The organism is uncultured Olsenella sp. (assembly GCF_959602185.1).
Taxonomy (GTDB): Bacteria; Actinomycetota; Coriobacteriia; order Coriobacteriales; family Atopobiaceae; genus Olsenella_I; species Olsenella_I phocaeensis.
Map to the genome: position 1 here is coordinate 284070 of NZ_CAUGRZ010000001.1, position 56131 is coordinate 340200.

A 56131-nucleotide genomic window follows, 5' to 3' on the forward strand; every position below is an offset into this window, starting at 1 on the left:
TCGAGCTCTGCGCGGACGCGGCTCGCGAGGAGGGGTTCGCCCACTGCGACTGCTACCAGTCAAACCACGAGGGCGACCTCGTCGACGCCATCCAGGACGCCTACGGGAGCGCGGACGGCATTGTCATCAACCCCGCGGCCTACACCCACACCTCGATCGCCCTGCTCGACGCGCTCAAGGCGGTCGGCATCCCCGCGGTCGAGGTCCACATCTCGAGGCTCGAGGAGCGCGAGGACTTCCGCCAGCGCTCCTACGTGCGCGCCGCCTGCATCGAGACGGTCTCGGGCATGGGGATAGGGGGATATCGCGAGGCCATCCGCATCCTTGCCGACCACCTGGGCATCACCCGCGGCTAGCCGCGGGACGGCCGGGGCAAGGAGGTCTGGCCAAGGGGCGCGCCCCTCTCGGTCGCGTCCGGCTCGCGTCTCCCGCGCCCTCCCTACCAGCGCCGGCAGCTCCAGACCGCGGCGTCGCTCACCAGCACGTCGACGGCTATGTCGTGCTCGTCTGCGGGCAGGGGGTTCCCGCTCACCTGCACGCTGCGGGCGAGCCCCACCTTCGTGCCCGGGTACACGGCGAGGAAGTTGTCGTAGTAGCCCGCGCCGTAGCCAATCCGGTACCCGTCCGCGTCAAACACGAGGCCGGGAACGAGGCAGACGGAGCCCAGCATCTGCCGAGCGGTGAGCGCCTCCCCCCGCGCCGGCGGCTCGAGGGCGCCGCGCGCGCCGGAGCGAAGCCCGTCGAGGCTCGTCACCTCGAAGAACTGGAGCGACACCGACCCGGGCACGCATCGCGGCAGGGCGACGCGCTTCCCGTCCGCCCAGGCACGCTCCATGATCGGGCGGGTTTCTATCTCGTCCCTGAAGGGGACGTACGAGAGCAGGAGTTCGGCCTCGGCATAGGCGGGAAGGGCCAGGAGGTGGGCTCGTATCTCCGCATCCAGGCGCTCGCGGTGGCTTGGCGCAATCCGGTCGCGAATCGCCAGGTAGCCCTCCCTCAGAGCGCTCTTGCTGGCATCCTCGCCGTAACTGCTCGCCATGGTGCTCCCCTCTCGCCTGCCAACACTACAATATTGGCACATCGCGCAGCCTGATGCGCATGCGAAGCGCCATGGAAACCGAAGGGGGCATGTGTCCACCAGCAGAACGCTCGAGGTGGACGGGCTGGAGGTCGAGCTCGTCCGGGGAGGCGTGCGTCGCGTCAGCCTCAGGGTGAGGCCCGACGGCAGCGTGCGCCTGAGCGCCCCGTCGCGGGTGCCGGCGGACGAGCTCGCCCGCTTTGTCCGTGCCCATCGGGCCTGGGTGGACGGTTGTCTGGAGCGCAACGGACTCAGGGACAGGGCCGAGCGGGAGCGCTGGCAAGACGGCGGCGCGCTCGACCTCCTGGGCGAGCGGGTCACCCTCAGGGTGGAGCCGGCGGCCGGACGGCACACCCAGGTCGAGAGGGTCGCGGGCGAGCTCGTCGTCCGTCCGCACGCGCCTCGGCCGGACGACCTGGGCAAGCCTGGCCTCGCCGATTGGCGGCCCGCCGGCGAGGAGCTGCGCCAGCTCCTCCTTCCCTGGCTCAAGGGGGAGCTCAGGGAGGCCGCACTCCCCCTCCTGGAGCGCCGGCAGGCGGAGATGGGGGTCCGCTGCAGCCTGCTCCGCGTGCGCTGGATGAGCAGCCGCTGGGGCTCCTGCAACGTCCGCACCGCCGCCATCACCCTCAACGCCGAGCTCGCACTGCGGCCCCTTGCCTGCCTGGACGCCGTCGTGGCCCACGAGCTCTGCCACCTCCTCGAGCCCAGCCACGGCGCGCGCTTCTACGCCCTCATGGACCGCTGGTGCCCCGGATGGCCCGAGGCGCGCGTCGTCCTCAGGGAGAGCCCGCCTATGCGCTAGCCGCCGCACGTCGGCAGCCGGTCGGGACGCGACGGCCGCCCTCGCGTCCCGCTGGCGCTGGCCTGGGGCCTTGCCGTACCATAGGGGAGTTTGCAGACACGACGCGAGGGAGCACCCATGCCCAACGAGGGAAGCTACGAGGCCGCGCTCAGGCGCAGCGACCAGATACAGGAGGACCTCGAGGTCCATCCCCAGAGCTACAACATGCTCACGGGCGACCGGCCCACCGGCAGGCTCCACCTGGGCCACTACTTCGGCACCATCCGCGAGCGCGTGCGCCTGCAGGACATGGGCGTGCGCACCAACATCATCGTCGCCGACTACCAGGTGATCACTGACCGCGACAGCACCGAGCACATCCAGGACAACGTCTTCAACATGGTCATGGACTACCTCGCCTGCGGAATCGACCCCCAGAGGACCATGATCTTCACGCACTCCGCCGTCCCCGCCGCCAACCAGCTCATGCTGCCCTTCCTCTCGCTGGTGACCGAGGCCGAGATGGAGCGCAACCCCACCGTCAAGGCCGAGCAGGAGGCTTCGGGCCACGCGCTCACCGGACTCCTCCTCACCTACCCCGTGCACCAGGCCTGCGACATCCTCTTCTGCAAGGGCAACGTCGTCCCCGTGGGCCGCGACCAGCTCCCCCACATCGAGGTCACCAACAAGATCGCCCGCCGCTTCAACGAGCGCTATGGCAAGGTGTTCCCCAGCGTGGCGGGACTCCTCACCTCCACCCCCCTGCTCCCGGGCCTGGATGGTCGCAAGATGAGCAAGAGCTATGGCAACGCGATCTCGCTCTGCATGAGCGCGGACGAGACCGCGCGGCTCATCAAGAAGTCCAAGACCGACTCGGAGCGCAACATCACCTTCGACCCCGAGGCGCGCCCCGGCGTGGCAGCGCTGCTCACCACCGCGGGCATCTGCACGGGCCGCGACCCCAAGGAGATAGCCGACGAGATTGGCATGGGCGGCTCCGGCCAGCTCAAGAAGTACGTGACCCAGGCCGTCAACGACTACTTCGCCCCCATCCGCGAGCGAAGGCACGCCTTCGAGCAGGACCTGGACTACGTGAGGGATGTGCTGCGCGACGGCAACGCCCGCGCCAACGCCATCGCCGACCAGACCCTCGACGAGGTGCGCGAGGCCATGGGCATGGTCTATTAGGACCTCGCATCCCCACGCGCCGACAACCCTCCCGCCCCGCACCAGTCCTCGGACATCGACGCGGGGCGGGACTTTTTTCTGTGCGACTCCCCCACCCGCGACGCGCAGGTGTTCCCGTCCCACCCCGCTGCTAGCCTAAGGGTCTGTTGCAGTACAGATGTTCGTATCTGTGGAGAGGGGCGCAGGAGCCGTGTACGTGACGCCACCCCACGAGGAGGACCGCGCCTACGTGGCGGTCTCGTTCTTCGTGGACACCAACGGGAACCAGGAGTTCACGGCCCTCCACTGGCCCTACCAACCCCACGCCTGCAGCCTGCAGGTGACTTCCACGAGGGAGGTCTCGCCCGCGCCACGACCGGGGGTGCGCCCCTTTCGGGCTTGGGAGCTCGTGCTGGGGCGCAGAGGCGCGAGGCGCACCCTCTTCTTCGAGGACGGCCGCTACTTCGTGCGGAGGGGCCGCCTCAAGCCCCTGGGGGTCGAGGTGCAGCTTCGGCCCGCCTAGCCCCACGTAGGGCGGCAAGGGCCATAGAAGCCGAGGGGGTACCCCGCCCCAGCACGCTCGAGCGAGATACCCCTCGTGTCGTCCAGTTGCCTGGGCGTCAGGCCATGGGCAACAGGCGGCCTACAGGACGGGGCGGCCGTGGCGCGCCAGGAGCTCCTGGGCGGCCGTGCAGGCAGCGCAGTCGCAGTAGCGGGCGCCCTCGGCCTTGCGCTCCTGCTGGTGGACGAGGAGCTGGGAGGCCGCCTCCTCGCCGAGGAGCTCGCGCGCGGGACCCTCGGCAAACGAGATGACCTCGTCTATCGTGGTGTGGTGCTCGTCCAGCGCGTCGAGAAGCTGCTTGGTCTGCGCCTCGAGCGCGACGTCGTCGAGTCCGCCCGCAACGGCGTCCTTCCAGGTCCGCGCGGCCTTGATCGTGCCCTCGGAGCTCGACGAGGCGGCGAGCAGCTCGTCCACCTTCTGGGCCGTGTAGTCGAAGAGTTCCTTGTCCATGTCGTGTCCCCTCCCGTTCGGTCTGCTTGCTTGTGCTTAGATGCCCGAGTCCCCGGGTCACCCGCGCGGAAACGAAGCGGGGTCGACGGGGCGCAGCCTCCGGGGAAGCTTCGACACCACGAGGAGGTAGGACTCCGTGACCAGCCTCCCCACCAGCACGTCGTCCAAGTCGTCCCCCGCGCGCAGGCTCACCCAGTGCCGCTTGTTCATGTGGTAGCCGGGTGTGATGGAGGGATACGCATGCGTGAGCTCGAGCACGTCGTCCGGCTCGGCCTTGAGGTTCACGAGCTGTCCGCCGTGGTCGGTCAGGAGGGCGAACCACTTGCCGCAGACGCGCACGTCCTCCCATCCGTCAGAGAAGCAGCCCGCCACGCTCCCAGGCAGCTCGAGCGCGCTGTCAAGGGCCACCCTGTAGAGCTCCGCATCGGTCATGCCCCTCCCCCTTCCGGCCCCACCCGAGGAAGGGCGGCGGCTTCCAGAAGCATAGGCCCGAGGAGGTTCCCGCACAAGAAGGGAGGGCGCCCAAGGGACGCCCTCCCAGCCGAAGCACGATGTGGGTCTGACCTACGCGGCCGCGGGGATGGCCAGCATCGCGATGGCGAGGATGACCATGGAGGCCACGGCGATGGTCGCGACGACCTTGATCGCGAACTTGACCCAGGTGCCGTACTCGATGCGCGAGAGGGCCAGACCACCCATGATCGCGCCGTTGGTCGGGGTGATCAGGTTCACGGCGCCGGAGGCGGCGGAGAAGATCATGATCATGACCGCGGGGTTGAAGCCCAGCTTGACGGCCAGGGGCCCCATGATGGGCATGGAGACGGTGGCCATGCCGGAAGTCGAGGGGATGAGGAAGGACAGGACGAAGTAGAGCAGGTAGGAGCCGATGGTGAAGACGATTCCGGAGGTTCCGGAGAGGCCCTCGGCGGCGGCGTTCAGGAAGTAGTCCGAGAGACCGGTGGAGCTCATGAGGACGGAGACGCCACGGGAGACGGCGATGATCAGGACGACAGACATCATGTCGCCGGCGCCGGACATGAACTCGTTGACGATCTCGTGCTCGGAGAGGCCGCCCACGATGCCGATGATGATGGCGAGGAGCAGGAACCAGGTGGTGGACTCGGCGAAGTACCACTGGCCAAGCGGAGTGCCGGTCAGGAAGGCGGACCAACCGGCGTTGTCGGTGACGGAGGAGCTGAGCTCGCCGGTGACGGACTCGGGGCTGAGCGTCAGGTCACCGAGCTTGTCGCTGCTGTACTGCTCGACGATGTCGGCAGCGGTGACCTCGGTGGTCTCGTCGTGAGAGGCGGAGCCGGCCACGAAGGCGTCGACGCCGAGGTCCTCCCAGGGCACGAAGCCGATGATCATCACGAGGAACGCGGCGGCGAAGAAGACCAGGACGCCCTTCTGCTTGCCGGTGAGCTCGGCCTTGACGGCCTCGCCCTCGCCCGTGCCATAGGACTCCTCGGCGGAGGCGAGCTCGGAGGAGCTCATGAGGGTGCGGGAGGGATCGGCCTTGACGGACTTGGCGTACTGCAGGACGAAGAAGACGGCGATGGCCCAGGTGACGAGCATGAGGACGAGGCCAAGGCCGATGACCACGGCCTGGTCGACGGCGATGCCCATGTCGACCAGCGCGGAGGAGGCGATGCCGGTGGCGAAGGGGTTGACGGTCGAGCCGAGGCAGCCGACGCCGGCGCCGAGCAGGATCATCATGGCGCCCGTCAGGGAGTCATAGCCGGCGGCCATCATGGTCGCGGAGAGCAGGGCGTAGAAGCCGACGGTCTCCTCGCAGAAGCCGTAGGTGGAGCCCAGGACGGCGAAGAGCAGCATCAGGATGGGGATGAGCTTGAGCTCGTTGCCGTTCATCTTGCGCACCAGCGCGTTGATGCCGGTGGTGAGGGCCTCGGTCTTGTTTACGATGCCGAGGAAGCCGCCCAGGACGATGACGAAGAGGCAGACGTCAATGGCGTCGCCGAAGCCCTTGACGGGAGCCATGACGAAGTCCGCCAGGGTGGCGCCGGTCACGGCGTCGGTCGACCCGGAGAGGATGACCGTGATGACGGCCACGACCGCCAGGAGGATGAAGATGATGGAGAAGGACGAGAGCATCTCCCTCTTCTTCTTAGGCTGCGCTGTCGAATCTGACATGACCGCAACTCCTTTCGGCGTCCAAGACGCCTGTCGTATGGAACAGAAAACCTTGCGAAACCAAAACTGAACAGAAATCCCGCAAGTTCTCCTAAGATTGTACAAATCTTGAATGCGGGGGCAAATCGGCAAAGGGTGAGCGTTATTCAATAGTCCCCGAATGGTATGACGCTGCCAGTCATCTTTAACAAGAACCCTTTGCCAGATTTCACACCCTTTCAAGCTCATGGACTACTGGACTTAGGGCAACAAAGTCGCAGTTTGGACGGGGTAAGGACCTTGCTCTGACCAAAAGTGAAAGACAAGCGACGCTTCTGTATCCACATATGCTCCACAATCAACAAACTGCATATATTCGTGAATCTAAACGTCGCATCGCAAAGAAAAACTGATAGGACGACTGCAAAAAAGTAAGGGAGGGACCCTCTCCCCCCCACCAGAAAAAACCTCCCCGCCAAATGGCGGGGAAGTCGGGGCGGAGCCGTCTAGCAGAGGGTGGCGTACATGACCGCCTTGATGGTGTGCATGCGGTTCTCGGCCTCATCGAAGACGCGAGACTGCGGCCCCTCGAAGACCTCGTCGGTGACCTCCATCTCGGTGATGCCAAACTCCTCGGCGACCTCCTTGCCGTGGGTGGTGTTGGTGTCGTGGAAGGAGGGCAGGCAGTGCTCGAAGATGGCGGTGGGCTTGGCCTCGGCCATGAGCTCCTTGGTCACGCGATAGGGCGAGAGGAGCTTGATGCGCTCACCGAAGAGGTCGTAGGACTCACCCATCGACACCCAGATGTCGGTGTAGAGCACGTCGCAGTCCTTGGCGCCCTCGTGGGGATCCTCGGTGAGGACGACCTCGCAGTGGTTCTGCGCGGCGATCTCGCGGCAGGTGGCGACGAGCTCGTCCTCCGGCATGCGCTCCTTGGGCCCGCAGGCGCAGAAGTTGATGCCGAGCTTCGCGCAGACGACCATGAGGGAGTTGGCGACGTTGTTGCAGCAGTCGCCGAAGAAGGTCAGCTTGCGGCCGCGGAGGTCCTGGCCGAACTCCTCCTGGGCGGTGAGGATGTCAGCGAGCATCTGCGTGGGGTGGAAGTCGTCGGTGAGGCCGTTCCACACGGGCACGCCGCTCTTCTCGGCGATCTCCTCGACCTGGGCCTGGCTGAAGCCGCGGTACTCGATGCCGTCGAACATGCGGCCGAGGACGCGGGCGGTGTCCTCGGTGGACTCCTTGTGGCCCATCTGCGATGAGTTGGGGTCGAGGTAGGTCACGCCCATGCCGAGGTCGGAGGCGCCGACCTCGAAGGCGCAGCGGGTGCGCGTGGAGGTCTTCTGGAAGAGGAGGACGATGTTCTTGCCCTCGAGGTAGCGATGGGGCACGCCGGCGCGCTTCATGTCCTTGAAGTTGGCGGAGAGCTTGAGGAGGTAGCGAATCTCGTCGGAGGAGTAGTCGAGGAGCTTGAGGAAGCTGCGGCCGCGGAGGTTGACGCCCATGCGTTGTCCTTTCTGTCTGCCGGCGGCCTCATGTCGCCGGCACCTAAAAACCGGGGTGACGAACCGATGTACAGCCCGAATCCGGAGACGACGGGGTCATCTCCGGATTCGGGGGATTGCCTAGGGGGCTAGATGTCCTCGCGGGCGAAGGGCATGCTCATGCAGCGGGGGCCGCCGCGGCCGCGGGAGAGCTCGGCCGAGGGAACCACGAGGAGGTCGAGGCCCTCCTTGTAGAGCACGTCGTTGGTGACGGTGTTGCGCTGGTAGACGCAAATCTTGCCAGGTGCGACGGCAAGGGTGTTGGAGCCGTCGTTCCACTGCTCGCGGGCCGCCGCGACGGGGTCGCCGCCACCGCACTTGATGAGCTTGACGGCATCGAGGCCCATGGCCTTGGCCAGGACGTGCTCGAGGGTGTCGTTCATCTCCTCGATCTTGACCTCGCCCTCAGAGGCACCCTTGGTGAGCTTGAAGACCTGCAGGGTGCCCATGATGCCCGGGTGGATGGTGAACTTGTCGACGTCGATCTGCGTGAAGACGGTGTCGAGGTGCATGAAGGCACGGGACACGGGGATGTTGAAGGCATAGATCGTGTCGATCTCGCACTCGTCGCCCTTCTCCCAGAACATGTGCTGGGCGAGCGCGTCGATGGCGGCTGCCTGGGTGCGCTGCGAGATGCCGATGGCCAGGGTGTGGGCGTTGATGTTGAGGACGTCGCCACCCTCGGTGTGGTAGGCGGAGTCGCGGCGGTACCACAGGGGCGCGTCGTTGTAGTCGGGGTGGTCGCGGAAGATGTACTTGCCGAAGAGGGTCTCGCGGTTGCGGGTCACCGAGAACATGTGGTTCAGGTTGACGCCCTTGCCCACGATCGCGAAGGGGTCGCGGGTGAAGTAGGTGTTGGGCATGGGGTCGATCAGGAGGTCGGACTCACTGTCCTGGTCATAGCCCACGAGGTCGGCAAGGAGGTTGCTCGACTTGGTGGGAAGCTCGAGCTCGTTCTTGCGGATGCCCGCGATGCACTTCTCGACGAAGGCCTGGGTGTCGGTGATGGAGTCCATGAACTCCTTGACGGTGGCGCGGGTGTGGGTGCCGCGCAGGCCGGACTCGTCGAGCCACTGCTCGGTAAACTCCTCGCGGGAGCCGGCGGCGTCCAGGGCCTCGGCGACCAGCTTCTCGAGGTACAGGACCTCGGCGCCCTGCTCGCGCAGAATCTCGGCGAAGCGGTCGTGCTCCTGCTGGGCCACCTCGAGGAAGGGCACGTCATCGAAGAGCAGACGACCCAGCTCGTCGGGGGGAAGGTTGAGAAGCTCCTCGCCAGGGCGGTGAAGCAGGACCTTCTTCAGGGGGCCAATCTCGCTGTGGACATAAAGCCCGTTAGCCATGGTTCCTCCTACTCTTTCTGTGCCAGCACAGTGTCTGGCACTAGACCGATAGTCCTCTCGCACGGGAGGCATCCCGGCGAGACCAGAATAACGCCAAGACAGACTATATCCAATCAATTTATGCGTCTCACCCACAATCGCGACTTTCGCGGGAACGGTCCCTTTGGATCCCTAAGCGGTAGCACCATTATTTCTTGCTTTGATTATCACCTATATTTACCTGCTATTTTATGATTTGGCAAAACTAATTTTCTGATTTCCTAAATTATTTTTTGAACTTAAGACGCCTATTCACCCCCTTGACTCAATCTAATAAACCTTCCATAAATATACTATAGATTTTCATTTTCATTCATCACTGCGAATCACGCCACTCCGGGCGGGAGGCGGGCGGTCGCCAGTTGCTAGAATCTTCTGGGACCCGGGAGTGACCGGGACACGAGCCTTGGAGGGAAACCGGTGGCAGAAGAGGTGCGAGGGGAGCTCACGCTCAGGGTCGAGAGGATGGCCTACGGGCCCGACTCCGTCGCCCATCGCGACGACGGGAAGGCGGTCTTCGTGAGCGGTGGCGTTCCCGGGGACCTGGTGCGCGCACGCGTGGACCAGGACGGCAAGAGCCTCTCCCACGCAGTCGTCACCGAGGTGCTCGAGCCCTCGGAGATGCGGGTGCGCCCCGCCTGCCCCCTCGTCCCGGTCTGCGGCGGCTGTCCCTGGGCGGGGCTCTCCGAGGGCGCCCAGCTGGAGCAGAAGCGCTCCAGCGCGGTGGACGCGCTGGTGAGGATCGGCCACATGGACCCCGCTCGGGCTGAGTCGCTGGTCGCGCCCTGCGAGTCCCCCGGCGAGCGCTGGGGGTACCGCAACAAGGTCGAGCTCGCCTTCGAGCGTCACGGACGGCGCAGCCTGATCGGCATGCATGACAGGTCCGGGACGGGTGTGGTCAAGGTCGACTCCTGCCCCCTCCTCGACGCCCGCCACTCCAAGCTCACCAAGTCCGTCGCCGGCGCGCTGAGCTACCTCTCCAACTCCCACGGGCTCGACATCGACCGCGTGGGCATCAGGGCCTCCCGTCGCACGCGCGAGGTCGAGATTGCCCTGTGGACCGAGCCCGGCCCCTTCCCCCGGGCGCAAGTCGCGAAGGTGTTGCAGGAGGCGACAAGGGCGAGCTCAGTCGTGCGCGTGCTCACCAAGGGTCCCAAGAAGGCCCGGCGCGTGATGGGCGTGGAGCGGCTCTCGGGCGCGGGCTGCTGGGGCGAGCAGGTCGCGGGTGGGACAATGCTCCTCTCCGCCCCCTCCTTCTTCCAGGTCAACACCAAGGGCGCCGAGCGACTGGTCGAACTCGTGATGGAGGGGCTCGACCCAGACGAGGGCGACGTCGCCATGGACCTCTACTGCGGGGCGGGCACTTTCACCCTGCCCCTGGCGCGACGCGTCTCATGGGTGGACGCCGTCGAGTCATACGGACCCGCCGTCCGCGACCTCAGGCGCAACCTCGAGCGAGCGGGGCTCGACAACGTCGACGCCGTGGGTGGGGACGCAGGGCGCGAGTTCCCGGACTCCGATGCGGACGTGATCGTGGTGGACCCGCCGAGGGCAGGGCTTGCCGAGGACGTGGTGGAACGGCTCAGCGAGCAGCCGGCGCGCGCCATCGCCTACGTCTCGTGCGACCCGGCGACGCTCGCGCGCGACCTCGCGCGCTTCGGGGAGAGGGGGGTCTTCTCCCCCGTCCGCATCACTCCCGTGGACCTCTTCCCCCAGACCTTCCACGTCGAGTGCGTGACATTGCTGTCGAGGGCCCGGGGCTGAGGCCCGAGGGCCTCTAAGAGGCCGGATGGTGCCTTGGGGCTCGTGCTGTGGGCCGGACGCCGCAGGGGAAGTCGGAATCTGGGGGTGGCAGATGGAGATAAGGGAGTACACGGACTATCGCGAGGACGAGATACAGCCGCTCTATGATGCGGTGGGCTGGACGGCATACACGAGAGACCCCGCAGCTCTGCGAAACGGCTTCGTGCATTCTCTGCTGGTTTTGGCCGCTTACGAAGGCGACGAGCTGCTTGGCGTCATCAGGGCCGTCGGCGACGGCTTCACCATTGTGTTCATCCAGGATGTCCTGGTCTACCCCGAGAGGCAGCGGCAGGGAGTCGGCACGGCACTAGTCGAGGCCGTGCTCGACCGCTATGGCGACGTGCGCCAGATAGAGCTTGCGACCGACGACAACGAGAAGACCAAGGCCTTTTATCGGTCAATGGGGTTCCGTACGCTTTCGGAGCTGGGCTGTTGCGGATTCATGAGACGCTGATGACCTTCGGCCGCCACGCCCAACCCGAAGTGGGCCCATGCGTATGGCGTCCCTTTTGGACGGACGAGCCCCAGTGGCTCGCACGCTACCCACATTGGCACTAGCGCTCCGGGCGAAGTAATAGTACAAAGGGGTCTAGAGAACTTGGGTAAGGGGCCTGGGTTCGGATTCAGAGTGAGAGGAAACCACCATGAAGGCAACTGTGAACGAGGATTGCATCGGCTGCGGTCTCTGCGAGTCCACCTGCGCCGAGGTCTTCGCCATCGGTGACGAGGGCGTCGCCGAGGTCATCGTCGACGAGGTCCCCGAGGAGAACGAGGACAGCGCCCAGGAGGCCGCCGACAACTGCCCCGTCAGCGCCATCACCGTCGAGTAGCACAGCTACCAACGAGCGTGACGCCCGGGAGCCGCTGACGCGGCTCCCTTTTTCTTGGAGGAACAGCATGCGCATCGCACTGGGATCTTCTTCGCCCCGCCGCCGCCAGCTGCTGGAGGAGGCGGGGTTCGAGCTCCTCGTGCTCCCACCTGAGGTCGACGAGACGCGCCAGGAGGGAGAGTCTCCCGTCGCCCTCGTCGAGCGCCTCGCGAGGATGAAGGCACAGGCCTGCCTTGCCCTCCCCCAGCTCCAAGCACCCGGGCGCTCCGGCTGCCAGGCCGTGATCGCCGCGGACACCGTCGTCTGGATGCCCGGACGGGACGTCCTGGGCAAGCCTAGGGACACGCATGACGCGGCCCGCATGCTGAGGGAGCTGTCAGGGCGGGAGTCGCGGGTCTCGACCGGCGTCTGCCTGGCAGCGCTGCCCGAGCACGGCTCTCCCCGCCCGGCCTCCTTCGTCGAGACGACGACCGTGTCCTTCTGGGAGCTCACGCGCACCCAGATCGATGCCTATGCCCAGAGCGGTGAGCCGCTCGACAAGGCCGGTGCCTATGGCATTCAGGGGCGCGGCCGTTTCCTGGTACGCTCTATAGCCGGTGACTACCAGAACGTCGTGGGGCTTCCCGTCTCCCGGCTCGTCCGCGAGCTCTCGGACCTGCTGGGCGACGAGGTGGACCTCGCGGCCCAAGTGCTAGGAGGAGCGCAGTGAGCAGGATCGACGGAGCCGCCTTCCCCATTGCGGGCGTGTTCGCGGCGAGCGTGTCGAACCACGAGGCGGGCACGGGATGCACGGCCATCGTCTGCCCCGAGGGGGCGACGGGGGCCGTGGACGTGCGAGGGGGAGCCCCCGCCACGAGGGAGACGGACCTCCTGAGGCCCGAGGAGACCGTGAGCAAGCTCCACTGCGTCGTGCTGTCGGGCGGCAGCGCCTACGGGCTCGCGGCGGCCTGCGGAGCGGCCGAGGAGCTCGAGCGCAGGGGCATCGGCCTCGACGTCGGGGTAGGCGTCGTCCCCATCGTGAGCTCCGCCTGCGTCTTCGACCTCGCCTGTGGTTCCCCCGACGTCCGTCCGGGAACGGCGGAGGGCGCGCTCGCCGTGGCCCGTGCGCTTGACGAGAGGGACCGTGAGCTCGAGGCGGGCAACCACGGCGCTGGCTGCGGCTGCACCGTGGGCAAGCTCCGCGGGCCCGCCCACGCGATGAAGGGCGGCCTAGGACGGGCGACCGCAGGCTCCGGCGAACTCGTCTGCTGCGCCATCGCCGCGGTGAACGCCTTCGGGAACGTGGTCGACCCAAAGGACGGAAGCCCCGTCGCGGGCACCCTGTCAAACGAGGGCCGTCCCCTCGACCTCGCGGGGTCACTCGCGGCCCACTCTGACCATGTGCCCTTCCTGAGGACCAACACGACCATCTCCTGCGTGGTGACCAACGCCTCCCTCACGAAGGCCCAGGCCACCAAGGTGGCGCAGATCTCCGCCGACGCCTACGCGCACGCCATCAAGCCCACCCACACCACCAACGACGGCGACACCATCTTCGTGATGGCGACCGGAGAGGTCGAGGCGACGGTCGACGAGGTGGGCATGCTCGCCACGAGGGCGCTCGAGGAGGCCATCGTGGACGGCGTCCGCTCCGCCGAGGGCGCCTACGGCTTCCCTGCCGTCAGCGACCTCGAGTGAGGTGTTGACAGGCCAATCGTCGTGCGACTAGGCCCATCCGCTTCGCAGGTGGGCCTTTTTACGGCTTGGCAGGCTAGAAAACTGCGCACGGTATCTTTCCAGAGTGAGGATCATCTGGGCAAACGTCACGCGTCTTCACAATTCGACGCTATCATGCGCAGTTTTCCGCTTGGGTGCCCCGATGAGGCGGGCGTCCGCCAGGGACGGCTAGTTGAACTTGACCAGCCTCCGGGCGATGCGGTAGATGCCGACCGTGGCCCTTCGGCCACCCTCTCCGGGAAGGTTCATGGCGATGCCCACGAGCCCGTTGCGCGCCCTCCAGTACATGCGCGCGTCGAACTGCCGGAGCTCCTTCCAGAGCGAGTCGAGGTCGTCCATGGCGGAGGGATCGTCAGAGAGCTTCGAGAAGATGGAGCAGGCGGCCATCATGAGGGTGAAGTGGCCCACCATGTAGCTCCGCAGGCGACGGCTCGGTATGTCGTCGTAGAGATGGTAGGCGCGCATCATCACGCGGGTGACCCGAAGCTGCTGGTCGATGCGCGATACCATCACGTCCTCGTTCACCGACTGGTCCTCCCGCCCGATGAAGTAGCGGTAGAGGTCCACGTCCAGGTAGTAGAGGGTGCGGCAGCGCGGCAGGGGGACGTAGGCGTAGATGTTGTCCACGTAGAAGGTGTGCGCCGGCATGGGCACCCCGCCGTCGCGCAGCACGTCGGTGCGGTAGCAGAGGGCGTGCATCAACATGTTCTGGGCCATGTTGAAGTGGCCGATCCTGTCCCACCCGATGATCTTGCGCTTGGGAAGGGCGAACCCGTAGTCGACGACGTTCTGCTTGCCGTCCTCCGCATGCTCGTACACGTAGTTGGTCACCACGAGGTCGACGCGCGTCTCGTAGGCGATGAACTCGCGCAGGGTCTTGAGCAGGGCCTGGAGGGCTTCCTCGTCGACCCAGTCGTCGGAGTCGACGATCTTGAAGTAGGTGCCGTCCGCAGCCTCCAGGGCGGCGAGCACCGCCATTCCGTGCCCGCCGTTCTCCTGGTGCACGACCTTCACCAAGCCGGGAAAGCGGCCCTCCCACTCACGGGCCTTGGCCAGCGTGTCGTCCTTCGTGGACCCGTCGTCCACGATGACGATCTGGACGTCCTCGGCGTGACCCGAACCCTCGAGGATGGACCCGATGCAATGGTCCATGTACTCGGCGGAGTTGTAGCACGGCACGCCAAAGCTGATCGTCTTCTTCTGACTCGTCTGCGACATCAATCGGACCTCGACCGGGACCCTCGGCTAGTGGTTGGAGATGATCTCGTCGGAGAGCTCGAGCGCGGAGGCGGTGACGCCGTCCATGTCGTAGTAGCGGTACTCGGCGAGGCGGCCCACCACGTGGAAGTTGACGAGCCCGCTCGTGCGGTCGCGGTAGCGACGGTAGAGCTCGAGGTTCTCGGGCTCGTTGATGATATAGTACGGGGTCTCGCCCACGCCGGGGATGTAGCTGCGGGAGTACTCGCGCATGATGGTCGTCTTGCCCGGAAGGACCTGGCCGGTGAGGTGCTTGAACTCCGTGATGCGGGTGAAGTTCTCGCTCACGGTGTAGTTGACGGTGCCCACGGGCTGGAACTGGTCCATGTCCAGGGTCTCGAAGACCATGTCGAGCGTGCGGTACGGCAGTGCGCCGAGGTCGAAGCCGTAGAGCTCGTCCAGGGGACCGGTGTAGATGACCTCGCCGCCAAAGGGCCTGCCGCAGACGTTGACCACGCCGTCCGCCGTGCTGAGGAGGTCCCGGGCGTCGACGCCCACGTAGACCTTGATCAGGTCGTGGTCGAGCATGCGCTCGAACATGGCGGTGTAGCCGTCGGCGGGCATGCCCTGGTTGGGCGCCAGGGGGAAGTAGCGGTCGTCGTCGCCCACGAAGACGGGAACGCGGCCCATGACGGAGGGGTCGATCTGGTCGGGCGTCTTGCCCCACTGCTTCATCGTGTAGTGCAGGAAGACGTTCTCGTAGACGTAGTCCGCCACCTCGGAGAGGTCGGGGTCGTTCTTCTCGCGCAGCTCCATGATGGGGACCTTCTTGTCCATGCCGAAGGTCGCGACGAGCTTCTGGAAGAGCCGCTCTCCCCTCTCCTCGCCGAAGGCGAGCTTGAGGGACGTGTGGTTGAAGGGGACGGGCATGAGGGTGCCATGCACGTCGGCGAGGACCTTGTGCTGGTACTCCGTCCAGTCGGTGAAGCGCGAGAGGAACTGATGGGCGCGCTCGTCGGAGGTGTGGAAGATGTGCGGACCGTACTTGTGCACCAGCACGCCAGCCTCGTCCTCGTAGTCGTAGGCGTTGCCCGCCACATGGCCGCGGCGCTCGAGGATGCAGACCTTGAAGCCGCAGGCCTCGGCCAGACGGCGCGCGCAGACGGCACCGGCGTATCCGGCCCCCACGACGATGGCGTCGAAGGAGGAGGGGTTGAAGTCGTCCGGAAGGCCTGCGTTGAGGTTCATGGTCGTTTCCCTTCGATGGGCGGCCCGCACGTGACGCGGGCGCTGCGCACAAATAAATCGAGTTGCAGGCCCCTGCCCGCGGCTCGATTCCTTGGTCGATTCTATCACGCCGCCCTATAATGGGGAGGATTGCACCCAAAAGCCAGGCCCAGGCCCCATAGATTGGGGCCGAGCGGCCTTCTTGGGCAGGGAACAACAACCAGAAGGAGAGTCGATGAGCGAGTTTCTGCAGCGCATGAAGGACGCGGCCAAAACCGACGTCAAGACCGTCGTCCTGCCCGAGGGCGAGGACCCCCGCACCATCGAGGCGGCCAGGAAGATCGTCGCCGAGGGCCTGGCGAAGCTCGTCATCCTGGGTGACCCCTCCCAGATCGACGTCGAGGGCGCGGAGGTCATCGACCCCAGGACCAGCGAGCGGCACGAGGCATACGCCCAGAAGTTCGCCGAGCTGCGCGCGAAGAAGGGCGTGACCATCGAGCAGGCCCGCGAGCAGATGGACGACGCCACCTACTTCGGCACCATGATGGTGAAGATGGGCGACGCGGACGGCCTGGTCTCGGGCGCCTGCCACTCCACCGCCAACACCCTGCGTCCCGCGCTGCAGATCCTGAAGACCGCCCCTGGCACCAAGCTCGTCTCGGCCTTCTTCATCATGTGCACCGACAAGGCGGAGTACGGCCAGGACGGCACGCTGCTCTTCGCCGACTGCGGCCTGAACATCGACCCCACCGCCGAAGAGCTGTCCGAGATCGCCATCGCCTCGGCCAACACCTGGAGGCAGTTCATGAGCGACGAGCCCAAGGTCGCCATGCTCTCCTTCTCCACCAAGGGCTCCGCCAAGGGAGAGGTCCCCGAGAAGGTCCAGGAGGCCACCCGCCTCGCCAACGAGAAGGCCCCCGAGCTCGCCCTCGACGGCGACCTCCAGCTCGATGCCGCCCTCGTGAAGAGCGTCGCCGCCCTCAAGGCCCCCGGGTCAAAGGTCGCCGGCAACGCCAACATCCTGGTCTTCCCCGACCTCGAGGCGGGCAACATCGGCTACAAGCTGGTCCAGCGCTTCGCCGGCGCCGAGGCCTACGGCCCGGTGCTCCAGGGCATCGCCAAGCCCGTCAACGACCTGTCGCGCGGCTGCTCCGCCGACGACATCGTGGGCGTCGTCGCCATCACCGCCGTCCAGGCCCAGATGGCCGAGTAGCCCCTCCGGCACAGACTCCAGGACGAACGTGGCCCCTCTCGCCCACATGGGTGAGAGGGGCCACCTCCTTTTCTGGCGAACCCCGTGCCTGGAAGCCTAGCGTCTCGCCAGCGCCGCGTCCGGGGCGGACTCCGCCTCGCGTATCCACTCCGCGGGCATCTTCCAAGCCCGGAGGTCGGTGTGCAGCAGCTCCTCGGCGAGCTCGGAGTTGGGCTCTCCGAAGAACTCCTCGTAGCAGCGCCTGACGGCGGGGCTCTCGTAAGAGTTGCGCCACTCCGAGCGCCTGTCGAAGCCGTAGAGCGCCTGCCCGCGCACGCCGGCAAGCTCCTGCCCCTCGTGGATGGGCTGCCCGCCGCCGCCCACGCAACCGCCGGGACAGGCCATGACCTCGACGAAGTCGTATTGGGCCTCTCCCGAGACCAGCGCCTTGCAGAGGGCGTCGGCATTGGCCAGCCCGTGAGCGACGGCCACCCTGAGCGTGGTCCCCGCCAGGTCGAAGCTGGCCTCCTTCCATCCCTCGAGGCCCCTCACGTCGCCGAACATGTCGTCCTCGGGCGGTCTCCCGCTCACCAGGTAGTGCGCGGTCCTGAGCGCGGCCTCCATGACGCCGCCCGTGGCCCCGAAGATGATGCCCGCGCCTGTCCCCACGCCCAACGGCTCGTCGAAGGGCTCCTCCCCGAGGCTCGCCACGTCCACGTGGTCCGCCCTCAGGAGCCGTTCGAGCTCGCGCACCGTGAGCGCGCAGTCGACATCGGGGTCCCCGCAGGCGTCGTTCATGTTAGGATAGGCGCACTCCGCCTTCTTCGCCACGCAGGGCATGATCGAGAGCGAGAAGACCTTGTGGGGGTCGAGCCCCAGCAGCTGGGCGTAGTAGCTCTTCACCACGGCGCCGAACATCTGCTGGGGGCTCTTGCTGGTGGACACGTCGTCCACCAGCTCGGGGTGGTGCGCCTTCACGAAGCGGACCCAAGCGGGGCAGCAGGAGGTCATGAGCGGGTAGGGACGGCCCTCGCCCAGGTGGCGGAGGAGCTCGGTGCCCTCCTCCATGATGGTGAGGTCGGCCGCCACGTCGGTGTTGACCACGTAGTCGAAGCCCATGTGACGGAGGGCGGAGACGAGGCGCCCCATGCCCGCCGTCTCCCCCAGGCCCCAATGGTCGCCCCAGGAGGTGCGCACGGAGGGGGCTATCTGGACGACGGTCGTCACCTCGGGGTCCTGGAGCGCGTCGTAGACGCGGGACACGTCGTCGCGTTCGCGCAGCGCACCCACCGGGCAGTGGGTGATGCACTGGCCGCAGAGCGTGCAGTCCACGTTGAGGATGCTGGCCCCGTCGGCCACGTCCACCGTGGTGTGGGTCGCGCGGTTGGTGATCCCCCAGACGTGCGAGGCCTGGACCTTGTCGCAGACCTGGATGCAGCGCATGCAGCGGATGCACTTGTCGTTGTTGCGTATGAGGGGGAAGCCCTGCGGCCAGGAGCCATGGGGAAGGATGGTGGGATATGGCATGCCCACGAGGCCAAGGTCGTTTGACACCTCCTGCAGCGAGCAGTTGCCCGAGCGCACGCAGGTCGTGCAGGTCGCGTCATGCTGCGAGAGGAGCAGGAGCACGTTCTCGCGGCGGGCGCACCTCACCTTGGGGCTGTTGGTGAGGACTTCCATCCCCTCTTCGACGCAGTTGTTGCAGGAGGCGACGAGGCGCTCTCGGCCCTTGACCTCCACGACGCAGACACGACAGGAGCCGATCTCGTTCAGCTCCCTCAGGTAGCAGAGGGTCGGGACCTTGGACCCCGCGGCGCGGCAGGCGCCCAGGATGCTGGTGCCTGCGGGGACCGTGACGGGCGTCCCGTCCACGACGAGGCTCACCGCCTTGGTCGCGACGTCCCTCTCGCCTTGCTCGTGCTCGTGTCCTACCACTGGATCTCCCTCCCCCCACGGAAGGCTCCGAAGCCGAAGTGGTCGCAACGCAGGCAGCGCGAGGACTCCTGCAGCGCCTCCTCGGGCGTGAGCCCGCGCTCTATCTCCTCGAAGTCCCGCTTCCTCTCCCCCGCCTCCCGCAGGATGGTCTCGCAGCGGGCGCAGTGCCCCATGTCCTCGAGCTGGGGCGCAGGGACGTCGACGTCGAGCTCGATCCTGTGGTCGAAGCCCAGGTAGTTGTCGATGTTGCCCGCAGCCACCTTGCCAGCGTTTATGGCCTTGATGACGGTGGCGGGACCCGTCTGGCAGTCCCCGCCCGAGAAGACGCCCTCGAGCTCGGGGATGCTCGCGTCGGTCTGGGTCGAGATGCGGCCCCAGGAGGTGGGGATGCCCAGCCCCTCGAAGGGGGCCGACTCGATGGCCTGGCCGATGGCGACGACCACGCGGTCGCAGGCGATGGTGCGCTCGGGCGCCGAGGCAGGTCGGGGAGCCGGCCTGCCCCCGCGGTGCCCGCCGATGAGCTGGGGCTGGACCACGAGTCCCGCGACCCTGCCCTCGGAATCGGCCTCTATGCGGACGGGGGCGTTGAGCTCCAGGATCTCGCAGCCCTCGGCCCGGGCGCCCTCGATCTCCTCGTCCTGCGCCGTCATGTCGCAGGCACGGCGGCGGTACACGATGTAGACGCGCTCGGCGCCGCAGCGCACGCTGGAGCGCGCGACGTCCATGGCGACGTTGCCGCCGCCCACGACGCAGACGTGCTGCCCCGAGAAGTCGGGCATCTCTCCGTCGCCGATGGAGCGCAGCATGTCCACCGCGCTCTCGACCCCCGGCAGCCCTTCCCCCGCTATGTCCAGCTTCTTGTCGCCATGGGCGCCGATGGCCAGGTAGACAGCATCGTATTCCTCGCGCAGGCGCGCGAGGCCGGCCGCGTCGACCTTCTCGTCCATGCGGACCGTGACGCCCTGGCCCACGATCCAGCCGATCTCCTGGTCCAGCCGCTCGCGCGGGAGGCGGTAGGCGGGGATGCCGTAGCGCAGCATGCCGCCCAGATGGTGTCGGGCCTCGAAGACCGTGACCTCGTGCCCCATCAGCGTCAGGTAGTAAGCGCAGCTGAGGCCGGCGGGACCGCCCCCCACCACACAGACCCTCTTGCCCGTCGAAGCGGCACGCGCGGGCTCCTCGGGAGTCCCCTCGTGCTCGCAGGCAAAGCGCTTGAGCGCGCGGATGTTGATGGGGTCGTCCACCATCCCGCGGCGGCAGTTCCTCTCGCAGGGATGCTCGCAGACCAGGCCGCAGACCAGGGGGAAGGGGTTGTCCTTCCTGATGAGGCGGACGGCGTCCGCGCACCTGCCCGCCCGGACGAGCGCGAGGTAGCCGGGCACGTCCACGCCGGCGGGGCACCCTGCCACGCAGGGCACGCTGGGAGCCAGGGCGCTCGCGCAGGAGTTGTGGCTCACGTGGCTCACGAAGTCGTCCCTGAAGCCCCTCACGGCCCTCAGGGCCATGGCGCCGGCCTCGTAGCCTATGGCGCAGTCGCTCGAGAGGTAGGCCGTCTGGGCGAGCCGCTCGATCTCGTCGATCGTCGCCATCGTCGCCGTGCCCGTGAGCACGTCGCTCAGGAGGTGCCTGAGCGCCCTGAGCCCCACGCGGCAGGGCGTGCACTTGCCGCAGCTCTGTGTCGCGCACATGTTGACGAACGACATCGTGAACTCGACCGGGCAAGGGGCGAGGGAGCTCACCTCGAGCCGCCTGCCCACCGAGGCATGCAGCTCGTCCATCACCTTCTGCTCGGGAGTCAGTTCCAACAGATGAAATCGAGCCATCTGCCCCCCTATGGTCTGGGGCGCGCCCGCGCCCGGCCTGAGCGTGGCCGCGTTCCTCTCCCCTGGCCACGCACCTGAATGTATATAGCTAAGGATGGGCCAAGGGCTGTCGTTTGGGGACCGAGGGGGCCGTTGCGAGGGAACCAGTGGAAGGAAAGCGGGGATGGGTGGCCGGGCGAGAGGGGCGCGCGGCCGAGGTCGGAGGCGCCGTCGCACCGGAACGTGGCACAGGCTCCGACGGGGGCCGGCCCCCGGGAGCCAACGCCGCACGCTGGCCCCGGGAGCCGACGGCGCTAGGCGGGGTTGGGTCCCGCGGCCCTCACGGCAGGGTCCATATCGGGGTACTTCTCGCGTGCGTTCTCCACGAACATGCCCGCGAGCTGGCGGGCGACGCCATCATAGGCGGCCTTGTCCGCCCAGGTTCCACGCGGGTTCAGGACACGGCTGTCAACGCCCTCGATGTGCTGGGGCACGTCCACGTTGAACACGGGGTCGTGGACGAACTCCGCCTCCTCGACCGAGCCGTTGAGCGCTGCCGAGACCATGAGACGGGTGGAAGCGAGGTCGATGCGCATGCCCACGCCGTAGGGGCCTCCCGTCCAGCCCGTGTTGATCAGGTAGACCCTGGTGCCGGCCTTGTCGATCTTCTTGCCGAACATGTCGGCATAGAGCAGGGGCGAGAGCGGCATGAAGGGCTCGCCGAAGAGGGTCGAGAAGGTGGGCTGGGGCTCGTCCACCCCGCGCTCGGTGCCCGCGACCTTGCTGGTGAAGCCGCTCAGGAAGTGGTACATGGCGCCGTTCTTGTCCAGGCGCGAGATGGGCGGGAGCACGCCGAAGGAGTCGCAGGTCAGGAAGATGATCACGTTGGGATAGCGCCCCTGGCCCATGACCTGGGCGTTGTCGATGAAGTCGATGGGGTACGCCACGCGCGTGTTCTCGGTCAGGGTGCCGTCGAAGTAGTCGGGCTTGCGGGTGGCGTTGTCCACGATCACGTTCTCGCAGATGCTGCCGAAGCGGATGGCGTTGTAGATCTGGGGCTCGGTCGCGGACGAGATGCGGATGGCCTTGGCGTAGCAGCCGCCCTCGAAGTTGAAGACGCTCCCCTCCGCCCAGCCGTGCTCGTCGTCACCGATGAGCATGCGGTCCGGGTCGGCCGAGAGCGTGGTCTTGCCCGTGCCGGAGAGGCCGAAGAAGACGGCCGTCTCGCCCGTGACGGGGTCCATGTTGGCCGAGGAGTGCATGGGCAGGACGCCCTCCTCGAGGGGCATGAGGTAGTTCATGACCGAGAAGATGGACTTCTTGATCTCGCCCGAGTACATGGTCCCCGCGATGAGGACCTCGCGCTCCTGGAAGTTGATGAGGACGACCGCCTCGGAGTGGGTCCCGTAGGTCGCGGGGTCCAGCCGCAGCGTGGGGGCGACGAGGACGCTGAAGTCCTGGGGCTCGAAGTCCGCCAGCTGGCGCTTAGACGGCCTGACCAGGAGCTGGCGGGCAAAGAGGGCCTGGCTCGCGCGCTCGCAGACCACGAGGAACTTGCGGCACCAGCGGCGATCGGCGCCGGCGATGGCGTGGACCACATAGAGGTCGCGCGTGCTCAGATGGTCGACCACGGCCTTCTTGACCCTCTCGTAGCCCTCGACGTCGAAGGGACGGTTGACGGCGCCCCAGGCGATGTCGTCGTGCACGTCGGGCGTGTCCACGATGAAGCGGTCCTCGGGGGAGCGACCGGTGTAGCGGCCCGTCTCCACGTACAGGGCGCCGCGCGAGGTCAGGCGACCCTCGTTGGCGAGCAGGGCCTTCTCCACCAGGACGGCCGGGGCCGCGTCCACCTGGATGGCACCCCTGCAGTTGACAAGACCGCAGGCAGCAAGCTGGTCTTGAATCATGACCCACCTCCTTCTCCATGGCCGCGGGCACGGGCTGGGACACGGCGCCGCGGGAGTTCAACCCATCCAGCATATGGGAAGGCCGGAGGTGCCGGGAGTTTATTAACAAAGCTTAACGAGGGACGCGCCATGGGACGGGCCGGCGCCAGGTCCGCCCGCTCGCTAGCGCGTGGGTCGCAGGGAGAGGGGGCGCGCGCCCAGGGCGCGCAGGTCCCCCTCGTCGTGGGAGGCCATGACGAGGGTCCGGCCGCCGAGGAGCCGGTCCACGAGGGAGCGGCAGCGCCTGCGCGCGTCTGGGTCGAGCCCCGCGAAGGGCTCGTCCAGAAGGACGGTGTTCGAGGGCGAGAGGAGCGCGCGCACGAGCTCGACGCGCCTGCGCTGCCCACCGGAGAGCTCGCCCACGGGTCGAAGGGGATCCACGCCGGGAAGGGCCTCCGCCAGGGTGCGCTCGACCTCGTCGCGCGCGCGGCCGCGCGCGCAGAGGAGGACGTTCTGGAGCGCCCCCATCTCGTCGACGAGGAGGCTTCCCTGGGTCTGGACGGAGAAAGGCGCGCCTCCGCGCAGCTCACCCGCCGTGGGAGCGAGGACGCCGTCGAGCAGGCGCAGGAAGGTGGTCTTCCCCGAGCCGGAGGCGTCGTTCAGGCAGGCGCGCGAGCCGGGCGCGAGCTCGAGGTCGAGTCCCTCGATGACGGAAGGGCCACCATACGAGAAGCGAAGCCCCCTGGCCACGATGGGCGTCAGGGGCGGAAGGGCACGCCCCTCTCCTCCGTCCCCTCGCCCCAGGCCCATGAGGGAGAGGCTGCGACAGAGCGGGCCGGAGGCCTCCAGCAGCGCCACGACGAGCGCCTCGCTGAGCCTCGACGCCAGGATGACCAGCGCCGTCCAGGCGAAGACGTCCGAGGTCTCGAGCAGGAGCTTGGCCTGGAAGACGCGCTCCCCCACGCTGCCCAAGGACGAGCCGACGAGCTCGGCGGCCACGGCGGCCTTCCACGCCATCCCCACGGCACTCCGGGAGGCGGCGACCACGAAGGGGAGCACCTGCGGCCAAAAGCTGGCGAGGAGACGCCTCCAGAGGGGGACCCTCATGACGGAGAGGAGCGACGACATCCCTCGGTCTAGCTCGGACAGCCCCTCCAGGACGGCAAAGAGCAGGGGCGGGAAGCAGGCGAGGAACACCGCCGCCTCGGCGACGCGCGCCGCCCCGAACCACAGGAGGAGCAGGACGATGACGCACACGATGGGGGCGCTCTTGAGCACCGTCACGCCGGGAAGGACGACGCGTCGGACGGCGGGGAAGGCGTCGAGCGCCCATCCCAGCGGGAGGGCCAAGAGGAGCGAGGCGGCAAAGCCCAGGGCGACGTGCGCGAGCGTCGCCGACCCCACCCGGACGAGCGTCCCTGCGGCAGCGAGGCGCGCGAGGCTCCCGAGCACGGCCAGGGGGCCAGGCAGCAGGAGCTCGCTCGAGACGAGGAGGCTCGCGACCTGCCAGGCGCCAAGCCAGAGCAGGCAGGCCGCGAGCCACGAGGCAAGCCTATGGGAGCGGCTTCCCCTCAAGGGCTAGCCCTGGAAGTAGAAGTCCTTGGGAGGGAGGCTCCCGCCCACGGAGCTGGCGTCGACGGAGGCGATCGCCCCGAGGTAGCCCGAAAGCGCGCCTTCCATCTCGCCGCCGGTCAGGCAGACCAGGTGGCAGGCGGGGATGGCCTTCTCGACGACCTTCTCGTTGTCCATGATCCCGGCGGCCACCACCTTCGGGGAGACGCCAGCGGGGTCAGAGTTGGCGGCATCCACCGACGCCGCATGCTCCTTCAGGAACTCCTCCACGGCAGCCGGGTGGTCCCTCAGGAAGTCGTTGCGCACGACGGTGACGCCGGTGACCATAGTGGCGCCCTCGCCCGTCGCCGCCCAGGCGTCGTTGAGGTCGATTGCAGCGCGCAGCGAGGGGTTCTTCGAGGTTGCCGCGGTCACGTAGGGCTGGGGCAGCACACCGACCGCGGACGGGTCTGCCACGAGGGCGGCCACGACCTCGGTGGGGGCACTCTTGAACTCGAGGGTCACCTTGTCCGCAAGATCAGACTTCTGGAGCAGGTACTGCATGACGAACTCGGGCGTCGTGCCCTTGCCGGTCATGTAGACCGTCCTACCGGCGAGGTCGGCGAGGCTCGACACGCCCTCGTCGCCCGTCACGACGGAGAGCACGCCCAGCGTGTTGACGTCGATGACCGAGACGGCCCCCTTGGTCTTGTTGTAGAGGACGGAGGCGACGTTGGCGGGAACCAAGGCAACGTCGAGGTCACCGCTCACGACGGAGGGGACGATCTCGTCGGCGGAGGAGGCGATGGTGAAGCTGTAGGCGTTCGCGGTGCCGCCACCAGCCGCCCGGTCCATGAAGGACGCGAGGCCGATGGAGGTGGGACCCTTGAGGGAGCCGACGCGCACCTCGGCCACTCCCTGGGACCCCGTCGCATTCTGCCCCTGCCACGGCGCGCCAGCGCAGCCGACAAGGGCGAGGGCGAGGAGGACCACCACGAACGACGCGAGCGGGAACAGTTTCCTCTTGTGCATGCCTGAGCCTTCCTTTGCCTGGGGGATGTACTATCTATGTGCTCACACATTGCACATATTACTGCATCCAACTCAAGCGTTCGGGGCGGGAGGACGGCATGGAGGACACGGCACGCATCTCCTCTGGTCAAATCGAGGCCGAGGTCAGCAGGCTTGGGGCTCAGCTCATGAGCCTCAAGGCGGGCGGTACGGAGTACCTGTGGCAGGGAGACCCCCGTTGGTGGCCCCGCCGGGCGCCCGTCCTCTTCCCCATCGTGGGCAACCTCAGGGGAGACCACGCCACCAGCGCTCGGGGAGAGATACGCCTCGGCAGGCACGGCCTCGCCCGCAACGAGGAGTTCTCGTTGGTGGAGCGGGAGGAGAACCGCGTCCTCCTGGAGCTCGAGTCGAACGAGGGGACGCGCCGGTCCTTCCCCTACGACTTCAGGCTGCGCCTCTCGTACGCCATCGACGAGAGCTCGCTCGTGCAGGGCTTCGAGGTCACCAACACCGGCTCGCACGACCTTCCCTATGTGCTGGGGGGCCATCCCGCCTTCAACGTCCCGGCTGTGGGAGCCTCCGATGGCTTCGATGCCTACCGCCTCGAGTTCGCCGAGCCTTGGACCTACGCCGCTCCGCGGATCGACGTCTCGACCGGCCTCCTCGACTTCCAGGACCGCCTCCCCCTCCTGGACAGCTGCTCCGTCCTGCCGCTGACCCACAGGACCTTCGACGTCGACACCCTGGTCTTCGAGGACGTCCCGCAGAGGCGGGTTCGTCTCGTGGGGCCGGAGGGACACGGCATCAGGGTCGACTTCGCGGGATTCGACTACCTCGGCGTCTGGTCTGCCGCCGGGGACGCGCCCTTCGTCGCGCTCGAGCCCTGGACGGGCTGCGCCACGGCGGAGGACGAGGACGACGTGTTCGAGCACAAGCGGGGCATGAGGCTCCTCTCGCCCGGACAGACAGACCGCCTCTCCTTCGTCGTCACTCCCTTCTAGGGGCGTCATGTCGGAACGACGCATCAGGACGGCAAGGAATCGCGAGCTCGACGACGTCATGCACGTGCTCGAGTCGTCGCGCTCCTTCATGCGCGCACGGGGCAACCCGCAATGGGAACGCTCCTTCCCCACGAGGGCGGAGCTGGCGTCGGAGCTCAGGCGCGGCACCCTCATGGTCTGCGAGGAGGAGGGCGAGGGAGTCGTCGGATGCTTCGTCCTCGCGCCGGGGCCAGACCCCTGCTACCTGCGAATCGACGGTGGAGACTGGCTGGACGACGGCCCCTACTTCGTCGTGCACCGCTTTGCCACGCTTCGTCAGGGCAACGGAGTCGGCTCCTTCATGATGGCTTGGCTCTGCGAGACGGCAGACAGCCTGCGCATGGACACCCACGAGCTCAACCTGCCCATGCAGGGGCTGCTCGAGAGGCATGGCTTCAGGCGCTGCGGGGTCATCTGCCTTTCCAACGGAGAGGAACGACTCGCCTACCAGTACCTCTCCCCCACGCACGAGCCAGAGCCGCGGGGCATCCTAGAATGGCTTCCTTGGCGCAAGGGCGGGCTCGGCAGGTAGGAGGAGCCACGACAGGGCCCTGCCAGGCGAAGGGAACTCGCCCGCAGTAGCGCAGCAGCTCAAGACTCTCGACAGCGCAGCAGCTCAAGACTTTCGACAGCGCAGCAGCTCAAGACTCTCGACTATACAGGCCGACCAGGTCTCGCGAGTGCGCAAGCTGAAGGGTTAAGGTTGCATACTCGAGAGACGCTGGCTTCCCCTCAACTGGGAAAACGCTGAGGAGAGGGACGTCGAGTGCGCAACCTTAAGGTTTCAGCTTGCGCACTCGACATAGCGAGGGTAGGAATGGGCCCTGCCAGGCGAAGGAAACGCGCCCGCATTGCAGAGACGGCCCGACGGGAAATCCCGCCGGGCCGTCTCTGCAAAGCGTTTTGGCTTGAGACTACTTGCCCAGGAGCTCCTCGACGTCCATGGCGATCATGAGCTCCTCGTTGGTGGGAACCACGAGGAGCTTGACCCTAGAGTCGGGCGCAGAGATGACGCGAGGCTCGCCGGAGCGGACCTTGTTGGCCTCCTCGTCGATCTTGACGCCGAGCCACTCGAGCTCCTTGGCGACGCCAAGGCGCATGATATCGGAGTTCTCGCCGATGCCCGCGGTGAAGACCATGGTGTCGAAGCCGTGCATGGACTGGGCCATCTCGGCGACGAGCTGGGAGGTGCGGTAGTAGAACATCTCGAGCGCAAGCCTGCAGTTCTCGTCGCCCCTCTCGGCGCCCTCCTCGATGTCGCGCGAGTCGCTCGAGACGGCGCTGAGGGCCGCCAGGCCGGACTGCTTGTTCATCATGGTGTCGACCTCGTCGACGGTGTAGCCGCCGACGCGCTGCAGATAGAACACGGTGGCGGGGTCGACGCTGCCGCAGCGGGTGCCCATGATGAGGCCGTCAAGCGGGGTGAGGCCCATGGTGGTGTCCATCACGCGGCCGTCCTGGATGGCGGCGAGGGAGGCGCCGGAGCCCAGGTGGCAGGAGACGAGCTTGTGGACGTCGCCGTCCAGGAACTCGTTGGTGGTCTTCCAGATGAAGCGGTGCGAGGTGCCGTGCGCGCCGTACTTGCGGATGTGCAGCTTGTCGACCACGTCGCGCGGCAGGGCGTAGCGCCAGGCCTTCTCGGGCATGTTGTAGTGGAAGGAGGTGTCCGCCACGATCACGTTACCGATGCTGGGGAAGAGCTCGCGGCAAATCTGGATGACGTCTGCCTCGGCGTAGTTGTGCAGGGGCGCGAGAGGAGCGACCTCACGAGCCCAGCCCAGGGTCTCGTCGGTGACGACCTTGGACTCGGGGAAGTACCAGCCTCCCTGGACCACGCGGTGGCCGATGCCCTCGATCTTCGAGGTGTCGAAGCCGGCCTCGTCCAGGATCTTGAATACGTGCTGGATGGCGGTCTTGTGGTCCGGCAGGGCCACCTCGAGCTTCTGCTTCTCGCCGTCGTTCTCCTGGTGGCCGATGAACGAGCCGTCGATGCCGATGCGCTCGCAGTTGCCCTTTGCAAAGACCTGGCGGGTCTTGGTGTCGAGCAGCTGGTACTTGAGCGAAGAGCTGCCGGCGTTGATGACTAGGACGTTCATGGATCTCCTCTCGAGGCGGTGTGCCCAATCGGCACAAACTCTCTCTATCATAGCCCTCCGCCAGCCATGGGAGGACGTCACGGGCTAGGCCTGGCGCGTGCGCGCCTCCCGGAGCACGTCCTCGGCGATCCTCACCGCGTCGCTGACGCACTTCGTGCAGGGCGCGAGCACCGTTCCCGTCCCCACCCCCTTGAGCTCGCGACAGGTGGTCGATCCGTTTGCCTCGCCAAATCGCTCCACGATCTGGCGCGAGAGACGGTACGTGGATGCCTTGCTGTTGGGATGGTCCAGGTCGCCCGTGCTGTTGAGGAGGCCGGCAACCATGCATGCGCCCGCGACGGCGCCACAGGTGGCCTGCATGCCGCCCATGCCAAGCCCCAGTCCCTCGGCAGCCCTGAAGAGGGAGGCCTCGTCCATGCCCAGCTCGTCGGCGAAGCTGCACGCCACCGCCTGGGCGCAGTTGTAGCCGCGGGCGTGTCGCTCGGCGGCCGCCTCCTCATGCGAGGGCACGCTAGGACCTCGCGATCAGGCCCTCGCCCAGGGACTCCCCGCCCAGGACGTGGAGGTGCAGGTGGTGGACCGTCTGCCCGGCGTCATCGCCCGTGTTGGTGATGACGCGAAACCCCGTCTTGTCGATGCCCTCCGCGCGCGCGACCTCGCCCACGGCATGCGCGAGGGCGGCCAAGGTCGCCTCGTCGACGCCGTCGAGGATGTCCTCATGATGGCTCTTCGGGACGACCAGGACGTGCGTCGGCGCCTGGGGGCTCATGTCCCTGAACGCGCAGACCAGCTCGTCCTCGTACACGTAGTCGGACTCGATCTGGTGGTTGGCGATCTTGCAGAAGATGCAGTCGTCCCTGATGGCCATGGCCGTTCCTCTCCCCTTGTCTGTCACTGTCACCGGGTCCCGGAAGCGGGCGTCCGTCCCGACACCGTTCCTACTCGTCCAGATAGGCCGTCGAAGGGGCCGAGGTGGTGTCGGCGACGACGGCGGGCTCGGTCGAGTCCACGAGCAGTTGGACCTTCTGCTCGGCCTCCGCGAGGCGCTTGCGCAGGCTCTTCAGGAGCTCCACGCCGCGACCGTAGCGGCTGAGGGACTCCTCGAGCTCCAGGTCACCCGCCTCGAGGGAGCGCACGATCTGCTCGAGCTCGATCGACGCCTCCTTGAAGCTCAGCTGCTCGATGTCGGCGTACGATGCCTTCTCTTCCATGGGTCTACTCCCTTCGCGAGGCGAGCTGCCTCGCCGTGTCAAGGCTTACGTCCGTCACCTGCGCGCCGACGCTCCCGTGCGCGAGCAGGAGGCGCAGCTCGTCTCCGGCGCCCACTCCCGCGGCGTCGGTCACGACATGTCCCTGCGCGTCGCGGGCTATGGCGTAGCCGCGCGTGAGGACCTTGAGGGGCGAGAGCGCCTCGAGCGTCGCCGCGAGGCGCAGGGTCTGGTGGTCGAAGGGAGAGAGGAGGCCCTCCCCTCCCACGCGCAGGCGGTCTGCCAGCCTGTGTGTGCGCTCGGCGTCGATGGCGAGGCCGCGGGGGACGGCGTCGTGCAGGCGTTGCTCGGTCTGCACGAGCTGGAGCTCCCGGTCGCGCAGCGTCGCCGCAGGGTCGCTCAGGCAGCGTCTGCTGCCCAGGGCCTCGACCCCCGAGCGGAGCTGGGCGAGGCGAGCGGCGAGAGAGCGCGAGGCGAGCGCCCCCAGCCCGTCGAGCGCCTGTCCGCTCAGGGCGAGCGTCGAGGACATGCTGCGGACGAGGCGCTTCGCACGCTCGGAGATCTGCAGCTCGACCTCGTCGATGCCCGGCGCGACCGACTCGGCAGCCGCCGTGGGCGTCGAGGTGCGTCGGTCGCCCACCATGTCGCAGATGGACGTGTCCGGCTCGTGGCCGATGCCCGTTATGACGGGGACGGGGCAGGCGGCGACGGCGCGGGCGAGCGCCTCGTCGTTGAAGGTCATGAGGTCCTCGAAGGAGCCGCCACCGCGCACCAGGAGGATCGCGTCGGGACGGGCCGCGGCGGCGACCCCCAGGGCACGGATGATGGACTCGGGGGCCCCAGGCCCCTGCACCATGCAGCCGGCGACCTGGACCTGCACGAGCGGGTTCCTGCGGGCGAGGGTGCGCTTCACGTCGTCGATGACCGAGCCCGAGAGGGAGGTGACCACGGCCACCCGCTGGCAGAAGCGCGGTATGGGGCGCTTGCGCTCCGGGGCCATGAGTCCCTCCGCCTCGAGCTTGCGGGCGAGCTGGGCCACCTGCTGGCGCAGGAGCCCCTCGCCCGCCACGCTGATGCGCGACGCCACGAACGAGAGCCTGCCGCTCCCCCGGTACACGTTGAACCTGCCCTGCATCTCGAGCTGGAGCCCGTCCCTGAGCCGCACGCCGGACTTGGCGTAGCTCCCGCGCCAGACGATAACGTCCATCGCGGAGGAGTCGTCCTTCACCTGGAAGTAGCAGTGGCCCGAGCGGGCGTTGGGGCCTCGGAACCCCGTCACCTCGCCGTTGACGAGCAGGGTGGGCATGGCGTCCGCCGCCGCGGCGGCAAGCCCCACCGCCTGGCTCACGGAGATGGGCTGGGAGCCACTCTCCAGGGCCCCTTCCCTAGCGCCTGTCACCGCTGCGTCCCAGGAGATAGAGGAGCTGCAGGATGGAGACGAGCGCCGCCGAGACGTAGGTGAGCGCCGCGGCGGTGAGGACCTGGCGGGCGCCGCGCCCGTCGAGCCCCTGGCCGTTCGCCGAGAGGTAGGCGACCGCGCGGCGCGAGGCGTCGATCTCGACGGGGAGGGTGACGAGCTGGAAGACGACCGAGAAGGCGAAGAGGGCGATGGCCAGGCGCACGAGGCCGGAGAGGCTCAGGAAGACGCCCAGCATGAAGACGACCGCCCACGCCTGCTGGGTGACGTTGACGACGGGCACCAGCGCCGAGCGCAGCCTGCCGAAGGCATAGCCCCTGGCGGTCTGCACGGCATGCCCGGCCTCGTGACAAGCCACGGCGACCGAGGCGACCGAGCCCTGCGCGTAGTTCTCGCCCGAGAGGTGCAGCTGGTTGTCGCGCGGGTCGAAGTAGTCCGTGAGGTGGCCCTCCACCCTGGTGATGCCCACGCCATGCGCCCCGCCCGAGTCGAGCATGCGGCGGGCGACCTCAGCCCCGGTGGCGCCCAGGGTGGACGGGACCTTGGACCACTTCCTGTAGGTGGACTGGATGTAGCTCTGGGTGAGGAGCCCCAGGACGAGCGAGACCAGGACCACGCCCAGGTAGCCCAGGTCCGCACCGTAACCGTAATACATGCCCATTGGCATACGACCTGCCTCCCATCCGATCGGTGACATGGAGCACTTGTACCCCATCCGCCCGCGCTGTCTTGCGCCCATCCTACGACAGTCCTGGGACACAATCGGCAAGGTCGCTCAGAGAAGCTCGATGTGTCCGTCCTTGACGGTGAGGCCCATCTCGCCCGAGAGGAGGCGGGAGAGCTGGCTTCCCAGGAGCTCCGCCCTCCACGAGCGCGAGAGCTTGGAGGAGGCGGGGTCAGAGACGTAGTCCTGGAGGTCCTCCCTCGTGGCGATGAGCTGGGCGGCGACGCCGCTGCGCTCCGAGACCAGCCTGAGGAGGGAGTACATGAGGTCCAGAACGCTCTCCGTCTCGGACGAGGGGCGCTCGCGGTGCGGGCGGAGGGGCATCTCGTCGGGATCGCAGGCGAGACCGCGCCCCACGGCAGCGACGAGCTCCTCGGCGTCGCGCGTGGGGAGCTGCTCGGTGCCCCGGATGCGCCTGAGCCGGTCCACGCCCCTGGGCGCCCTCTTGCAGAGCTCGACGAGCACCTCGTCGGAGACCACCCACTTGCGGGGGATGTTCCTGCGCGCCGCCTCCCGCTCGCGCCAGGCGCAGGCCTCGCGCGCGACGGAGAGCTGGCGGCGGGTGAGGGAGTTGGAGCGCTTGAGGTGCAGGTAGGCATCCCTGGGGTCGCGCTCGACGCGCGAGGGGTCGGTGAGGGAGCGCATCTCGGGCTCGAGCCAGGCCAGCCTGTCGCGGCGGGCGAGCTCCGACACCATCTGCTCATAGATGCGCGGGAGGTAGATCACGTCGTCCTCCGCGTAGCGCAGCTGCTCGGCGTCGAGGGGGCGGCGGGACCAGTCGGTGAGCGACTCCGCCTTGGGCAGGCGCACGCCACAGCAGGCCTCGACGAGGGCACCGTAGCCGATCTGCTGGCGATGCCCCAGGAAGGCAGCGGCGAGCTGGGTGTCGAAGACCGGCGCGGGCACGCAGCCCATGCCGTCCAGGATGACCTCGAGGTCCTGCGTGCACGCATGGAAGACCTTGGTGACGGAGCGGTCCTCGAGGAGCCTCCTGAGGGGCGTGAGGTCCTCGATGAGGATGGGGTCGACGGCACACGACTCGTCGGCGGTCGCGACCTGGATCAGGCAGAGCCGGGGAAAGTAGGTCCTCTCGCGCAGGAACTCGGTGTCCACCGCCAGCACCTTGGAGTCCGAGGCGCGCTCGCAGAAACGCGCGAGCCCCTCCGCGTCAGATATGTACACGCACGCTCGATTCATGTCTTGTCGCCAAAAACGGATACATTTGTATCCGTCGGCCGGCCCCTCGCCGGCCCCACCATCATACTCAAGGCCGTCGGAGGTCAGCATGCGCAGCCTCATAGTCCACAACAACGCTTCCGGCTTCGGGTCGGACGCGGTCTTCGAGTTCGAGCGCGCCCTGCTCGAACAGGGCGACGAGTGCGTGATGCGCGTGCTGCCCGGCTCGGGAGGAGGGCGCGAGTGCCTCGCGGACGCGGAGGACTTCGACCTCGTCGTGCTCTCGGGCGGGGACGGCACGGTGTCCGGCCTCCTCTGGGAGCTCAGGGGCCGCGACGTCCTCAGCTGCGTGTTCCCCTCGGGCACGGCCAACCTCCTGCACGCCAACCTGGGATCGGCCGCCGAGCCCGCGGCGATCGCCCGGGCCTGCAGGCGCGGCCTCTGGGCGCGCACCGACCTCGGCGAGCTGAGCTGGGAGGACCCCTCCGGCGCACACGTGTGCGGATTCGGCGTCATGTCCGGGACAGGCTACGACGCCCGCCTCATGCAGGCCGCCGTTCCCAACAAGCAGAGCATGGGGGAGGCGGCCTACTTCGCGGCGGCGCTGAAGAACATCCGACCGCAGGTATCACACTTCTCCATAGAGGTGGATGGCGAGCGTCACGAGCGTGACGGCATCGCCTGCATGGTCGCCAACTGCGCCATGATCCAGGGCGAGGTGGAGATCGTCCCCGACAGCAGCATGGACGACGGGCGTCTCGACGTGATCGTGCTCGAGACCGAGGACGCCGTCCACCTGCTCAGGCCCATGTTCGCGAGCCTCGTCGACCCTGCGGGAAGCCACCTGGGCAGGCCATACCTCGAGCACTTCTCGGGCGAGAGGGTCCACGTCCGCTCGAGCGAGCCCATGCCCATGCAGATCGACGGCGAGCTGGTCACGGAGGGGGTCACCGAATACGAGGCGCGGGCCCTCCCCTCCTGCTGCAAGTTGGTGGTGGACGGCCTCAGCCGCTACAGGCCACAGGGCGAGCGGGCGCCGGTGCGCCCCTAGCGAGAGAGCCGGACCACGGCGTAGCTCCTCTCGCCGCCGTCCGAGAGGTCAACGCAGGCGCCGTCCTGCCACCGGTGGACCCGGGGCGCCACGAGGTCCCCCAGAAGTGCCATCTGGCGGTACTGCACGCAGATCCGCCGTGGCTCGAAGGCCTCGCCCAGCTCCTCCAGCGCGTCGCAGGCAAGCTGGATGTACTGGGCGTTGTTGACGTGGCGGTTCGTGTCGAGGTGCTGCTCGGCGATGGTCACGGGACGCGTCTCTCGATACGGTCCCTCGACCTCGAGCTTCCTCTTGGTGGGTGGCAAGTCGAGCCGGGGCGTGTCCTCGGCATATGCCAGCTGGGACTCCGGTATGCGCACGGGTGACTTTGCCTCGGTGTCATACACGAACCAGAGCGAGTCCGCCTGGACATAGGTCCTCCCCTCGGGCGAGGAGATGGTGAAGCAGCGACCCGCCTGGGTGCGCCTCATGCTGTACGCCCAGGTGGAGACCACGATGGGGTCGAAGAAGCGCGGGAGCTCGTCAATCTCGATCTGCCAGGCGGAGATGAACCACGCGAAGTGGTGCGCGGCCATGAAGTCAAGGCCGATGTCCAGGCTCTGCGACTGGAAGGTCGAGCAGTCCTGCAGGTAGTTGACAAGGCCCAGGAGCGACAGCCTCCCGTCCTCGTCGCACTCGCTGTAACGCACCCTGCCATCGAAGCTGTACATGCGGCACCTCGCCATCTGGGTCGCCATCCCCGGGCGACGACTCCCCCATCCTAGTCCGAAACGTCCGAGTCGAGCCCCACGGTGAAGCTCCAGTCGGGATATGCCTCGGAGCATTCTGCACGGATCGCCTCGTAGGTCCCCATCCTGTCAGGGTCGTCGAAGTCGACGATCACGTAGTCTGGCGTCGCAGGGTTCAGGATGGACACGACGGACTCCTTGAGGGAGCTTGCGCCCGCCGCGAGCACGACATTGCCGGCGATGGCCAGCTCGCTCGCGCGAACGATGGTCCGGTCCCTCTCGCCCTCGTCCCTTTCCAAGAGCGTCCTCAGCTCCTGGCCCCCCTCCGAGTCGACCTGCTCCCCTGACATGTCGCGATACCTCCGCGCTATAGAATCGAATGGGCTCCGCATACCAACCACTGATACCCATCGCGAGGGCCCGGAGGTGCGTGAATGGAAAAAACCAAGGTCGTCTGTGCCATCGTCCAACGCGGCGGGAAGGTCCTGGCGGCACGGCGCGGACATGGCATGGAGAGATGGGAGTTCCCCGGCGGCAAGGTGGAGGAGGGCGAGTCGCGCGAGGAGGCCCTCAGGCGCGAGGTGCGGGAGGAACTGGGGTGCGAGCTCTCCACCATCTGGTACCTCGACAGCGTCGACTACGAGTATCCCGGCTTCCACCTGGACATGGACTGCTTCGTGTGCAGCCTCGCCGAGGGGGAGGATCCCGTCCTTCGCGAGCACCGCGAGCTCCGCTGGCTGGGCCGGGACGAGCTCACCGACGTCGACTGGCTTCCCGCGGACCACGGGCTGATCATGACGCTGGGCGTGATGTGGGACTCCGTCTTCGAGTCCAGCCATCTCTAGGCCACAGGCACCCCGAGGAAATGCGACGTGACGCCTTGCCTCGGGTATCATGGGAAGCCAGCCCACAGAGGAGGTGTGCATGGAGGAGCAGGCTCAGGTCACCGAAAGCGGGCCACAGGTCATAGAGACCGCCTCGGGCACCACCTCGCCTGACAACGCGAACTCGGGGGCCAAGCCCCTCGTCATAGCCGGCCTGGGCCTCCTGCTGGCCATCCTCGTCTTCTCCTACCTGGGTGGCTGCGCCGCCCAAGTCGTGGGTGACGCCCTCGACAGGGAATTCAGGGCCTTCGCCCAGATGAAGGGCTCGGGAGGGAATGCCTGGGAGACCGACGAAGACGACGAGGAGCTCGTCCGGGAGCTTGAGGAGCTCCTCCGCGACGACCAGGACCTCGGGTCATCCCCCATCCAGCGAGGCTAGGCCAACGAGGGCGGCGACGTGCCGCCACAACCAAGATCCAGGGCGCAAGGCGAGAGGAGCGCGCATGAGCAAGGCCGACGACATTTTCATTGGCATGTGCAGGCAGATCATCGAGCACGGCAGCACCACCGAGGGCCAAAAGGTCCGGCCCCGCTGGGAGGACGGCAGTCCCGCCTACACCATCAAGAGCTTCGGCGTGTGCAACCGCTACGACCTGCGGGAGGAGTTTCCCGCCCTCACCCTGAGGAGGACCGCCCTCAAGAGCGCCATGGACGAGGTCCTCTGGATCTACCAGCGCAAGTCCAACAACATCAACGACCTCCACTCCCACATCTGGGACGAGTGGGCCGACGAGGACGGCAGCATAGGCAAGGCCTACGGCTATCAGGTCGCGCAGAGGAGCCATTACCCCGAAGGCGACTTCGACCAGATGGACCGCGTCCTCTATGACCTCAAGAACAACCCCTACTCCCGCCGCATCATGACCAACCTGTACACCTTCGGCGACCTCAGCGAGATGAACCTCTATCCCTGCGCCTTCAACGCCATCTACAACGTGACCCATGCGGAGGGCGACGAGAGGCCGACCCTCAACATGCTGCTCGTCCAGCGCAGCCAGGACGTGCTCGCCGCGAACAACTGGAACGTCTGCCAGTACGCGCTCCTGCTCATGATGGTCGCCCAGGCCAACGACATGGTGGCCGGCGAGTTCGTGCACATGATCGCCGACGCCCACATCTACGACCGCCACGTGGACATCGTGTGGGAGCTCATCTCGCGCCCGACCCACCCTGCGCCCAAGGTGAGCCTGAACCCCGAGGTGCACGACTTCTACGACTTCACCACCGACGACCTCGTCGTGGAGGGCTACGAGCACGGGCCGCAGGTCAAGAACATCCCCATCGCGGTCTAGGGCGAGGGCATGAACGCGATAGTCTCCGTCACCCCCAGCTGGGGCATAGGGCGCGACGGCGCGCTCCTGGTGCGCAACCGCGCCGACATGCGCCGCTTCGTGGAGCTCACCATGGGCGGCACCGTCATCATGGGGCGCAAGACCCTCCAGAGCTTCCCCGGTGGCCCTCTCAGGGGACGCCGCAACGTCGTGCTCACGCGCGGGGCAGGGGGCCTGCCCGAGGGCGTGGAGGTCGCGAGCGGCATCGAGGAGGCGCTGGGCCTCGTCGCGGACACGACTCCCGACGAGGTTTGGCTCATAGGAGGACAGAGCGTCTACCAGGAGCTCCTACCCTGGTGCGAGCGCGCCTACGTGACGATGAACTACGTCGAGGCGGAGGCCGACGCCTGGTTTCCGCCTCTCGACGAGGAGCCGGGCTGGGTGCTCGAGTCCCGCGAGGAGGGTGGCGTCACGGCGGGGGGCGTGCCCTTCGAGTACCTGACCTACCGTCAGCTTGAGCCACGGGGCCTGGAGGGACACGACTAGCCCACGGCCATCGACGGCGGGAGCCGTGCGAAGAAAGGGCTCGGTCGCATTATCCGTGTGAAATCATGTCTGAGCCGAAGGCGTCGACCCTGCTCGGCTCACGGACGAGCAGGGTCGCGACACCACAAAAGGCGAGGCACATGCGCGTACCTCTACAGACTCTTAGCCACCAAGATCGCGACTAGAGCAATCGCCGCTCCCACGAGGGCGCCGACCACCACCTTCGCGAGGCTCGCCAGGAGCGGGTGGCTGTGGCCGAGGGCCGCCTCGTCAGAGCGCCCCTTCGACGCCTCCCCGTTCATGAACGCCGCTATGTCCTGGTAGGTCACGAGCTCGTAGCTCTTCTTGATCTTCTCGATGGCGATCGCCGCCGCCATCGCGATGCCCCACCCGAGCACGAGGATCACGAGCGAGGGTGCCGTCTGCCACCCCCACCTGAAAAGGCCCAAGGTCGGCACCACGATGGCGAAGAGCGCGAATACTCCCATCACCTGGGCAAGCATCTTCATCCTCTTCGCCGCCTTCTCGATTTCCGCATCGATCATCTCCATGTCTCCCTTCACGAGCTGGTCTATGGAGACGCCGAACAGGTCGCTCATCAGCAGGAGGCTCTGCACGTCGGGATAGGTCTTGCCCGTCTCCCAGTTGGAGACGGTCTGGCGCGAGACGAAGATGGCGCGCGCCAGGTCGTCCTGGGACATGCCCTTGCCACTGCGGTGCTGCTTGATGAGGCTCCCGAGTTCCATGCGTCCCCTTTCGAGGCGACGCCCTCGTCGCCCTGCTCCTGAAGGTAGGGACATCCTAGGCCATACGCAGCCTAATGCATTTGACGGCGGTCATCTGAAGGTCCCGCGGCGCTGCAAAAAGTCTTTGGCAGAGCTCTTACCAGGCTTTTTCAATAAAACGAGGGCAGGAGGCACAGAGCGATGGAAGACGTCGAGAATCTGCGTCTTCGCCAATCGCCGCAACATGCAGATTGCTTCGGTCTGCGACCCGTATCGTTGCCCAGGTGCCGGACGCCTAGACGAGCGCTTCCAGGGACGAGAGGTCGATGTTGCCGAACAGGACGTCCGCCATCCTCTGGGCATCATCCTTCGTGGGCTGCCAGCCATCCTCGCCCTTCACCAGGTCGAGCGTAACGTCACCCTCGACCTGGGCGTCACTTGCGCCCAGGTTCTCGTAGAAGCGGGAGAGGAGCTTCTGCGCCACGGCGACCTCCCCGCCGTCCTGGTAGGTCGAGACGAGCTCGGCCATCCCCTCGCCGGAGGAAAAGCCCGACCAGGTCGCCTCGAGCGCCGGGGCGAGGTCGCGCCCCTTGACGTGCACGGCGGCGGTCGCCGTGTCACCATCCACGCTCACGTCCCCCAGCTGGTAGTCGAAGCCCTCGAGGACGTGCGCCGCGAGGTCATAGACGTCGATCCCGTAGCCCTCGAGCCGGCTCACGCCGTCCTGCCCCAGCTGCGACACGTAAGGCTCCAGCGACTCCCTGCTCGGGTTCTTGAGCGCGTCCAGGCTTTGCGTGAGGCCAGCCCGTATGAGCTGCTCCTCCGCCTGCTTGCATCCAGCGAGCGAGAGCCCCGCACCCACGGCAAGCACCAGGACGAAGGCCAGGCAGGCAAGCCTGGCAAGTCCCCTTCGAGTGGTCTTTGCGCGCATCTCTCCCCTTCCTTCGGGCCTTGTCCTTGCTGGGGCGTCATGCGCAGGGGACCCGGAAGGCTCTCCGGGTCCCCTGCATCCCTAACTCACGTGGCGGGCCATGACCCGTTGCCTACTCGTAGTCGCCCACGTTGACCATACCGGCGAGCTTCTCCTCGTTGACCTTGCGGTTACGCGAGAGCTCCGCGGCGGCGACGACGGGCAGCCAGTAGTGCACGACCTGCTTGGGCGTGTCGGTACGCCGCGAGTAGATGACCAGGTACTCCTCGGCGAGCTCGGGGTCCTCGAGGCTGAAGAGCAGGTAGGTCATGGCGGCGTCAAGCTCGGGCAGGCCGGCGGTGACGTGCGCCCAGTCGCAGACGTAGAGCTCGTTGCCGTCCTCGCTCACGATCACGTTGGAGGGGACGAAGTCGCCGTGGCACACCCTCATGCCGGGCTTCATCCCGTCGACGCGCATCTCGAGGTCGTAGCGCACGGAGGGGTCGATGCCCTTGCAGCTGGCTATCATGCGTGCCAGCTTGTCCTTCTGGCGGTTGAGCAGGGGTGCCTCGAAGGAGTGGACCTCCGCCTGGAGGTCCACCAGCTGCTCCAGGTAGCGCCCCCTCCCCTCGGGATCGCCCTGGGCGACCTCGAGCAGCGTCACGCCGTGGACGTAGCGGGTGGCAAGGGCCCAGGAGCCCTTGTGCTCGCCCTCCTCCACGCGGGAGACCTCGAGCACCTCGGGGACGCGGATGCCCACGCCCTGGACGCGCGCGAGGTTGAGGGCCTCGTTGAACACGTCGGCCGCGGGCTTCTCGCTGTTGAACACCTTAACGAGCCTGTCACCATCGTGGTAGACGACCTTGTTACCGCGACGAGCCAATTCGACCTTGCCGTCAGACAGCTTCATTGCGATCCTCCTTGTGGGTCACGAATCGTGGCATGCTTCGCCTTCGCCGGGGCTAGTCCTCGTAGGAGCTGGGCTCGCGACCGTAGAACGCGTCGAGGTAGAGCTCCTTGATCTCGCTCATCAGGGGATAGCGGGGGTTTGCGCCGGTGCACTGGTCGTTGAAGGCCTGCTCCACCATGGCGTCGAGGTTGTCGAGGAAGTTCTTCTCGTCCACGCCGTACTCGGCGATAGTGCGATGGACGCCCACGTAGTCGAAGAGCTCCTGGATCTTGGCGACGAACTTCTCGAAGACCTCCTGGTCGTCCTTGCCGGTGACGCCGCAATAGCGAGCAGCCTCGGCGTAGCGGTGCAGGGTCTTGGGATGGTCGTACTGCGGGAAGGTACCCATGCGGGTGGGACGCTCGGCGGCGTTGTAGCGCATGACGCGGGTGAGAATCACCGCGTTGGCCCAGCCGTGCGGGATGTGGTGGAAGGCTCCCAGCTTGTGCGCCATGGAGTGGTTGACGCCCAGGAAGGCGTTGGCGAAGGCGAGGCCGCCCAGGCAGGAGGCGTTCGCCATGTGGTCGCGGGCCTCGACGTCGGTCGGGTTGTCGTAGGCGCGGGGCAGGTAGTCGAAGACGAGCTTCATGCCCTGGAGCGCCAGCGGATCGGTGTAGTCGGACGCCATGACCGACACGTAGGCCTCGAGGCAGTGGGTCAGGACGTCGACGCCGGAGGCGGAGGTGAGGCCGCGCGGCTGCGTCATCATGTTGTCCGTGTCCACGATGGCCATGTTGGGCATGAGCTCGTAGTCGGTGATGGGCCACTTAACGCCGGTGCTCTTGTCGGTGATGATGGCGAAGGGCGTGACCTCGGAGCCGGTGCCCGACGAGGTGGGGATGGCCACGAAGTAGGCCTTCTTGCCCATCTTGGGGAAGGTGTAGACGCGCTTGCGGATGTCCATGAAGTCGGCGGACATGTCCTCGAACTTCTCGTCCGGGTTCTCGTACAGGGACCACATGATCTTGCCGCAGTCCATGGCGGAGCCGCCGCCCATGGCAACGATCACGTCGGGCTCGAAGGCCTTCATCTGCTGCAGGCCCTCGAGGGCGGACTGCAGCGAGGGGTCGGGCTCGACGTTCCAGAAGCTGGAGTGCACGATGCCCATCTGGTCGAGCTTGTCCTCGATGGGCTTGGTGAAGCCGTTCTTGTAGAGGAACTGGTCGGTGACGATGAAGCAGCGCTTCTTGCCCATGACCGTGCCCAGCTCGTCCAGGGCGACGGGCATGCAGCCCTTCTTGAAGTAGACCTTCTCGGGGGTACGGAGCCACAGCATGTTCTCACGCCTCTCTGCCACGTCCTTGACATTGAGAAGGTTGGCGACGCCGACGTTTCCGCAGACGGAGTTGCCTCCCCAGGTTCCACAGCCGAGGGTGAGCGACGGGGTCATCATGAAGTTGTAGATGTCACCGATGCCGCCCTGGGCAGCGGGGGTGTTGACCAGGATGCGGCAGGTCTTCATGGCATTCTGGTGCTTCTCGAGCTTCTCGGTCTCGCGCACGTCACAGAAGAGGGAGCTCGTGTGGCCGTAGCCGCCGTCGGCGACCAGGCGCGATGCCTTCGCGATGGCGTCGTCGAAGTCCTTGGCGCGGTACATGCCCAGGATGGTGGTGAGCTTCTCGTGCGCCCAGCGGTTGGAGGGCTCGACGGACTCGGTCTCGCCAATCAGGACCTTGGTGGACTTGGGAACGTCCACGCCCGCCTCGCAGGCGATGTGGTAGGCGGACTGGCCCACCATGGCGGCGTTGACCGCGCCGCCGTCCTTGATGACGAGGTTGACGACCTTGTCCGCCTCCTCGCCCTTCAGGAAGTAGCAGCCGCGCTTCTCGAACTCGGCCTTGACCGCGTCGTAGACGCCGTCGAGGACAATCACGTTCTGCTCGGTGGCGCAGATCATGCCGTAGTCGAAGGTCTTGGAGTGGATGATCGAGTTGACCGAGAGCTCGACGTCCGCGGAGTCGTCGATGATCGCGGGGTTGTTGCCGGGGCCGACGCCCAGGGCGGGCTTGCCCGAGCTGTAGGCGGCGTTGACCATGCCGGGGCCGCCCGTGGCGAGGATGGTGTCGCAGGAGTGCATCAGCTCGTTGGTGAGGGCGAGCGAGGGCTCGTCGATCCACGAGATGATGCCCTTGGGCAGGCCCGCCGCCTCGGCGGCGTCGCGTACCACGCGCGCGGCCTCGATGGTGCACTGCTTGGCGCGGGGGTGCGGGCTGATGATGATGGCGTTGCGGGTCTTGAGGCAGACCAGCGTCTTGAAGATGGCCGTCGAGGTGGGGTTGGTGGTGGGGATGACGGCGGCGATGATGCCGATGGGCTCCGCGATCTTCTTGAAGCCGTAGGCCTTGTCCTCGAAGATTACGCCGCAGGTCTTGGTGTTGCGGTACTTGTTGTAGATGTACTCCGCCGCGTAGTGGTTCTTGATGACCTTGTCCTCGACGAGGCCCATGTGGGTCTCTTCCACCGCGAGCTTGGCCAGCGGGATGCGGGCCTTGTCGGCCGCCATGGCGGCCTCGTAGAAGATCCTGTCGACCTGCTCCTGGGTGAACGTTGCGAACTCGGCCTGGGCCACGCGCATCTGCGCGATACGCTCTGCCAGGGCATCGACGCTGTCGATGACTTTCTCGGCCTTTGCCATGCTTCCCCTTTCGCGTGAGGTAGGGCACCGCAGTCGGTGATGCCGTCTACGTAGGGCTCTACGTACGGTCCTAATCATAGCGAAAAAGCCTTGCGGGGATATGCGCAAAGACAGGCCTAAGCGCTTCAGATTTGCACCTTTACCTGCGGTTGTCTATCAAATGATGTACAAGTGGGCCCTAATTGGCGCCCAGTGGCGCAATTGGGCCGCAAGGCAATGAGGCCACTGACGCCATGCGGCGACGGAGCGCGCGTCCCTCTCGCCCGGAGCGTTCTCTATGCAAGCAACTGCGCCCCTGCAGGCGTTCTCTATGCCGTCGCGGCCCTGCAGGCGTTCTCTATGCAAGCCGCCACGCCCCTGCGGGCGTTCTCTATGCAAGTCTCTTACTTCTCGCTTACAAAACCCCAGTTGGGACCGAAGCGATTTCAGAGATGTGCATAGAGAACGTCGGGGGCAAGAAGAACGTACGGGAGGAAGAACGCATGGGGAGGCGTCGTGGGCGAAAGGGCAAGATGCCAGAAGCGCCCCATACCCCGCCGCCGCCCACTGCCAGGCCCACAGCCCCATCTCGGCAGCGAGGCGAGCAAGAGGGCGGCGGGAACGCCCGGGGTCAGCAGCCTTGACGGCACAGCCGTGCCTCCAGCCGTGCCACGAGCCCCCGTGCGTCTCCCCCGCCGCAGGCGACGCGACACCAGGAGGCCTCCCCCGCCAGCCGGAAGTCCACGAGGGGCCCGAATCCGTCGAAGAGCAATGCCGCCGCAGCCTCGTGGTCTGGGTCATCGGGAAGCCCGGGATAGCGCAGCCCCGAGACGGCGGGATGGCAGCGCAGGTAGCAGGCGACGACCATCGCCTCGTCGTTCGCGGCACGTCGGCGCAGGTCGAAAGCAGGAAGCGCCGCCACGAGCGCCTCGAGCTCCCCCGCGCTCGCGCCGTCGAGCGCGTCCACAGCCTCGTCCAGTCCCGCGACGCGCCGCGAGTCGCGCGAGAGGCTCACCGCGGCCAGACCCGCGCCCTCTCCCAGGACGGGGTCGAGGAGCTCCACCGCCAGGTGCGCACCACGCCTGAGCGGCGCCGCGCCAAAGGAGCTCGCGAGCGTGTTGTCGGCCACGACCGCCCTGCCCTGCCCCCGCGCCTCGGGAGCGAGGACGCGCAGGTCCGGCACCCCCACGGGCATGCCTCCGAGGGTCGGCACCACGAGGGCGTCCCCGGGCAGGCACAGACGCGAGAGGAGCCCCTCCCGGGAGCCGGCGCACACGACGCGCGTGCGCCGTGCCCCGACCCTCTGGGAGAAGCCCCTCTCGACCTCGCTCTGAGGACGGCCCCCCACGCCTAGCCGCGACGTTCGGCGATCTCTGCCGTCACGCTGGCAACGAACTCCTCGAGGCTCGTCTGGTGGGTCTCGTTGGAGCGGTCGCGGACGCTGATGTTGCCCGCCTCCGCCTCCTTCTCGCCCAGGATGAGCATGTAGGGGACGCGGTCGATGGAACGGGCCTCGCGGATCTTGTAGCCGATCTTCTCGTCGCGCTCGTCCACCTTGACGCGAATGCCGGCGGCGCGCAGCCTCTCGCCGACCTCCTTGGCGTAGTCGCGGGCCTTCTCGGACACGGGAAGGACCTTGACCTGGCAGGGGCTCAGCCAGGTGGGGAACTTTCCGGCGTACTGCTCGATGAGCATGCCGGTGAAGCGCTCGAAGGATCCGAAGCCGGCGCGGTGGATCATGATGGGGCGCTGCTTGCTGCCGTCGGGGGCAGTGTACTCGAGCTCGAAGTTCTGGGGGAGCTGGAAGTCGAGCTGGATGGTGCCGCACTGCCAGGTGCGGCCCAGGCAGTCCTGCAGGTGGAAGTCGATCTTGGGGCCATAGAAGGCGCCGTCGCCCTCGTTGAGCGTGTACTCGACGCCCATGGAGTCGAGCGCCTCCTTGAGGCCCGCCTCCGCCTGCTCCCAGTCCTCGTCGGAGCCCATGGAGTCCTCCGGGCGGGTGGAGAGCTCGACGCGGTAGGGGAAGCCGAACTGCGCGTAGTAGGTGGTGATCAGGTGTGCGGTGTCGGTCACCTGCTCGGTGATCTGGTCGGGACGGATGAAGAGGTGGGCGTCGTCCTGGGTGAACTCGCGCACGCGGAAGAGGCCGTGCAGGGCGCCCTTGAGCTCGTGGCGGTGGTCGAGCCCGGCCTCGGCGAGCTTGAGGGGCAGGTCGCGGTAGGAGCGCGGACGGCTCTTGTAAATCAGGCAGGCACCCGGGCAGTTCATGGGCTTCACCGCGTAGTCCTCATCGTCGATGAGGGTGGTGTACATGTTCTCTTTGTAGTGGTCCCAGTGGCCCGAGGTCTCCCAAAGCTTGCGCGAGAGGATGATGGGCGTCTGCACCTGCTCGTATCCGTAGGCGTCCTGCATCTCCTGCCAGTACTGCATGAGCGCGTTCTTGACGCGCATGCCGTTGGGGAGCCAGAAGGGGAAGCCTGGACCGGCGTCGCTCATCATGAAGAGGTCCATCTCGCGGCCTATCTTGCGGTGGTCGCGCTTCTCGGCCTCCTCGAGCATGTGCTCCCAGGCCGCCAGCTCGTCCTTGCTGCGGAAGGCGGTTCCGCTCACGCGGGTGAGCATCTTGTTGGAGCTGTCGCCCTTCCAGTAGGCGCCCGAGACGCCAGTGAGCTTGAAGGCCTTGAGGGCCTTGGTGTAGGTGAGGTGGGGACCCACGCACATGTCGACGTACTCGCCCTGCCTGTAGAAGGTGATGCGCGCGTCCTCGGGGAGGTCACCGATGTGCTCGACCTTGTACTTCTCGCCTCGCTCCCTCATTTGCTCGATGGCCTCGGCGCGGGGGAGCTCGTAGGTCTCGAACCTGAGGTTCTCCTTGGCGACCTTGCGCATCTCGGCCTCGATGGCGGGAAGGTCCTCGTCGGTGATCTTCTGGCCCCCGGGCAGGTCGATGTCGTAGTAGAAGCCGTTCTCGGTGGCGGGACCGTAGGCGAAGTCGGCCTCGGGGTACAGGCGCTTGATGGCCTGCGCCATGATGTGCGCGGCAGAGTGGCGGATGACGTGGAGCTCCTCGTCCTCGGGGACCTCGTCCACGCGGCCGTCGTTGAAGAGTGCCTTCATAGTCGTAAAAACCTTTCCTTGCAGCTGGTCGCTTGCCATGCTCGTCGGTACAAGAAAAACGCCCGACCTCCCTCTGGGGCCGAGCGGTTGAGGCGCCTGCCGCAGGCAGCTCGCTGCCGTGAAGGGACAGACGCCTAGATAGTCGGAGTTCGGGTGGAGCTGGCAGACGCTGGCCTGTCGCAAGAGAGCATGCTGGGAAACCTCCGTTTGGCTACAGGGCAAAGGTTTACCACATCCTGGGCCTCCGGTCAGCCCAGACAGCGCACTTGGAACCCATCGCCCCAAGGAGGCCACATGGACGACGCGGGCGAGAGGAGCCATCCGCGACCGCGCACGCACGCCCCTCTCGCCCGCCCCGCGCGGTGGCTATGCCCCCAGCTGGGCCAGAACGTCCTCGCAGATCTGCTCGGGGGCGAGCCGCGCCTCGCGCAGGAGCTCGTCCGCGTCGTAGCGGTCGTAGAAGGCCTTCGCGAAGCCGCGGACCAGGACCCTCGTGGAGGGGTCGGCCGCGAGCCGACCCGCCACGCGCTGGCCGAAGCCGCCGTCCACCGAGCCGTCCTCGAGGGTCACGACGAGCTCGTGCGTGCGGGCGATCTTGTCCAGGGCGCCCTCGTCGAGACCGGAGGCGAAGAGGGGGTTGACCAGCGTGGCCTCCACCCCGTGCTCGGCGAGGAGGTCCGCCGCCCGCTCTCCCAGGCCGAAGAAGTCCCCCAACGCGAGAATCGCGACCCTCTTGCCCTCGCGCGCGTGCTCCCAGCGGGTCTGGGAGTAGTCGTCGCGCTGGACGGAGCCCTCGGGCGCGTGCCGCACGGGACCGGCGGGAAGGGCGATGTAGACCGGGCCCTCCTCCTGGTCGAGCGACCACCCGAGCATGGAGAGGTACTCCTCCACGTTGGTGGGGGCGAGGTAGGTGATGCCGGGGATGTTGGCCACCATGGGGATGGAGTAGAAGGCGGCGTGGGTCACGTCGCTCATGCCCCAGACCGAGGCGTTGGCACCCACGATGGTCGCAGGGTTGTGGTTGATGGAGAGGTCCTGCGAGAGCTGGTCGTAGACGCGCTGCAGGAAGGTCGCCTGCGTGCCGAAGACGACGTGCGCCCCTGCCTTCGCCGCTCCGGAGGCCAGGGCGACGGCAGTCTCCTCGGCGATGCCGACGTCCAGGTAGTGCTCGCCGAGGTCCGCGCGCTGGGAGGGCCCGAGGCCCAGGGTGCCGGGCACTGCGGCGGCGAGCACGAGGAGGTCGCGGTCCGACTTGGCGCGCTCGAGCAGGTAGCGCGCCGTGATGGAGCCGTAGCCCTCGCCGGAGCCCTGGCGGAGGGGATGCCCCGTGGCGAGGTCGAAGGGGGCGTTGTAGTGCCAGGGCTCGGGGTCCTGCTCGGCGGGGGCGTAGCCCTTGCCCTTCAGGGTGTTGACGTGGATCACCACGGGATGGTCGATGTCGCGGACCTCCTCGAAGGCGGCGACGAGGGCCGCGCAGTCGTTGCCGTCCGCCACGTAGCGGTAGTCGAGGCCCATGGCCCGGAAGAGGTTGTCCTCCGCCTTGCCCCCCGTCTCGCGCAGGCGGGCGAGGCCCGCGTACATGCCGCCGTGGTTCTCGGCGATGGACATCTGGTTGTCGTTGAAGACGATGACGAAGTTGCTGCCCAGCTCGCCGGCGACGTCCAGGCCCTCGAGGGCCTCTCCCCCGCTGAGGGACCCGTCGCCTATGACCGCGACGACGTTCTCGTGCCTCCCGGCGAGGTCGCGGGCCTTGGCCAGGCCCAGTGCCAGGCTGATGGAGGTCGAGGTGTGGCCGTCCTCGAAGAGGTCGTGGTCCGACTCGGCGGGGTTGCTGTAGCCGCTGACCTCGTCGTAGCGCGCGGGGTCGAGGTAGGCGTCGACGCGCCCTGTGAGCATCTTGTGCGGGTAGGTCTGGTGCGAGACGTCGAAGACGAAGTGGTCGCGAGGCGAGTCGAACACGTAGTGCAGGGCGATCGTCGCCTCGACGAAGCCGAAGTTGGGGCCGAAGTGCCCACCGTGCGCCGCGGCGCGCCTCAGTAGCGCGTCCCTGATCTCCTGTGCGAGGACCGGCAGCTGGTCGCTCGCGAGGGCCTTCACGTCCTGGGGCGAATGGATGTTCTCTAGGTACATGCGCTTCCTTTCTGCGCCGCATCGGAACGGCGGCTTTTCTCGGGACCTTATTCCCCGGGGTGGGGCGCGCGAGAACGACGTCACGTACCTTCCCGCCCATCGAAACGCATGCGTAACGAAGCGGGCCGCACGACGCCGTCGGTCCGTCGCGCACAAGTCAGGCGCCCCCGTCGCGGTGACGGAGGCGCCTGGCGTCGGAACTACGTTGGCCTTAGGGCTACTGGATGCGGGTACGGCAGTAGGGGCAGACCTTCCAGTCCGCATTGAGCGGGCGGTGGCAGGTGGGGCAGACGTTGCGCACCTGCGTGTTGCAGATGGGGCAGACCACGAAGTCGCGGTCGATGGGAGCTCCGCACTTGGGGCAGATGCCGTAGTGCGAGAGCTGGTGCTCGCGCAGGGCGATGTCCAGGTCCTGCTCCTCGCGGTCGACCAGGTAGCTGCTGGGGCGCAGGATCACGTAGGCGAGAAGGCCCACGATGGGGATCACCGAGATGATCGCCCAGAGCCACCAGGGCTCGGCACCGCGCCGCTGGGCGTCGCGGATGACGTAGACGATGGAGAGGATATAGAGCATGACGACGCAGGCGACCATGAGGTAGAGCACCATGCGCACCTCAGGGGTGATGAGCTGGTCAAGTAGGTCTGACATTAAGGCTGTGCTCCTTTGCTGTCATAGGACGGCGCCACGCGGACGGACATGCTCGCGCCATGACCCATTTGGGTAGCTCGGGCAATTGTAGCAGATGGCTAGCGCAGGGCGGCCGCGACCTCTCCCGCAAGCGTGATGGAACCACAGGCGACGAAGGCCTCTCCCACCAGGGCGGCCAGCGCCTCTCCGCAGCTCGCATACTCCCCCACCGGCTCTGCGGCATGGGCGCGGAAGCGCTCGGCAAGCTCGTGCGCCGCCAGGGCGCGCGGCGAGCGCGTCTGCGTGACGACCACGCGGGGGAACTCCGGGGCAAGCAGACCGACGATCCCGTCCACGTCCTTGTCCGCCAGGACGGCGCAGAGCAGGGTGGGCCTCGTCGCCACCTCGGGAGCCACCTCCCTCACGGCCGAGAGGAACACCCCCACGGACTGCGGGTTGTGGCAGGCGTCGATGAGTCCCACGGGGTCGGCGCGCACCACGTCAAAGCGGCCGGGCGTGGGGCAGCAGACCACGGACTCGAAGAGCGCCTCGGGATCGAGCCCGCGTCCCAGAAAGTCCTCGCAGAGCACCACGGCACAGGCCACGTTGGCGGCCTGGTAGACGGGCTTCAGGGCCGAGAGCTCGCGGTAGCGCGAGCGCGGGGTCGTGACGTCGAACACCAGGGATCCGCCTATGCGCCCCGGTCGCCGCAGGACCTCGTAGCTGGCATGGGGAAGGTCCCCGTGGGTGCGCGGCAGTCCGGGATGGAGCTCCCCCACCGCGTCCTCGAGCCTCCGCGGCCTGAGGAGCGTCGGCACCACGCCCTCGTCGGCGCAGCGCCGGAGAAAGACGTCCTCGACGCTCGTGGGGGTGGCGGTGCCCACGCCCAGCACGCAGCTCCTGCCGGAGCGGATGATGGCGGCCTTCTCGCCCGCGATCTTCTCGAGGGTGTCGCCCAGGATGCGGGTGTGGTCGAGGCCCACGCCCGTCACGGCGACGGACTCGATGGAGCCCACAGCCGTGGTGGCGTCCCAGCGGCCGCCCATACCGCACTCGAGCACCACGACCTCCGCCCCCAGAAGCGCGAAGGCGACGCAGGCGCCCACGGTGAGCAGGTCGAACTCGGTGATGTCATAGGGCCTCTGGCCCAGGTCGGCGCGGTGGGCGTTGACGCGCTGGCCCGCCTCGGCGGCCGCTGCGACCCCGCGGGCGAAGTCCGCCTCGGCGACGGGAGAGCCATCCAGCTCCAAGCGCTCGGTGTAGCTCACGAGCTCGGGCGAGGTGTAGAGGCCCACCCTGAGGCCCTCCCCGCGCAGGATCGCCGCCGCGTAGCGGGAGGTGGACGTCTTGCCGTTCGTGCCCGCGACCTGCAGGCTGCGGAAGCTCAGGTCGGGGTTGCCGAGCTCCGCGAGCATGTCCTCCACGCTCTCGAGCATGGGGCTGATGCCCAGCCTGAGCGTCGAGCGGAGGACGCCGAGCGCGTCATCGTAGCTCAGCTCGGGAACGGGAAACGGGAGTCGGTACATGTCTTGCCTTCCTTCGTGTTCGCGACATGGACGCATGCGGCGACGTTTGGCAGACGGAGACCGGGAGGCCCGGGGTGAGAGGGCCCGCATGCCCCACCACGGGCGGAGGCTCGCCCCCTAGAGCCCGAGGAGCCTCAGTGCCTCCTCGCGCGTGCGCGCGTCGTTCTTGAGCGCGCCGCGCACCGCGGAGGTGACCGTCTGCGAGCCGGCGCTCCTGATGCCGCGCATGGTCATGCAGCTGTGCTCCGCCTGCAGGACGACGAGGACGCCCAGGGGGTCGAGCGCGTCGACCATGGCGTCGGCGATCTGTGCGGTGAGGCGCTCCTGGACCTGGAGCCTGCGGGCATAGCCGCTCACGCAGCGGCCTATCTTCGAGAGTCCCGTGATGCGACCGTCGCGGGGGATGTAGGCGACATGCGCCTTGCCCACGAAGGGGAGGACGTGGTGCTCGCACAGGGAGGCGAAGGGGATGTCCCTCACTATGACGAGCTCCTGGTTGTGGCCCTCCTGGAACTGTCTGAGCAGGTGGGAGGACGGGTCCTCGGCGTATCCCCCCAGGAGCTCCTCGCAGGCGCGCGCCACGCGGTCGGGGGTGCCCCTGAGCCCCTCGCGGTCGGGGTCCTCCCCTATGGCGAGAAGGAACTCCCTCATCGCCGCCTCCACGCGCGGCCTGTCTATCCCATGCGCCACCTGGGCCTCGTCCCGTTCCATGCACCTGCCTTCCCTCCGGCCGCGCGCGGGCGCGGCGCCATGCACCGTCAACGTCTGAATCAGTGCCGCAGCTCGGCCGCACTCACCACGTGCTCCATGAGCACGGCCGTCGTTATGGAGCCGATCCCGCCCGGGACCGGCGTGATGGCAGAGACGAGGGGCGCCACCGCGTCGAAGTCGACGTCGCCCACAAGCCTGCCCGCCTCGCCGTCCCAGTTTATGCCCACGTCCACCACCACCTGGCCGGGAGTGACGAAGTCCGCGCCGACCATGCGGGGCCTGCCCGTGGCGACGACGAGGACCTCGGCCCCGCGGCATGCGGCGGCGAGGTCACGGGTCCTGCTGTGGCAGAGCGTCACGGTAGCGTCACGCGCCTGCAGCAGCAGCGCCAGCGGACGTCCCACGACCAGCGAGCGCCCCACGACGGTCACGCGCCTGCCCGAGAGCCCGATGCCGTAGTGGTCGAGGAGGCGCAGGGCCGCCTCCGCCGTGCAGGGCGCGAAGCCACGTCCCCTGCCCGAGAAGACCTTGGCAAGCGAGAGAGGCGTGACGCCGTCCACGTCTTTCCCAGGAGCGAGCAGGGTGCAGGCAGCCTCCCCGTCGAGCCCCGCGGGAAGCGGACGGAACATGAGGCAGCCGGAGACCTCGTCGTCCTCGTTGACGGAGCGAATGGCCGCCTCCAGCTCCCCCTGGCCGCAGCCCTCGGGCGGCAGGACCCTCCTCAGGCCGATGCCGAGCGCGTCCGCCCTCTTCTGGAGGCCGCGCTCGTAGCTGAGGTCGTCGGGCCTCTCCCCCACGCGAAGGACCGCCAGCACGGGTGGCCTCCCGGCTTCGGCGAGGGCATCCACGCGCCGGCGCAGCCCCTCGGCGACGGCTGCGGCGACGGGGGCACCCCTCAGTTCCCTGGACATGCTAGCCCCTCTCCCTCAAGGCGCGCGTGACCGCGCGCAGCAGCGCCTCGGCCCTTGGCTCCCACTGCGCCAGGAGCGCATCGCAGCGGGCGTCGAGCCCATCCGCCACGTCGCGCCGCACGAGCGAGCGCGTGTTCACGTAGACGTTCAGGCTCGCCGCCGAGAGCGACGCCCCGCAGAGCGCCGCGGCGCAGCCCACGTCCGAGACGAGCAGCCGCGAGCCCTTCTCGCCCAGGAGCTCCAGCTGCGGGATCGCCCGGGCGACGAGTCCCATGAGCTCGAGGGGGACCTCGCAGGCGCCTCGGCCTGCCGCCTCGAGGGCGGCGGGCCTTCGGGGGTCGCCCGCGGGTAGGGCGTAGGCTCGGGTCAGAGGCTCGAGCGAGCGGGCGTCCTCGTCCACGAGCTCGACGAGCCTCAGACGGATCCGCCCGAGCTCGTCCAGGGCCTCCCTGACCTCCCCCTCCACATCGGCGTAGCGAGACTTGCCCAGGGTGAACTCTGCTGCCATGGAGCCCAGGGCGGCACCCAGGGAGGCGACGTAGGCGACGGCCGCGCCGCCTGCGGGACTCGACACCCTGGACGCGAGGTCGTGCGAGAAGTCCTCGCAGCTCCTCTGCGCTAGGCGGTCTTCCATGTTTGCTCCAAACGACGCCTGGGCACCGGGGCAGGGGCTCCCGGCACCCAGGATGCTTTTGCTTGACCCCGTCGATGTTCCCACAGCGCGCGCTCCGCGCGGACGGCGAAGGCGACGCTCTAGAAGAGGCCCACGATGCGGCCGTCCTCGGTGACGTCGATTCCCTCCGCCGCGGGCCGCTTGGGCAGGCCGGGCATGGTCATGATGTCGCCAGTGAGCGCGACGACGAAGCCGGCGCCCGCGGAGACCTTCACGTTGCGCACCGTGATACGGAAGTCCTTGGGCGCACCGAGCTTTGCCGCGTCGTCGGAGAAGGAGTACTGGGTCTTGGCCATGCACACCGGCATGTTGGTGAAGCCCTGGTCCTCGAGCTGCTTTATCTGCTTCTCGGCAGAGGTGGTGAAGTCGACCCCGTCGGCGCGGTACACGCGCTTGGCGATGGCCTCGATGGACTCCTTGATGCCGCCGAGCTCGTAGGAGAAATGGAAGTCCGAGGGCTCGTCGCAGAGGCGCACGACCTCCTCGGCCAGGGCACGCCCGCCCTCGCCGCCCTTGGCCCACACCTCGGAAAGGGCCACGTTCACGCCCAGCTCCCTGCACTTGGCCTCGACGAGGTCGAGCTCGGCCTTGGTGTCGGTGGGGAACGCGTTGATGGCCACCACGACGGGCAGGCCGTAGACGTTCTTCATGTTGTCGACGTGCTGCAGGAGGTTGGGCAGGCCCGCCTCGAGGGCCTCGAGGTCCTCGTCGTTGAGGTCGGCCTTGGCCACGCCGCCGTGGTGCTTGAGCGCGCGGACCGTGGCGACCACCACGCAGGCGTCGGGCGTGAGGCCCGCGAGGCGGCACTTGATGTCACAGAACTTCTCGGCGCCCAGGTCGGCCCCGAAACCAGCCTCGGTCACCACGTAGTCGCCGAGCCTCATGGCCGTGGTGGTGGCAGAGACGGAGTTGCAGCCGTGGGCGATGTTGGCGAACGGGCCACCGTGCACGAACGCGGGATTGTGCTCGAGGGTCTGCACCAGGTTGGGCGAGATGGCATCCTTGAGCAGCGCCGTCATGGCGCCTTCCGCCTTGAGGTCGTGTGCGGTGACGGGCTTGCGGTCAAAGGTGTAGGCCACCACGACGCGCCCCAGGCGCGCCTTGAGGTCCATGAGGTCGGTGGCCAGGCAGAAGATGGCCATGACCTCGGAGGCCACGGTGATGTCGAAGCCGTCCTCGCGCGGCATGCCGTTGGCCACGCCGCCCAGGCCGTCCACGATCTTGCGCAGCTGGCGGTCGTTCATGTCCATCGCGCGCTTCCACACGATGCGGCGCGGGTCGATGCCCAGCTCGTTGCCCTGCTTGATGTGGTTGTCGAGCATGGCGGCCAGCAGGTTGTTGGCGTTCTCTATGGCATGGAAGTCGCCGGTGAAGTGCAGGTTGATGTTCTCCATGGGGATGAGCTGGGCATAGCCACCACCAGCCGCGCCGCCCTTTACGCCGAAGACGGGACCCAAGGAGGGCTCGCGCAGAGCGAGCACCGTCTTGTGACCGAGGGCGTTCATGGCGTCGGCCAGTCCGACGGAGGTGGTGGTCTTGCCCTCGCCGGCGGGCGTGGGATTGATGGCGGTCACGAGGACGAGCTTGGCCTTCTTGGGCTTGTCGGCCATCTTGGTGACGTCCACCTTGGCCATGTGGTGGCCGTAGGGGATGAGCTCGTCGTCGGTGAGGCCCAGCTTCTCGGCAATCTCGCCAATGGGCCGAATCTCGGCCTCCTGTGCGATCTCGATGTCTGACTTTGCCATCGCTTACTCCCCTTCTCCGGACGCAACGCTCGCCTTTGGACTCACGGGACACATGCTAGGGAACGTGCCCCGGCTCCCCACGCCATTTTGGCAAGAACTCCTGCGCCAGGGTTGGTCATTTTGCGCCGATGAAACCAGCCACCCGCAGGTGGTACGACAATGACAATCATATTGAACGGAATGCCCGAGCCACACACCCAAGCTTCGGCGCGTGGGGGCAATAGGCAGAATCACCCATACGATGGCGTGTTCCGGCACGCATTGGGCTTCGCCGATGGCAATGCCCCCGGGCGGCTGCCCGCAAGGATAACAGGGCGCCCTGGGTGGAGCAGGCCGCGCGTACGAGTGCTCTGTGCGTGCGGCGCCCGTCGCGCTTGCTAGAGTTGCCTTATGCGGGCAAGGGCTCTCGCGACCTTGGAATCCTGTGCGACCAAGCTCCATTCGCCGCGGCCCTCGACCATGGAAAGAAGGCCCTTCCTCACCATTGATACCGGGGGTCGCACCATGTCTGCCGCGTTGCCGGGGGCGAAGACGTGCTCGAAGAGGGGACCGGCAGGGAACCTCTCACCTTGCTCCGCCGCGCAGATGACCTTCTCCGCCAGGCCTGCGAACCTGGCGAGATAGGATGCTGCCTCCGTCGCCTCCTCAAGCTGGGCCGAAGCCGCCGCTGCCCCGGCCCAGAAGGTAAGGGCGGTCTCGGGCAGGTGCTCCTCCAGCTCAAAGCCCGACACGAGGGCGTTCCCAGCCTTGAGCAGCGCATCCGCCTGCGCCTTGGATGGATGGGCCAGCAGCTGGGCGCAGATGCCCCCCATAACCCCACCGAGGCTCGAGAACAGCTCGCGTTCACGAAGAGATGCAGCGTCCTCCGCTCGCCCGCACTGCTCGTACAGAGAGGCGAGCACCGAGGAGGTTCCTATGGGCGTTGCCCCAACGATGCCTTCAAGCAGGGCGATCGCCTCCCCCAACCTGTCATCTTGCCTGCGGAGGAACCCCGCCCTGATGAAGTGCGCCAGGGCGAGTTGCCTCGCGTCCTCGGAGCGAGCCTCGACACGGTCGAGGCAGTCGAAGGCGTTATCCCTCAGCTTGTCGGCTCGCGTGGGATCCGCCGCGCTCCGACCAAGGTAGAACATTGCTGCCTGGAGTAGCCAAGGCAGGCAGAAGGGGTGCTCTGCCGTCACCGACCTGATCTCTGCGTAGGCACCCTCGGGGTCGTCGTTGGCGCGCAGGGCAATTCTCGCCGCCGTCTCCCTGACCTGGCCTTCGTCCAGCTGGGAGTCCCAATCGAACAGCTCGTCAAGCGACATCCCAAACTGTGCCGCTATGCTCGGCAGCAGCGCCACGTCGGGCAGGCTGAGCCCAAGCTCCCACTTGCTTACGGCAGCCTTCGTCACGCTAAGGAGGTCCGCGAGCTGCTCCTGCGTGAGCCCCTCGGCATGGCGTGCCCGCGCGATGGTGGCCCCGATGTTGGTCGCGCTTGTGTTCTGCATGATGGCTCCCCTCTTCAGGATGGCTCCCCTCTTCCGTGCGAGTCCATTCTCTGGCGCTGGTGCCTACCGCTCAAGCGAGCGCGAGTTGACCTTTTCGAGGGTTGAGTCAACTAGTCCCGCGGACGGACGAAGGCCTTCACCTGTTCGCTGAAGCGGGTGTCCAGCGCTGCAAAGAGCAGGGCCTCCAGCGCGAGCAGGGGAACCATGGTCACAGCCATGCGCACGTAGACATGTGCGCTCGCTACGTCCATGCTGATGAGGAACGCCATCGCAAAGCCCGTCAGCACGACCGCGAACCCAATGGGCAGGGAGAAGAGCAGCTGCAGCTGGCGCCTCTGGATGCGCAGCACCTGTGCCAGGGACAGCCCCATGCGGTTCAGGTTGCGCATGACGGGCAGGCTCTCGCGCACGTCGGAGAGCAGCCGGAAGTAGACGAGGCTGATGGAAGCCACTATGAAGATGACGGCCAGCATGAGCGAGATGTAGGTGTACATCTCGTACGAGTACTCCTGCAGGAAGATGGTCTCTATGCGAGGAATGAGGAGGAAGTCGTTCCCGTCCCCGAGGCCCACGCCTATCGTACTGCGTATGCGCTCGCAGGCGGTACGCACCTCCTGGGCTTGGGC

Annotated in this window: 54 protein-coding genes (2 of these 54 only partly in view); 17 read left to right on the forward strand and 37 right to left on the reverse strand. The window is 67.3% G+C overall.

Going from position 1 to position 56131, the window contains the following annotated elements; all coding sequences use genetic code 11:
• Positions 1-356 carry the 3' portion of a type II 3-dehydroquinate dehydratase gene (locus tag Q5923_RS01340; protein WP_303131616.1) on the forward strand. 637 nt of this gene lie to the left of the window's left edge, so the window shows 356 of its 993 coding nt (coding positions 638-993); its start codon lies off the left edge, out of view; it ends in the stop codon at positions 354-356.
• 83 nt (positions 357-439) lie between these two features.
• On the opposite strand, the gene Q5923_RS01345 is transcribed toward Q5923_RS01340, so the two are convergent.
• Positions 440-1039, reverse strand: a complete 600-nt coding sequence (locus tag Q5923_RS01345; protein WP_303131618.1) for a 5-formyltetrahydrofolate cyclo-ligase — start codon at positions 1037-1039, stop codon at positions 440-442.
• Positions 1040-1130: 91 nt separating this feature from the next.
• On the opposite strand from Q5923_RS01345, the gene Q5923_RS01350 reads away from it, so the two are divergent.
• The 3 genes from Q5923_RS01350 to Q5923_RS01360 all read left to right on the forward strand — a co-directional run bounded on the left by Q5923_RS01350 (position 1131) and on the right by Q5923_RS01360 (position 3549).
• Positions 1131-1880 (forward strand): M48 family metallopeptidase, encoded by a 750-nt coding sequence (locus Q5923_RS01350; protein WP_303131620.1) that lies wholly within the window; start codon positions 1131-1133, stop codon positions 1878-1880.
• Between the two features lie 117 nt (positions 1881-1997).
• Positions 1998-3047 (forward strand): tryptophan--tRNA ligase, encoded by a 1050-nt coding sequence (gene trpS / locus Q5923_RS01355; protein ID WP_303131622.1) that lies wholly within the window; start codon positions 1998-2000, stop codon positions 3045-3047.
• A 196-nt stretch (positions 3048-3243) separates the two neighbouring features.
• Positions 3244-3549, forward strand: a complete 306-nt coding sequence (locus Q5923_RS01360) for a hypothetical protein (RefSeq protein ID WP_303131624.1) — start codon at positions 3244-3246, stop codon at positions 3547-3549.
• A 120-nt stretch (positions 3550-3669) separates the two neighbouring features.
• On the opposite strand, the gene Q5923_RS01365 is transcribed toward Q5923_RS01360, so the two are convergent.
• The 5 genes from Q5923_RS01365 to arcA all read right to left on the reverse strand — a co-directional run bounded on the left by Q5923_RS01365 (position 3670) and on the right by arcA (position 9049).
• Positions 3670-4038 (reverse strand): 3-hydroxyisobutyrate dehydrogenase, encoded by a 369-nt coding sequence (locus tag Q5923_RS01365; protein ID WP_303131626.1) that lies wholly within the window; start codon positions 4036-4038, stop codon positions 3670-3672.
• A 57-nt stretch (positions 4039-4095) separates the two neighbouring features.
• On the reverse strand, positions 4096-4470 hold the full coding sequence (locus tag Q5923_RS01370) for an MmcQ/YjbR family DNA-binding protein (protein ID WP_303131627.1): 375 nt from the start codon (positions 4468-4470) through the stop codon (positions 4096-4098).
• Positions 4471-4602: 132 nt separating this feature from the next.
• Positions 4603-6189 carry a YfcC family protein gene (locus Q5923_RS01375; RefSeq protein WP_303131629.1) on the reverse strand — a complete coding sequence of 529 codons (1587 nt, stop codon included), beginning with the start codon at positions 6187-6189 and terminating at the stop codon, positions 4603-4605.
• A 485-nt stretch (positions 6190-6674) separates the two neighbouring features.
• Positions 6675-7670, reverse strand: a complete 996-nt coding sequence (argF, locus tag Q5923_RS01380; RefSeq protein WP_303131630.1) for an ornithine carbamoyltransferase — start codon at positions 7668-7670, stop codon at positions 6675-6677.
• A gap of 128 nt (positions 7671-7798) precedes the next feature.
• Positions 7799-9049, reverse strand: a complete 1251-nt coding sequence (arcA, locus tag Q5923_RS01385) for an arginine deiminase (RefSeq protein ID WP_062531253.1) — start codon at positions 9047-9049, stop codon at positions 7799-7801.
• Between the two features lie 459 nt (positions 9050-9508).
• On the opposite strand from arcA, the gene rlmD reads away from it, so the two are divergent.
• The 5 genes from rlmD (at position 9509) to Q5923_RS01410 (ending at position 13398) form a co-directional block, all read left to right on the forward strand.
• The gene (rlmD, locus tag Q5923_RS01390; protein ID WP_303131631.1) at positions 9509-10852 is read left to right on the forward strand and encodes a 23S rRNA (uracil(1939)-C(5))-methyltransferase RlmD; all 1344 of its coding nucleotides are present in this window, start codon (positions 9509-9511) and stop codon (positions 10850-10852) included.
• 91 nt (positions 10853-10943) lie between these two features.
• The gene (locus Q5923_RS01395) at positions 10944-11345 is read left to right on the forward strand and encodes a GNAT family N-acetyltransferase (RefSeq protein WP_303131632.1); all 402 of its coding nucleotides are present in this window, start codon (positions 10944-10946) and stop codon (positions 11343-11345) included.
• 190 nt (positions 11346-11535) lie between these two features.
• Positions 11536-11721 carry a ferredoxin gene (locus tag Q5923_RS01400; RefSeq protein WP_009279127.1) on the forward strand — a complete coding sequence of 62 codons (186 nt, stop codon included), beginning with the start codon at positions 11536-11538 and terminating at the stop codon, positions 11719-11721.
• Positions 11722-11788: 67 nt separating this feature from the next.
• Complete coding sequence (locus Q5923_RS01405; RefSeq protein ID WP_368501937.1) at positions 11789-12430, forward strand: nucleoside triphosphate pyrophosphatase; 642 nt, start codon at positions 11789-11791, stop codon at positions 12428-12430.
• Positions 12427-13398: a P1 family peptidase gene (locus tag Q5923_RS01410; RefSeq protein ID WP_062531256.1), complete on the forward strand. Its 972-nt coding sequence runs from the start codon at positions 12427-12429 to the stop codon at positions 13396-13398. Before Q5923_RS01405 ends, Q5923_RS01410 begins: the two co-directional genes overlap by 4 nt.
• Before the next feature lie 207 nt (positions 13399-13605).
• Here Q5923_RS01410 and Q5923_RS01415 read toward each other — a convergent pair whose 3' ends face one another.
• Together Q5923_RS01415 and glf are read right to left on the reverse strand one after the other, a co-directional pair.
• Positions 13606-14655: a glycosyltransferase family A protein gene (locus Q5923_RS01415; RefSeq protein ID WP_009279124.1), complete on the reverse strand. Its 1050-nt coding sequence runs from the start codon at positions 14653-14655 to the stop codon at positions 13606-13608.
• 27 nt (positions 14656-14682) lie between these two features.
• Entirely contained in the window at positions 14683-15882 is a 1200-nt protein-coding gene (glf, locus tag Q5923_RS01420; RefSeq protein ID WP_062531262.1) for a UDP-galactopyranose mutase, read from the reverse strand.
• A gap of 214 nt (positions 15883-16096) precedes the next feature.
• Between glf and pta the strand changes: the two genes are divergently transcribed.
• Positions 16097-17074: a phosphate acetyltransferase gene (pta, locus tag Q5923_RS01425; RefSeq protein ID WP_303131638.1), complete on the forward strand. Its 978-nt coding sequence runs from the start codon at positions 16097-16099 to the stop codon at positions 17072-17074.
• Positions 17075-17170: 96 nt separating this feature from the next.
• On the opposite strand, the gene Q5923_RS01430 is transcribed toward pta, so the two are convergent.
• The 5 genes from Q5923_RS01430 to Q5923_RS01450 all read right to left on the reverse strand — a co-directional run bounded on the left by Q5923_RS01430 (position 17171) and on the right by Q5923_RS01450 (position 25259).
• The gene (locus tag Q5923_RS01430; RefSeq protein WP_009279121.1) at positions 17171-18988 is read right to left on the reverse strand and encodes a [FeFe] hydrogenase, group A; all 1818 of its coding nucleotides are present in this window, start codon (positions 18986-18988) and stop codon (positions 17171-17173) included.
• The gene (locus Q5923_RS01435) at positions 18982-20811 is read right to left on the reverse strand and encodes an NAD(P)-binding protein (protein WP_303131641.1); all 1830 of its coding nucleotides are present in this window, start codon (positions 20809-20811) and stop codon (positions 18982-18984) included. The genes Q5923_RS01430 and Q5923_RS01435 overlap by 7 nt, the downstream gene beginning before the upstream one ends.
• A gap of 293 nt (positions 20812-21104) precedes the next feature.
• Complete coding sequence (gene pckA / locus Q5923_RS01440; RefSeq protein WP_303131643.1) at positions 21105-22697, reverse strand: phosphoenolpyruvate carboxykinase (ATP); 1593 nt, start codon at positions 22695-22697, stop codon at positions 21105-21107.
• A 162-nt stretch (positions 22698-22859) separates the two neighbouring features.
• Positions 22860-24251: an ATP-binding cassette domain-containing protein gene (locus Q5923_RS01445; RefSeq protein ID WP_072499552.1), complete on the reverse strand. Its 1392-nt coding sequence runs from the start codon at positions 24249-24251 to the stop codon at positions 22860-22862.
• Between the two features lie 3 nt (positions 24252-24254).
• On the reverse strand, positions 24255-25259 hold the full coding sequence (locus tag Q5923_RS01450) for an ABC transporter substrate-binding protein (RefSeq protein WP_303131644.1): 1005 nt from the start codon (positions 25257-25259) through the stop codon (positions 24255-24257).
• 98 nt (positions 25260-25357) lie between these two features.
• Between Q5923_RS01450 and Q5923_RS01455 the strand changes: the two genes are divergently transcribed.
• Positions 25358-26239: an aldose 1-epimerase family protein gene (locus Q5923_RS01455; RefSeq protein ID WP_303131645.1), complete on the forward strand. Its 882-nt coding sequence runs from the start codon at positions 25358-25360 to the stop codon at positions 26237-26239.
• Between the two features lie 7 nt (positions 26240-26246).
• Entirely contained in the window at positions 26247-26810 is a 564-nt protein-coding gene (locus Q5923_RS01460) for a GNAT family N-acetyltransferase (RefSeq protein ID WP_303131647.1), read from the forward strand.
• Between the two features lie 382 nt (positions 26811-27192).
• Here the strand turns inward: Q5923_RS01460 and Q5923_RS01465 are convergent, their stop codons facing one another.
• The 7 genes from Q5923_RS01465 to rnd form a co-directional block, all read right to left on the reverse strand.
• Positions 27193-28374 carry an acetate/propionate family kinase gene (locus Q5923_RS01465; RefSeq protein WP_303131648.1) on the reverse strand — a complete coding sequence of 394 codons (1182 nt, stop codon included), beginning with the start codon at positions 28372-28374 and terminating at the stop codon, positions 27193-27195.
• A gap of 84 nt (positions 28375-28458) precedes the next feature.
• Positions 28459-28884, reverse strand: a complete 426-nt coding sequence (locus Q5923_RS01470; RefSeq protein ID WP_072499547.1) for a C-GCAxxG-C-C family protein — start codon at positions 28882-28884, stop codon at positions 28459-28461.
• Position 28885: 1 nt separating this feature from the next.
• Positions 28886-29242 (reverse strand): histidine triad nucleotide-binding protein, encoded by a 357-nt coding sequence (locus Q5923_RS01475; protein ID WP_009279111.1) that lies wholly within the window; start codon positions 29240-29242, stop codon positions 28886-28888.
• Positions 29243-29312: 70 nt separating this feature from the next.
• The gene (gene xseB / locus Q5923_RS01480; protein WP_062531283.1) at positions 29313-29585 is read right to left on the reverse strand and encodes an exodeoxyribonuclease VII small subunit; all 273 of its coding nucleotides are present in this window, start codon (positions 29583-29585) and stop codon (positions 29313-29315) included.
• Positions 29586-29589: 4 nt separating this feature from the next.
• Positions 29590-30981 (reverse strand): exodeoxyribonuclease VII large subunit, encoded by a 1392-nt coding sequence (gene xseA / locus Q5923_RS01485; protein ID WP_303131651.1) that lies wholly within the window; start codon positions 30979-30981, stop codon positions 29590-29592.
• Complete coding sequence (locus Q5923_RS01490) at positions 30968-31666, reverse strand: zinc metallopeptidase (RefSeq protein WP_009279108.1); 699 nt, start codon at positions 31664-31666, stop codon at positions 30968-30970. Before Q5923_RS01490 ends, xseA begins: the two co-directional genes overlap by 14 nt.
• 108 nt (positions 31667-31774) lie before the next feature.
• Complete coding sequence (gene rnd, locus Q5923_RS01495) at positions 31775-32905, reverse strand: ribonuclease D (protein WP_009279107.1); 1131 nt, start codon at positions 32903-32905, stop codon at positions 31775-31777.
• A 103-nt stretch (positions 32906-33008) separates the two neighbouring features.
• On the opposite strand from rnd, the gene Q5923_RS01500 reads away from it, so the two are divergent.
• Positions 33009-33950: a diacylglycerol kinase family protein gene (locus tag Q5923_RS01500; RefSeq protein ID WP_009279106.1), complete on the forward strand. Its 942-nt coding sequence runs from the start codon at positions 33009-33011 to the stop codon at positions 33948-33950.
• On the opposite strand, the gene Q5923_RS01505 is transcribed toward Q5923_RS01500, so the two are convergent.
• Both Q5923_RS01505 and Q5923_RS01510 read right to left on the reverse strand, forming a co-directional pair.
• The gene (locus tag Q5923_RS01505) at positions 33947-34660 is read right to left on the reverse strand and encodes an acyl-[acyl-carrier-protein] thioesterase (RefSeq protein WP_303131653.1); all 714 of its coding nucleotides are present in this window, start codon (positions 34658-34660) and stop codon (positions 33947-33949) included. The genes Q5923_RS01500 and Q5923_RS01505 overlap by 4 nt on opposite strands.
• A 50-nt stretch (positions 34661-34710) precedes the next feature.
• The gene (locus Q5923_RS01510; RefSeq protein WP_303131655.1) at positions 34711-35028 is read right to left on the reverse strand and encodes a hypothetical protein; all 318 of its coding nucleotides are present in this window, start codon (positions 35026-35028) and stop codon (positions 34711-34713) included.
• A gap of 84 nt (positions 35029-35112) precedes the next feature.
• Between Q5923_RS01510 and Q5923_RS01515 the strand changes: the two genes are divergently transcribed.
• The 4 genes from Q5923_RS01515 to Q5923_RS01530 all read left to right on the forward strand — a co-directional run bounded on the left by Q5923_RS01515 (position 35113) and on the right by Q5923_RS01530 (position 37379).
• The gene (locus Q5923_RS01515) at positions 35113-35523 is read left to right on the forward strand and encodes a (deoxy)nucleoside triphosphate pyrophosphohydrolase (protein ID WP_303131657.1); all 411 of its coding nucleotides are present in this window, start codon (positions 35113-35115) and stop codon (positions 35521-35523) included.
• Positions 35524-35602: 79 nt separating this feature from the next.
• Positions 35603-35941, forward strand: coding sequence for a hypothetical protein (locus Q5923_RS01520; RefSeq protein WP_072499545.1), 339 nt, complete (start codon positions 35603-35605; stop codon positions 35939-35941).
• Positions 35942-36005: 64 nt separating this feature from the next.
• A complete protein-coding gene (gene thyA / locus Q5923_RS01525) occupies positions 36006-36854 on the forward strand; it encodes a thymidylate synthase (protein WP_303131660.1) in 849 nt (282 codons plus the stop codon).
• Positions 36855-36863: 9 nt separating this feature from the next.
• On the forward strand, positions 36864-37379 hold the full coding sequence (locus tag Q5923_RS01530) for a dihydrofolate reductase (RefSeq protein WP_303131662.1): 516 nt from the start codon (positions 36864-36866) through the stop codon (positions 37377-37379).
• A gap of 152 nt (positions 37380-37531) precedes the next feature.
• On the opposite strand, the gene Q5923_RS01535 is transcribed toward Q5923_RS01530, so the two are convergent.
• The 15 genes from Q5923_RS01535 to Q5923_RS01605 all read right to left on the reverse strand — a co-directional run.
• On the reverse strand, positions 37532-38125 hold the full coding sequence (locus Q5923_RS01535) for a helix-turn-helix transcriptional regulator (RefSeq protein WP_303131663.1): 594 nt from the start codon (positions 38123-38125) through the stop codon (positions 37532-37534).
• A 274-nt stretch (positions 38126-38399) separates the two neighbouring features.
• Positions 38400-39035 (reverse strand): hypothetical protein, encoded by a 636-nt coding sequence (locus Q5923_RS01540; RefSeq protein WP_303131665.1) that lies wholly within the window; start codon positions 39033-39035, stop codon positions 38400-38402.
• A 112-nt stretch (positions 39036-39147) separates the two neighbouring features.
• A complete protein-coding gene (locus Q5923_RS01545; RefSeq protein ID WP_303131666.1) occupies positions 39148-39924 on the reverse strand; it encodes a phosphotransferase family protein in 777 nt (258 codons plus the stop codon).
• A gap of 52 nt (positions 39925-39976) precedes the next feature.
• Entirely contained in the window at positions 39977-42598 is a 2622-nt protein-coding gene (gene adhE, locus Q5923_RS01550) for a bifunctional acetaldehyde-CoA/alcohol dehydrogenase (protein WP_303131668.1), read from the reverse strand.
• Positions 42599-43208: 610 nt separating this feature from the next.
• Positions 43209-43925 carry a PLP-dependent transferase gene (locus Q5923_RS01555; RefSeq protein ID WP_303131670.1) on the reverse strand — a complete coding sequence of 239 codons (717 nt, stop codon included), beginning with the start codon at positions 43923-43925 and terminating at the stop codon, positions 43209-43211.
• A gap of 2 nt (positions 43926-43927) precedes the next feature.
• A complete protein-coding gene (gene thrS, locus Q5923_RS01560; RefSeq protein ID WP_303131672.1) occupies positions 43928-45694 on the reverse strand; it encodes a threonine--tRNA ligase in 1767 nt (588 codons plus the stop codon).
• A gap of 366 nt (positions 45695-46060) precedes the next feature.
• A complete protein-coding gene (locus Q5923_RS01565; protein WP_303131673.1) occupies positions 46061-47824 on the reverse strand; it encodes a 1-deoxy-D-xylulose-5-phosphate synthase in 1764 nt (587 codons plus the stop codon).
• A 217-nt stretch (positions 47825-48041) separates the two neighbouring features.
• Positions 48042-48473 carry a double zinc ribbon domain-containing protein gene (locus Q5923_RS01570; RefSeq protein ID WP_009279091.1) on the reverse strand — a complete coding sequence of 144 codons (432 nt, stop codon included), beginning with the start codon at positions 48471-48473 and terminating at the stop codon, positions 48042-48044.
• Between the two features lie 98 nt (positions 48474-48571).
• Positions 48572-49978 (reverse strand): folylpolyglutamate synthase/dihydrofolate synthase family protein, encoded by a 1407-nt coding sequence (locus tag Q5923_RS01575; RefSeq protein WP_303131675.1) that lies wholly within the window; start codon positions 49976-49978, stop codon positions 48572-48574.
• Positions 49979-50095: 117 nt separating this feature from the next.
• Positions 50096-50689, reverse strand: coding sequence for a GTP cyclohydrolase I FolE (folE, locus tag Q5923_RS01580; protein WP_009279089.1), 594 nt, complete (start codon positions 50687-50689; stop codon positions 50096-50098).
• A 59-nt stretch (positions 50690-50748) separates the two neighbouring features.
• A complete protein-coding gene (locus Q5923_RS01585; RefSeq protein ID WP_303131677.1) occupies positions 50749-51600 on the reverse strand; it encodes a bifunctional 5,10-methylenetetrahydrofolate dehydrogenase/5,10-methenyltetrahydrofolate cyclohydrolase in 852 nt (283 codons plus the stop codon).
• 1 nt (position 51601) lies between these two features.
• Complete coding sequence (locus tag Q5923_RS01590) at positions 51602-52234, reverse strand: cyclodeaminase/cyclohydrolase family protein (RefSeq protein WP_009279087.1); 633 nt, start codon at positions 52232-52234, stop codon at positions 51602-51604.
• Positions 52235-52353: 119 nt separating this feature from the next.
• Complete coding sequence (locus Q5923_RS01595) at positions 52354-54018, reverse strand: formate--tetrahydrofolate ligase (RefSeq protein WP_303131679.1); 1665 nt, start codon at positions 54016-54018, stop codon at positions 52354-52356.
• Between the two features lie 377 nt (positions 54019-54395).
• Positions 54396-55505, reverse strand: coding sequence for a helix-turn-helix domain-containing protein (locus Q5923_RS01600; RefSeq protein WP_303131681.1), 1110 nt, complete (start codon positions 55503-55505; stop codon positions 54396-54398).
• A gap of 110 nt (positions 55506-55615) precedes the next feature.
• Positions 55616-56131, reverse strand: the 3' end of a protein-coding gene (locus Q5923_RS01605; RefSeq protein ID WP_303131683.1) for an ABC transporter permease. The gene runs 1389 nt beyond the window's last position; only the last 516 of its 1905 coding nucleotides appear in the window; its start codon lies beyond the right edge, outside the window; it ends in the stop codon at positions 55616-55618.

Excerpts from the sequence above, each read along its gene's own strand:
- Q5923_RS01345 (WP_303131618.1), bottom strand. The coding sequence starts at position 1,039 with ATGGCGAGCAGTTACGGCGAGGATGCCAGCAAGAGCGCTCTGAGGGAG.
- trpS (WP_303131622.1), top strand. The coding sequence starts at position 1,998 with ATGCCCAACGAGGGAAGCTACGAGGCCGCGCTCAGGCGCAGCGACCAG.
- Q5923_RS01365 (WP_303131626.1), bottom strand. The coding sequence starts at position 4,038 with ATGGACAAGGAACTCTTCGACTACACGGCCCAGAAGGTGGACGAGCTG.
- Q5923_RS01370 (WP_303131627.1), bottom strand. The coding sequence starts at position 4,470 with ATGACCGATGCGGAGCTCTACAGGGTGGCCCTTGACAGCGCGCTCGAG.
- Q5923_RS01375 (WP_303131629.1), bottom strand. The coding sequence starts at position 6,189 with ATGTCAGATTCGACAGCGCAGCCTAAGAAGAAGAGGGAGATGCTCTCG.
- argF (WP_303131630.1), bottom strand. The coding sequence starts at position 7,670 with ATGGGCGTCAACCTCCGCGGCCGCAGCTTCCTCAAGCTCCTCGACTAC.
- arcA (WP_062531253.1), bottom strand. The coding sequence starts at position 9,049 with ATGGCTAACGGGCTTTATGTCCACAGCGAGATTGGCCCCCTGAAGAAG.
- Q5923_RS01395 (WP_303131632.1), top strand. The coding sequence starts at position 10,944 with ATGGAGATAAGGGAGTACACGGACTATCGCGAGGACGAGATACAGCCG.
- Q5923_RS01400 (WP_009279127.1), top strand. The coding sequence starts at position 11,536 with ATGAAGGCAACTGTGAACGAGGATTGCATCGGCTGCGGTCTCTGCGAG.
- Q5923_RS01405 (WP_368501937.1), top strand. The coding sequence starts at position 11,789 with ATGCGCATCGCACTGGGATCTTCTTCGCCCCGCCGCCGCCAGCTGCTG.
- Q5923_RS01415 (WP_009279124.1), bottom strand. The coding sequence starts at position 14,655 with ATGTCGCAGACGAGTCAGAAGAAGACGATCAGCTTTGGCGTGCCGTGC.
- glf (WP_062531262.1), bottom strand. The coding sequence starts at position 15,882 with ATGAACCTCAACGCAGGCCTTCCGGACGACTTCAACCCCTCCTCCTTC.
- pta (WP_303131638.1), top strand. The coding sequence starts at position 16,097 with ATGAGCGAGTTTCTGCAGCGCATGAAGGACGCGGCCAAAACCGACGTC.
- Q5923_RS01435 (WP_303131641.1), bottom strand. The coding sequence starts at position 20,811 with ATGGCTCGATTTCATCTGTTGGAACTGACTCCCGAGCAGAAGGTGATG.
- pckA (WP_303131643.1), bottom strand. The coding sequence starts at position 22,697 with ATGATTCAAGACCAGCTTGCTGCCTGCGGTCTTGTCAACTGCAGGGGT.
- Q5923_RS01450 (WP_303131644.1), bottom strand. The coding sequence starts at position 25,259 with ATGCACAAGAGGAAACTGTTCCCGCTCGCGTCGTTCGTGGTGGTCCTC.
- Q5923_RS01455 (WP_303131645.1), top strand. The coding sequence starts at position 25,358 with ATGGAGGACACGGCACGCATCTCCTCTGGTCAAATCGAGGCCGAGGTC.
- Q5923_RS01460 (WP_303131647.1), top strand. The coding sequence starts at position 26,247 with ATGTCGGAACGACGCATCAGGACGGCAAGGAATCGCGAGCTCGACGAC.
- Q5923_RS01465 (WP_303131648.1), bottom strand. The coding sequence starts at position 28,374 with ATGAACGTCCTAGTCATCAACGCCGGCAGCTCTTCGCTCAAGTACCAG.
- Q5923_RS01475 (WP_009279111.1), bottom strand. The coding sequence starts at position 29,242 with ATGGCCATCAGGGACGACTGCATCTTCTGCAAGATCGCCAACCACCAG.
- xseB (WP_062531283.1), bottom strand. The coding sequence starts at position 29,585 with ATGGAAGAGAAGGCATCGTACGCCGACATCGAGCAGCTGAGCTTCAAG.
- Q5923_RS01490 (WP_009279108.1), bottom strand. The coding sequence starts at position 31,666 with ATGCCAATGGGCATGTATTACGGTTACGGTGCGGACCTGGGCTACCTG.
- Q5923_RS01500 (WP_009279106.1), top strand. The coding sequence starts at position 33,009 with ATGCGCAGCCTCATAGTCCACAACAACGCTTCCGGCTTCGGGTCGGAC.
- Q5923_RS01505 (WP_303131653.1), bottom strand. The coding sequence starts at position 34,660 with ATGTACAGCTTCGATGGCAGGGTGCGTTACAGCGAGTGCGACGAGGAC.
- Q5923_RS01510 (WP_303131655.1), bottom strand. The coding sequence starts at position 35,028 with ATGTCAGGGGAGCAGGTCGACTCGGAGGGGGGCCAGGAGCTGAGGACG.
- Q5923_RS01515 (WP_303131657.1), top strand. The coding sequence starts at position 35,113 with ATGGAAAAAACCAAGGTCGTCTGTGCCATCGTCCAACGCGGCGGGAAG.
- Q5923_RS01520 (WP_072499545.1), top strand. The coding sequence starts at position 35,603 with ATGGAGGAGCAGGCTCAGGTCACCGAAAGCGGGCCACAGGTCATAGAG.
- thyA (WP_303131660.1), top strand. The coding sequence starts at position 36,006 with ATGAGCAAGGCCGACGACATTTTCATTGGCATGTGCAGGCAGATCATC.
- Q5923_RS01530 (WP_303131662.1), top strand. The coding sequence starts at position 36,864 with ATGAACGCGATAGTCTCCGTCACCCCCAGCTGGGGCATAGGGCGCGAC.
- Q5923_RS01535 (WP_303131663.1), bottom strand. The coding sequence starts at position 38,125 with ATGGAACTCGGGAGCCTCATCAAGCAGCACCGCAGTGGCAAGGGCATG.
- Q5923_RS01540 (WP_303131665.1), bottom strand. The coding sequence starts at position 39,035 with ATGCGCGCAAAGACCACTCGAAGGGGACTTGCCAGGCTTGCCTGCCTG.
- Q5923_RS01545 (WP_303131666.1), bottom strand. The coding sequence starts at position 39,924 with ATGAAGCTGTCTGACGGCAAGGTCGAATTGGCTCGTCGCGGTAACAAG.
- adhE (WP_303131668.1), bottom strand. The coding sequence starts at position 42,598 with ATGGCAAAGGCCGAGAAAGTCATCGACAGCGTCGATGCCCTGGCAGAG.
- thrS (WP_303131672.1), bottom strand. The coding sequence starts at position 45,694 with ATGAAGGCACTCTTCAACGACGGCCGCGTGGACGAGGTCCCCGAGGAC.
- Q5923_RS01565 (WP_303131673.1), bottom strand. The coding sequence starts at position 47,824 with ATGTACCTAGAGAACATCCATTCGCCCCAGGACGTGAAGGCCCTCGCG.
- Q5923_RS01570 (WP_009279091.1), bottom strand. The coding sequence starts at position 48,473 with ATGTCAGACCTACTTGACCAGCTCATCACCCCTGAGGTGCGCATGGTG.
- Q5923_RS01575 (WP_303131675.1), bottom strand. The coding sequence starts at position 49,978 with ATGTACCGACTCCCGTTTCCCGTTCCCGAGCTGAGCTACGATGACGCG.
- folE (WP_009279089.1), bottom strand. The coding sequence starts at position 50,689 with ATGGAACGGGACGAGGCCCAGGTGGCGCATGGGATAGACAGGCCGCGC.
- Q5923_RS01585 (WP_303131677.1), bottom strand. The coding sequence starts at position 51,600 with ATGTCCAGGGAACTGAGGGGTGCCCCCGTCGCCGCAGCCGTCGCCGAG.
- Q5923_RS01590 (WP_009279087.1), bottom strand. The coding sequence starts at position 52,234 with ATGGAAGACCGCCTAGCGCAGAGGAGCTGCGAGGACTTCTCGCACGAC.
- Q5923_RS01595 (WP_303131679.1), bottom strand. The coding sequence starts at position 54,018 with ATGGCAAAGTCAGACATCGAGATCGCACAGGAGGCCGAGATTCGGCCC.
- Q5923_RS01600 (WP_303131681.1), bottom strand. The coding sequence starts at position 55,505 with ATGCAGAACACAAGCGCGACCAACATCGGGGCCACCATCGCGCGGGCA.